Source organism: Phenylobacterium sp. FG114 (assembly GCF_057809855.1).
Genome location: NZ_JBMDKU010000015.1, coordinates 109,267 through 150,456, shown reverse-complemented (window position 1 = coordinate 150,456; position 41,190 = coordinate 109,267). Strand labels below are relative to the sequence as shown.

Genomic DNA, 41,190 nt, shown 5'->3' with positions numbered 1-41,190 from the left:
CAACGCCGGCGTAGCCGCGCTTGGCCAGCCGCGCGGAGTCGGCGGCGCGGCGGATCGCGGCCTCCGAGATCTCGGAGGCGTGGGCGTAGCCGGCGGTCTCGCCCGCCACCACGCGCAGGCCGAAGCCCTCGGTGGCGTCGTAGGCGGCCGACTTCAGCCGGCCGTCGTCGAACAGGAAGGACTCGCTCTCGGAGCGCTCGACGAACAGCTCGCCGTCGTCGGCGCCGGCCAAGGCGTCGCCGAGGATCTCCTGGGCGCGGGCCGGATCGACGCCGGCGGAATCGAGGATCGAGGGAGCGGGGACGGGAGCGTTCATGCGCTGAACATAGGCGCCCCGCCCACGCGAGGCCAGCGCGACGGCCGGCCGCGGCGACCTAGTTCCGCAGCCAGCCTGCGGCGCGGACCGCAGCGACCGAGGTCCGGGCGACCGGAGCGGTGGCGCCATTGGTCAGGCGCAGGCGCACGTTGCGGCCTTCGGTGACGGCCGCGGCCACCGCCTTCTCGGCCACCCACCAGGACCTATGAACCTGCAGCCCCGGCGCGCCATCGAGGGCGGCGATCGCCTGGGCCAGGGTCGCGAGCACCAGGCTGGAGCCGGTCGCCGTGTGCACCCGGACGTAGTGGTCCTCCATCGACAGGCACAGGACGTCGGAGGGGCGCACGCCCAGCAGCACGCCAGACGAGGCGGCCTTGCCTGCGGCTTTCGCGCGGCGGGCGCGGCGGCGCTGGTTGAACACATAGAAGAGAGCGACCTGGGGCGCGGCGGTCAGCAGCCCCTCGGCATACCAGACCAACGGCGAGAGGCCGGGCGCGCGGGTCAGCACCGGCCAGATGGAGCTGGCCACCCAGAAGCTGAACATCGCGAACGGCCCGGTGACGGCCAACACCACGACGGCCAGGGCCAGCCAGCCACGCCAGCGCGGCCATGGGCGGGCGAGGATCAGGCGGACGGCGGCGCCATAGACCAGGGCGCCGCACCAGGCCATGCCGACCCAATAGGGGATGCGCTGCCACACCGGGCCGTTGAAGAAGCTGCCGAACGGACCGAGCACCGCGAGGAAGAGGCCGATGGCCGTCACGACCGACAGGTCGACGGCCCAGCCCCTTAGCGACTCACGCATCTCCGCCCGCATCGCCACCCTCTATAGCGGCGGTTCGCCCAGCCACGAACCCGTTCGCCCGTTCGCGAATAGCCGGTGGCGGGACGGCTTGGGGCGGGGCGATCAGGCGGCGTTTCTTCCGCAACGCCAAGGTTTCCTATGATCCGCCTCTACCCCCTCCGCATCGCCGTGGCCGCCCTCGCGGCGTCCCTCTTCGCCGCCGCCGCTCACGCGGCCGTGGGCTTCCAGCACTTCACAATTCCCGACCCGCAGGGACCGCCGCTCGAGGTCGGCGTCTGGTATCCCACCGACGCCGGGGCCGGCCCGACGTCGGTCGAGTTGTTCCGCGAGCCGTTGGCCAACGACGGTCCGGTGAAGGGCCGGCGCCTGAAACTGGTGGTGATCAGCCACGGCAACGGCGGCTCGTACGCCGGCCACATCGACACCGCGGTCGCGCTCGCCGAGGCGGGCTTTGTCGCGGCGTCGGTGACCCACACGGCCGACAACTGGCGCGACCAGAGCGGCGCGGCCCGTATCTGGGAGCGGCCGCGTCACCTGAAACTCCTCACCGACTACATGCTGGGGACGTGGCGCGACCACGGCCGGCTGAATCCCGACGAGGTGGGGGCTTTCGGCTTCTCCGCGGGCGGCTTCACGGTTCTGGCGGCGGCCGGTGCCGAGCCCGACCTGAGCAAGGTCGCGGAGCATTGCGGGGCCCATCCCGACTTCTTCGACTGCAAGCTGGTCAAGCGCCTGTCGCCGGCCCTGCTGGACCAGGTTCCCGAAGGGATCGTCTGGACACACGATGCTCGCATCAAGGCGGTGGTGTCGGCCGCGCCGGCGCTGGGCTACGCCTTCGGCAAGGCGGGCCTCGCCAACGTCCGGCAGCCCCTGCAGCTCTGGCGCGCCGAGAACGACCAGATCCTGCCGCAACCGTTCTACGTCGAGGCGGTCCGCGCGAACCTGCCCAAGCCGCCCGAGACCCACGTGGCCGCGGGGGCCGGCCACTACGACTTCCTGGCGCCATGTTCGCCGCCGTTGGCCAAGGTGAATGCGACAATCTGCGCCAGCGGGCCGGGCTTCGACCGCGTCGCCTTCCACGCGGCGTTCAACCGTGACGTCATCGCCTTCTTCGTCAGGACCCTCGGCCGGCCTTGAGCGGGTCATGGGCCCAGTTCATCAGGCTCCAGCGCCAGCGGGTGTCGGTGACGTCGCCCCACGGCCGCTGGGCCAGGTGGCGGCGGCAGTAGCCGATGACCTTCTTCATGTGGCGGTAGTCGGCGTCGGTGAGGTCGGCCGCCGCCGTGTCGCGGATCTGCAGGATCTTCTTGGCCGACTGGCGGCCTACCGATTCGGTCTCGCCCTTGCGGACCATGCCCACCTTGCGGCTTTGCGGCGTCTCCAGCCAGGCGCGCAGTTCGGCCTGCGACATGTTGGCCAGCCGGCCGAACTCGGCGCGGATCTGCGCCTCCTCTTCAGGGCTCAGGTACATCAAAAGCGCCTTCGGATAACGGGGTGTCGCGCACGGGTGCGCTGTAAGGGCTCCCAACGCCTTGGCAAGCCCCGGGGATGCGCGTATGGACCCCCGCGAAGGGGCCGGCAGGCGCTGCGAGAGCTGCGTCCGTGCGTCCCGTTCCGAAGTCGTCGGAAGCGCCCACCGTCTTGCAGGCGCGGCCGGCCAGAGAGACCGAGGGGACATGAAGTCGAGCTTTCACGGATTGCGGACGCGGGCGGCGGGGGCCCTCGCGGGCGCGGCGGCGGCGTTCTGGGGCGCCACGGCGATGGCCGCCGACAAGTTCGGCCAGCCGACCGACGGGGCGATCGACCTGCAGCCGGGCGTGACGCCTCTGCGCGAAGACGCCATCTGGTTCCACAATGTGATCCTGCTGCCGATCATCACGGTCATCACGCTGTTCGTGCTGGGCCTGCTGATCTGGGTGGCGGTTCGCTACAACAAGCGGGCCAACCCGGTTCCGGCCAAGTTCAGCCACAACACGGCGATCGAGGTCGCCTGGACCCTGATCCCGGTGCTGATCCTGGTCTTCATCGCGATCTTCTCGTTCCGGCTGCTGTTCGCCTACAACGACATGCCGAAGCCCGACCTGACCATCAAGGCGACGGGCTACCAGTGGTACTGGGGCTATGAATATCCCGACCAGAAGATCGGCGAGTTCGTCTCCAACGTCCTGCCGGAAGACGAGGCCAAGACGAAGGGCGAGCCCTATCGCCTCGCGGTCACCGAGCCGCTCTACGTGCCCGTCAACAAGGTGGTGCGGGTCCAGGTGACCGGCGCCGACGTGATCCACGCCTTCGCGGTCCCGTCGTTCGGCATCATCACCGATGCGATCCCGGGCCGCCTGAACGAGACCTGGTTCAAGGCCGACCGCATCGGCACCTACTACGGCAACTGCCGCGAGCTCTGCGGCGTGGACCACGCGTTCATGCCGATCGAAGTTCGCGTGGTGAGCCAGGCCGACTTCGACGCCTGGGTCGCCAGCAAGGGCGGCTCCAAGGCCGGCGCCGCGCCGGCTCCGGTCGCCGCCGACGCCGCTGCGGCGGCTCAGCCCGCCGCTGCGACGGCGCAGGTGAACCCTGCCGCCCCGCCCCCCGCGACGCCCGAGCCCAAGGCTCCCGCCGCCGCCACCACGCCCGCGCCCCAGGCGCCGGCTGCGAAATAAGCTCAGGATCCGCGTAAGATGGCTCAAGCCGCCGCTCACGATCACACCCACGGGGACGACCACGGGGACCACAAGCCCGGGTTCTTCATCCGCTGGTTCTTCTCCACGAACCACAAGGACATCGGCACGCTCTACATCATCTTCGCCATCATGGCGGGGATCGTGGGCGGCGCCCTGTCGGGCCTCATCCGACTCGAGCTCGCCGAGCCGGGCATCCAGCTCTTCAAGCAAGGCTCCTGGCTCGCCCAGACCGGCCTCGTGGAGGCGTCGAAGCACGGCTACAACGCCGTGGTCACCGCCCACGCCCTGGTCATGATCTTCTTCATGGTCATGCCGGCCATGATCGGCGGGTTCGGCAACTGGTTCGTTCCGCTGATGATCGGCGCGCCGGACATGGCCTTCCCGCGGATGAACAACATCTCCTTCTGGCTGCTGGTGGCGGCCTGGGTGATGCTGATCACCTCGATGTTCGTCGACGGGGGCCCCGGCAAGGGCTTCGGCGGCGGCTGGACGGCCTACCCGCCGTTGTCGACCTCGGGCCACACGGGTCCGGCCATGGACTGCGCGATCCTCGCGCTCCACCTGGCCGGCGCCAGCTCGATCCTGGGCTCGATCAACTTCATCACCACGATCTTCAACATGCGCGCGCCGGGCATGACCCTGCACCGGATGCCGCTGTTCGTCTGGTCGGTGCTGGTGACCGTGTTCCTGCTGCTGCTCTCGCTGCCCGTGCTGGCCGGCGCGATCACCATGCTGCTGACGGACCGCAACTTCCACACCCACTTCTTCGACGCGGCCGGCGGCGGCGACCCCGTGATGTACCAGCACCTGTTCTGGTTCTTCGGGCACCCGGAAGTGTACATCCTGATCCTGCCCGGCTTCGGCATGATCTCGCACATCGTGGCGACGTTCTCGAAGAAGCCGGTCTTCGGCTACCTCGCGATGGCCTACGCCATGGTCGCCATCGGCTTCATCGGCTTCGTCGTGTGGGCGCACCACATGTACACGGTCGGCATGGGCATCGAGCTGCGCGCCTACTTCGTGGCCGCCACGATGGTCATTGCGGTGCCGACGGGCGTGAAGGTGTTCAGCTGGATCGCCACGATGTGGGGCGGCTCCATCGACTTCAAGACGCCCATGCTGTGGGCGATCGGCTTCATCTTCCTGTTCACGGTGGGCGGCGTCACGGGCGTCGTGCTGGCCAACGCCGGCATCGACTACAGCCTGCACGACACCTACTACGTCGTGGCGCACTTCCACTACGTGCTGTCGCTCGGCGCCGTGTTCGCGATCTTCGCGGGCTTCTACTACTGGTTCGAGAAGATGTGGGGCGTGAAGTACAACGAATTCCTCGGCGCCCTGCACTTCTGGATCACCTTCGTCGGCGTGAACCTGATCTTCTTCCCACAGCACTTCCTGGGCCTCCAGGGCATGCCGCGCCGCTACGTCGACTATCCGGAAGGCTTCTCCTTCTGGAACAAGATCTCGACGGACGGCTACCTGATCACCGTGGCCGGCGTGGGCGTGTTTCTGATCGTCCTGGTCGAGGCCGCCGTGCGCCGCCGCAAGGCCGAGGCGAACCCCTGGGGCGAAGGCGCCACGACGCTGGAGTGGACCCTGAGCTCGCCGCCGCCGTTCCACCAGTTCAACGAACTGCCGGTGGTGAAGCCCGACGCCCACTAAGGCCTCGAGCTGTCGAACCGATCGAAGCCGGTCGTCCCCTGGGGCGGCCGGCTTCTTCCGTTCGAGGGGCTGCAATCGCCCGGGACGTGCTTTTCGTCACATCCGTGACGACGGCCTTCGCCCCGCCGCCGATCTGCGCTAGACAGCGCCACCCCACATGCAGGTGTAAGCTTCGATGGCCATGGCTACGGCCCAATCCAATCCGCGCGCGATCGCCCGCTGGCAGGACTTCCTCCAGCTGCTGAAGCCGCGCGTGATGTCGCTGGTGATCTTCACCGCGCTCACCGGCCTCGTCTGCGCGCCTGACCGGATCAACCCGATCCTGGCCGCCGTGGCCGTGCTGTGCATCGCCGTGGGCGCGGGCGCGTCCGCCGCGCTCAACATGTGGTACGACGCCGACATCGACGCGAAGATGCGCCGCACCCGCGGCCGGCCGGTCCCGGCGGGTCGGGTGCAGGGCGCTGACGCTCTGACCCTGGGCGTCGTGCTGTCGCTGTTCTCGGTGATGCTGATGGGCATGGCGCTGAACTGGCTGGCCGCCGGCCTGTTGGCCTTCACCATCGTCTTCTACGCCGTGGTCTACACGATGTGGCTCAAGCGCTGGACGGCGCAGAACATTGTCATCGGCGGATTGGCCGGCGCGCTGCCGCCGGTGATCGGCTGGGCCGCGGCCACCGGCGGCGCGCCGCTGAACGCGTGGCTTCTCTGCGCCATCATCTTCATGTGGACGCCCCCGCACTTCTGGGCGCTGTCGCTGTACACCTCGGAGGACTACGCCAAGGCGGGCGTGCCGATGATGCCGGTGGTCAAGGGCGCGGCGTCCACCCGCCGGCAGATCCTGGCCTACAGCCTGCTGCTGATCCCGATCTGCGTGGCGCCGGCCTTCACCGGGCTGGGCGGCGCGGGCTACCTGGCGGTGTCCGGCCTGGGCGGGCTGGTGTTCCTTCTGTTGGCCTGGAGGCTCTACCGCAGCCATGCGGGGGAGGCGGCCGACCCGCGCAACGACGACGGACTTTACGACGTGCGGGCGGGGGCGCGGGACGCCCGCAACCTGTTCGCCTTCTCGATCCTGTACCTGGCGCTCCTGTTCGCCACCCTGCTGGCCGAACACCTGATGGGCGCGCCGCCGCTGGAGCTGTTCCGATGAGCGATCCGAACCGCGAGGACGACGCGGCCGCCAAGGCCCGCAAGGCCCGCAACATCGCGATCGCCCTGGGCCTCGTCGCGTTCGTGGTCCTGGTCTATGTGGTCACCCTCGTGAGGATGGGCGCCAGTGTCGCAAACCGGCCTTTCTGAAGCTGAGCGCAAGCGGAACGCGAAGGTCGCGATCATCTGCGCCTTCACGTTCTTCGCCATGACCGGGGCGGCCTTCGCCGCTGTGCCGATCTACAGGATGTTCTGCCAGGTCACCGGCTTCGACGGCGCCACCCGCCGTGCGACGGCCGAGTCGGACCAGGTGCTGGGCAAGACGCTCACCATCCGCTTCGACGCCAACGTCCGCGGCCTGCCCTGGACGTTCAAGGCCGAGCAGACCTCGCAGGAGGCGAAGATCGGCGAGACCAAGATCGCCTTCTTCAAGGTGACCAACAATTCCGACAAGCCGGTCACGGGGCGGGCGCTGTTCAACGTGGTGCCCGAGCAGGCGGGGCCTTACTTCCAGAAGCTCCAGTGCTTCTGCTTCTCGGACCAGACCATCGCGGCCGGCGCCACCGTCGACATGCCGGTGCTCTACTACGTCGATCCGAAGTACGCCGACGACATCAACACCAAGGGTAAGCCCGAGGTGACGCTGAGCTACACCTTCTTCCCGACCACGTCGAAGGAGGCCCAGGCGGCGCCGGTGAAGGACCATGGGACGGCCACGTCCGGCGACTGAGCCGGCTGCGGCAAAGGCGGCCCGGGCCAAAGCGTCTTTCCCCCTTGGCGGATGGCGCAGCGCAGGGCTATAGCGTCCGCGACTGTCCGCGCGCGCGACTCTGTACGTCCGTGCGCGAGGGGAACTGCAAGGGGTTGAGACTGCAATGGCCGCTGGCGTGAAGCACGACTACCATCTCGTCAATCCGAGCCCGTGGCCGCTGGTCGGCTCGATCGCGGCGACGGTGATGGCGCTGGGCGGCGTGGCGTGGATGAAGGGCCTGTTCGGCCTGCCGCAACACACCTCCTGGCTGTTCTTCGCCGGCCTGGCGGGCGTGCTCTTCACGATGGTGGGCTGGTGGTCCGACGTCGTGAAGGAAGCCAACCAGGGCGATCACACCCCGGTGGTCTCCATCGGCCTGCGCTACGGCATGGTGCTGTTCATCGCTTCGGAAGTGATGTTCTTCGTCGCCTGGTTCTGGATCTTCTTCGAGATGGCCCTGTTCCACGGCAACCGCACCCACGCTCCGATCGAGGAAGTGGCCACCGCCTGGGCCAACTGGCCGCCGAAGGGCGTCGAGACCGTTCCCGCCTTCCAGCTGCCGCTGGTCAACACCCTGACCCTGCTGCTCTCGGGCACCACGGTGACCTGGGCTCACCATGCGCTGCAGGTCGGCGACCGCAGGAGCGCCAAGATCGGCCTGCTCCTGACCATCATGCTGGGCATGATGTTCACGGCCATCCAGGCCTACGAGTATCACCACATCCTCGAGCACAAGTACTTCTTCGGCGGCGAAGGCCAGGAGAACTCGGGCCTCTACGGATCGTCGTTCTTCATGGCGACCGGCTTCCACGGCTTCCACGTCCTGGTCGGCACGATCTTCCTGATCGTCTGCCTGGCCCGCCTGATGGGCAAGGGCTTCACCCCCAAGCAGCACTTCGGCTTCGAGGCGGCCGCCTGGTACTGGCACTTCGTCGACGTGGTGTGGCTGTTCCTGTTCGCCTTCATCTACGTGATCTTCGGGGCCTCCGGGGGCCACTAGGCAAGCGCGTGAGCAAGCCCAATCCACTGCTGTCAGGGGTCGCAGGCCGCTGCCCCAACTGTGGAGAGGGCTTCCTCTTCGAAGGCTTCCTGAAGGTGGCGCCGTCCTGCGAGGCGTGCGGCGCCGATTTCTCAAAAGCTGACTCGGGCGATGGCCCGGCGGTGTTCGTGATCCTGATCGCGGGCTTCGCCGTGGCCTTCGCGGCCGTCTTCACCGAGTTCACGGTCCACCCGCCGATCTGGGTCCACCTGATCCTCTGGCTGCCGGCGACGCTGATCCTGTCGCTGGGCCTGATGCGGCCCTTGAAGGGCGCCATGCTGGCCGCCCAGTTCATGAATCGCGCCTCCGAAGCCCGCCGTGACGACTGAGCGCCGGGCGGGGTTTCCCGTCGGCCTGACGGTCGCCGTCGGCATCGCCCTTGGCATCCTGCTGGCGCTGGGGACCTGGCAGGTCCAGCGGTTAAAGTGGAAGGAGCACCTGCTCGCACGGATCGCCGCGCTGCAGGCCGCGCCCGCCCAACCGCTGGGGGCGGTGCTGGATCGCGTGGTCCAGGGCGGCGACGCCGACTTCACGCGGGTGAAGGTCGCATGCCCCCGCATCGAAACTGCGCCGTTCCTGGAGCTCTATTCGGTTCGAGAGGGCGAGGCGGGGTCTCGCCTGATCTCGGCGTGCCGACTTGAGGCGGGTGGCCGGTACGGCAGCGTCCTCGTCGACCGGGGGTTCATCGCCGACACGATATCGGCGAGGCCGCCGGTGCTAGAGGCGCCGGACCCGCCGGCCGCACTGGAGGTAGTGGGCGTGTTGCGGGTTCCCGAGCCCGGCAACAGCTTCTCGCCGCCAAACACGCCGGCCCGCTGGTACACGCGCGACATTCCCGCCATGGCCGCCGCGCTCAAGGCGCCGCGCCCGGCGCCGCTGACCCTGATGGCCGAAACCTCGACCAACCCCGAGTGGAAGGCCCTGGTCCCCGCGCCGATCCCGGCCGACATCCCGAACCGCCACCTGGAATACGCGCTGACCTGGTACGGCCTTGCCGCTGCCCTGGTCGGCGTCTATGCCGCCATGCTCTTCAGACGCCGGAAGAATTAGATGCGTTACGTCTCGACCCGCGGGCAGGCCGCCGCGGTCGGCTTCACCGATGCGGTCCTGGGCGGCCTCGCCCCGGACGGCGGGCTGTATGTCCCCGAGGCGTGGCCCACGTTCACGCGCGACGAGATCGCCGGCTTCGCCGGCATGCCCTACGCCCAGGTGGCGGCGAAGGTGCTGGGCAAGTTCGCCGGCGACGAGATCAGCGCCGCCGAGATGCTCGCCATGTGCGAGGAGGCCTACGGGACCTTCAGCCACAGGGCCGTCGTGCCCATGGTGCAGATCGGGCCGCAGACCTTCATCGCCGAGCTGTTCCACGGCCCCAGCCTCGCCTTCAAGGACGTGGCGATGCAGATCCTGGCGCGGCTGTACGACCACATCCTGGGCAAGCAGGGCCGCAAGCAGACCATCCTCTGCGCGACCTCGGGCGATACCGGCGGTGCGGCCGTCGAGGCCTTCCGCGGCGCGAAGAATGTCGGCGTGGTTGTGATGTTCCCCGAGGGCCGGATCAGCGAGGTCCAGCGCCGGTTCATGACCACGGCCGAGGAAACCAACATCGCCTGCGTGGCGGTGAAGGGCACGTTCGACGACTGCCAGGCCATCCTGAAGGATGCGTTCCAGGACCAGGCGCTGCGCCAGGCGGTGGACCTGGCCGCGGTCAACTCGATCAACTTCGCCCGGATCGCGGCGCAGGCGGTCTACTACTTCACCACCGCCGCGGCCCTGGGGGCGCCGGACCGCGAGGTGAACTTCGTGGTGCCGTCCGGAAACTTCGGCGACGCCTTCGCCGGTTACGTGGCCATGCGCATGGGCCTGCCCATCAAGCGGATCGTGGTGGCGACCAATTCCAACGACATCCTGGCGCGCGCCTTGTCGACGGGCCGCTATTCGCGCGGAACGGTGCAGGCCACACTGTCGCCGGCGATGGACATCCAGTCGGCCTCGAACTTCGAGCGGCTCTATTTCGAGGGCGTGCAGCGCGAGGCCACCGACACGGCGCGAGCCTTCGAGGCGTTCGGCAAGACCGGCGCGATCGACATCCCGCCGGTGGCGCTGTCGGCCATGCAGGGGGTCTTCACCGGCGTCGGCATCGGCGAGGAGGAGACGCTGCGCACCATCGTCTCCACCCTGAACGAGACCGGCGAACTGATCGACCCGCACACGGCCGTCGCGGTCTCGGCTCTGCGTCACGTGGCGCTCGATGGGCCGGTCGTGGTGCTGTCGACGGCGCACGCCGCCAAGTTCCCCGAGGACGTCGCCAAGGCGTCGGGCGTCGAGCCGATGCTGCCGCGCGGCGTGGCCAGCCTGGCCGGCCGCAAGGAGCGCTTCGACCGGCTGCCGGGCGAGGCCGACACCATCAAGGCGTATGTGCGCGCCTTCGCCGAGCGATGATTTGACGCCCAAGGTCCACACGCTCTCGAATGGAGTCCGGGTCGTCTGCGACCCGTTGCCAGGCTGGCAGACGGTGGCGCTTTCGGTCGTGGCGGGACGCGGTGCGCGGTTCGAGGACGCCGCGCGCTCGGGCTGGTCCCACCTGCTCGAGCACATGGTGTTCAAGGGTGCGGGCGGACGCTCGGCCAAGGACATCGTCGAGGCGATCGAGGCCGAAGGCGGGCACATCAACGCCGCCACCGGCTATGAGCGCACCAGCTTCCAGATCCGCGCGTTGAAGCACGGCCTGGACCTGGGATCCTCGGTCATTTCGGATCTGCTGCTGCGGCCGGCCATGGATGCCGGCGACCTTGCCCGCGAAAAGCAGGTGGTGGGACAGGAGATCGCTGAGGCCGCCGACACCCCCGACGACCTGGTTTTCGAACTGGCGCAGGCCGCGGCCTACGAGGGCCAACCGCTCGGGCGGTCGATTCTGGGCACCGTGAAGTCGATCAAGTCGGCCGACCCTCAAACGCTCGGGGATTGGCGCGCGGCGCTCTATGCGCCGGGCAGCCTGGTTGTGAGCGCCGCGGGCGCGGTGGACGAGGACGAACTGCTGAAGCTGGCCGAACGCGACTTCGGCGGCGCGAACGGCCCGGGCCTGCAGGCGGCGGAGCCGGCGGCGTTCGTAGGGGGAACCCGCACGGTGGCCAAGCGACTGGAGCAGGCGAACCTGGTGTTCCTGCTGCCTGCGGTGGGCGTGAAGGATCCGGACTATTTCGCGCTCCGGCTTTTGGCCGAGATGCTGGGCGGCGGCATGGCCTCGCGGCTGTTCCAGGAAGCGCGTGAAGTGCGCGGGCTGGCCTACGCCATCGACGCCTATTCCGAGACCTATGCCGACACCGGGATCCTTGGCGTCTTCGCCGGCTGTGACGCCAAGGACGCCGGCGAGTTGGCCGAGGTGACGGCGGCGCAGATCCGGTTGCTGGCCGAGCCCGTCGGGGCGACCGAACTGGCGCGGGCTAAGGCTCAGCTCAAGGGCTCGATGTTCATGGGCCGGGAATCGGCGCTGGCGCGCGCCGAGCAGGCGGCGGGCCAGGTTCTGTTGTTCGGCGAGACCCTGGACCCGACATCCGTGGCCGGCGAGGTCGATGCGGTGACGGCCGCGCAGATCGCAGGCCTGGTGAGCAAGGCCCTCGCGCCCGGCAAGTCGGCGACGGCGATCCTTGGGCCGAAGGCGTCGCTGAGCGCGGCCGAGCGGTTCCAGGCTGCGCTCTTCGGCTAGGCGGCCTATCCGAGGCCCAGCGCGGCTTCGATACCCTGGAACAGCTGCTCCACGTGGATCGGCTTCGGGATGAGGCCGTCCATGCCCGCGGCGGCGTATTGGGGCGCCTGCGCGGCGAGGGCACTGGCCGTGAGCGCCAGGATGGGGGTGCGTCGGCGCCCGGCGGCGCATTCGGCGGTCCGGATCGCTCGGGTGGCTTCCGCACCATCAAGCACCGGCATCTGGACGTCCATCAGGATCAGGTCCCATTCGGCCATGCGCCAGGCTTCCACGCAGGCCGCGCCGTCGTCGACGATGAAAGGCTCGATGCCCGCCTGCTCCAGCAGGGCGCGCAGGACCACCTGATTCACGGGGTTGTCCTCGGCCGCCAGGATGCGCAGCGGGCGTTCGGCGGCGGGCGCAGGCGCAGGCGCAGGCGCAGGCGCGGTCGCGACGGGCGTGGGCCCGCGCTCGGCTACCGGCGCGCCCACCAGATCGTTCAGGATCACCAGCAGCGTCTCGGCCGATTGGCGCAGGATCTCCAGGCGCTCGCGCTGAGCGTCGCTGAGCGAGTCCGCCGCCATGGCCTGGGCCATCCCCAAGACCCCGTTCAGCGGCGTTCGGATCTCGTGGCTCAGGGTGGCGAGGAACAGGCGGCGCGCGCGGTCTTCCGCTTCGGCGTCGCCGGCGGTCTGGGTTGCTTTGCTGCGATGGGCCTGCGCCATCGGTTCGGCTCGTCCGAGTGGAAGGGACCCCCAGCCTTGATTCCGGCGTTTAAGACTTGGTCACCATCGGCCAAGCTTCTCCGCGGCAAATCCGCGCCCGATGCATCCGGACTGCGAACGGCGATTCCGCCAGGCCTCTTGACCGCGCGGCGAATTGCGCGAGGCTGAACCATGGCCCTGCTGGACTGGATCGCGCCCGAAAGCGGCCTTCGTGTCGAAGGCCAAGGCGTCTGGCTGCGTCCGCCGCGGGCCTCGGATTTCGGCGAATGGCGGGAACTGCGCGCCCAGAGCCGCACCTTCCTGCAGCCCTGGGAGCCCACTTGGCCCGCCGACGACCTCAGCCGGGCGGCTTTCCGGCGGCGACTGCTGGCCTACGCCCGCGACCGCGAGATCGGACTGGCCTATCCGTTCTTCGTGTTCCGCTCCTCGGACGACGCCCTGACGGGCGGGATCACCCTGTCGAACGTCAGGCGCGGCGTCGCGCAGATGGGCTCGGTCGGCTACTGGTGCGGGCGGCCCTACACGCGCCAGGGGCTGACCCTGGCCGCGGTCCGCGCGGTCTCGGAGTTCGCGTTCCGCACCCTGGGCCTCCACCGCCTGGAGGCCGCCTGTATCCCCGACAACCAGCCGTCCCGGACCCTGCTGAAAAAGGCGGGCTTCCAGGAAGAGGGATTTGCACAGGCTTATCTTAAAATTAACGGCGGTTGGCGAGACCATGTCCTGTTCGGCCTGGTGACCCCGTATCGGGATCGCGAGGGGCCGGACGAGGGGGTGTCGGTCTAGGCCGGAGCCCTGAAACACGGGCTCGAATTCAGGACGGAATGGCCAACGATCGTTGGATGTGGGACGCGACGGCCACGCTCGAGGCCCTCGGCGCGGCGGAAGTCGCGCTGTGGGTCTGGGAGCCGGAGAAGGACCGTCTGCGCCTGACCGGGGCCACCCGCGCCCTCGGTCTGGGCCCGCTCGCGCCTGACTGTTCGTCCGCCGCCCTTCGCGCCTTGGCCCTGCCGCAGGACCGCGCCATCGCCGAGGACATCCTGCGCGTCCAGGAGCCGGGCGGCGAGGTGGCCGTACGGCTGCGTATGCGCGGCGGCAGTCCCTGCATCTGGCGCGGCGTCTGGCTGGAAGAAGGCGTTCGCGCCGCGGGCGTCGTGGCCGCCGAGGTCCGCTTCGCCGCCTCGGGCGTGGACCAACTCACCGGCCTGGCCGATCGCAAGAGCTTCATCACCCTGGCGCGCGAGCGCCTGCAGACGCCCGGCACGCACGAGCTGATCGTCGCCGACCTGGACCGCCTGCGCCGGCTGAACGAGGCCCTGGGCCACGAACGCGCCGATTTGGTCCTGGCCGCCCTGGGTTCGCGCCTGGCCGCGGCCTTCCCGCCCGGCGCCTTGCTGGCGCGGATCGGCGAGGACGAGTTCGCGGCGATGGCCCCCGTCAGCGCCTCGCCGGGCGCCGAGACCCTGCGCCGCGCGCTGGAGCAGCCCCTCCGGGTGGCGGGCTTCGACATCCACCCCACTCTGTCGATCGGCGCCGTGGAAGCGCCGGGCGGCGAGGAGGCTCCCGAGGCCGCCGAGCTGCTGCGCCGCGCCGAGCTGGCGGTCGAGGCGGCGAAGAGTAACGGCCGGGGCGGCGCGGCCGCCTATGGTCGCAGCCTGGAAACCGACGGCCTGTCGCGCCTCGCACTGGAAGGCGATCTCAAGGGCGCCTTGCGTCGGGGCGAGCTGACCCCGTTCTACCAGCCCATCGTGCGCCTCTCGACCGGGGCTCTCTCCGGGTTCGAGGCGCTGGTCCGCTGGCGCCACCCGCGCCGGGGCCTCTTGATGCCCGAGCAGTTCCTGCCGCTCTGCGACGAGATGGGCCTGATGCCCGAACTGGGCGCCATGATGATGCGCGAGGCCTCCCGCCAGCTCGGCGCCTGGCGCAAGCGCCACCGGGCCGCCGGCGAACTGACCGTCGCCGTGAACCTGTCCACCGGCGAGTTGGAACGACCCGACCTAGTCTCGGACGTCGAGCAGATCCGCCACGACGCGGACCTGCCGCCCGGCGCGCTGAAGCTCGAGGTGACCGAGAGCGACGTCATGCGCGACCCGGACAAGGCCGCGATCATCCTGCGCAACCTGCGGGCCGCCGGCGCGGCGCTGGCGCTGGACGATTTCGGGACCGGCTTCTCGTCGCTGAGCTACCTGACGCGCCTGCCGTTCGACACGCTGAAGATCGACCGCTACTTCGTGCGCACCATGGCCACCAACGAAGGGTCAGCGAAGATCGTCTCGTCGGTCGTCAAGCTGGGCCAGGACCTGGACATGGAAGTGGTGGCCGAGGGCGTCGAGAACGCCGGCATGGCCCGCCACCTGCTGTCGCTGGGCTGCGACTATGGCCAGGGCTTCGGCTATGCGCCCGCGCTGTCGGCTCAGGAGGCCGAGGTCTACCTGAACGAAAGCTACGTGGACGGCGCCGCGCCCGTGAAGGCGCGCGGCTAGGCCAGCCAAGGCGTCCGGCCAGGAGACGGCCAGACGACGGCGGGCTTGAGCCCCGGCGCAAGCGGCCTAGAGTTCACGCCGTGGGAGCGTCACGCGGGTCTTGCGGCCGCCTGACGCCGGACGGGGCGAGACCATGTCGACCAGGGCCAGTGGCGAGCCGTACGCGTTCGCGCCGGAGGAGCGGCCGCTCTTCCCGGGCTCGCCCTATTCGCCGATCCACACCCCGCAGCGGCGCGTTCTGTACGGCTTCGCGGCCGTGCTCACGGGCATCGGCTCCACCTTCGGCAATTCACTGGTGACGGTGAACGTACCGAACCTCGCCGGCGAGCTCGGCGCCTATGTGGTCGAATTGAGCTGGCTGCCGGCGATCTATGTGGCCTTCAACGCGACCGCGAACCTCAGCCTGGTGAAGGCGCGGGCGCAGTTCGGCATCCCGCAGGTCACCATCGTCCTGCTTGTCGCCTATGCCTTGGCGGCGCTGCTGCAGCTGGCCTGGCCGACGTTCGCGGCCGCCGTGGTGATCCGGGCCGTCAGTGGCATGGCGGCCGCGGCGTTGATCACCATGACCGTCTACTTTCTGCTGCAGGCGTTCCCGATCAGGCTGCGGCCCATGGCCCTGCTCGGCGGCATCAGTCTCACGCAACTGGGGCCAGTGTTCGCCCGGATGGCCCCGGTCGAGATGCTGGCCGCCGACCACTGGCGCGGCCTGCACCTGATGGAGTTCGGCGTCGCGCTGGCGACGCTCGCGGTGGTCGCCGCCCTGCCGCTGCCGCCCAGCGACCGCAGCCGCCAGTTCGAGCGCCTGGATCTCGTCACGCTCGGACTGACCATCCCGGCCATGCTGCTGCTCTGCGGGGTGCTCGCTTTGGGGCGGCTGCTGTGGTGGACCGACACGCCGTGGCTCGGATGGGCGCTGGCCGCGGCCGTGCCGCTGTTCGCCGCGGCCATCCTGGTGGAGCACAATCGCGCGCGGCCGCTGCTGCAGACCCGCTGGGTGGGCACGCTGGACATCATGCGCTTCGTGGCCGTGTCGCTGCTGGTGCGGCTGGCGCTGGCGGAGCAAACCTATGGCTCGGTGGGCCTTCTCACGGCCGGCGGCCTCAACAACGATCAGCTGCGGGTCCTGTTCGCGCTGGTCGGCGCGGCCATGGTGCTGGGCGTGGCGGTCGCGGCGCTGACACTCTCCGAGCAGCGGCTGCCCTATCTGGTGCTCTCGGCGGCCTTGGTCATCGCGCTCGCCGCTTGGCTCGACAGCCACGCCACGAACCTGACCCGTCCGGAACAGCTCTACCTCAGCCAGGCGCTGATCGGCTTCGGCACCACCCTCTTCATCGGACCCGCCCTGATCTATGGCTTCCTGCGGATGCTGAGCCGCGGCGGCGATCACTTCGTCACCTTCATCGTGCTGTTCAGCACCACCCAGAACCTCGGCGGCCTCGCCGGCTCGGCGCTGCTGGGCAGCTACCAAACCGCGGCCGCGCGGGCGCATGCGGCGGCCCTGTCCGAGAAGCTGGCCGGCTTTGATCCGCAGGTGGCGGCCAGGATCCAGGCCGGCGCTTCGACGCTGGGCGGGGCGGTGGTCGATCCTCTCGCCCGAGGCGCGCAGGGCGCGGGCCTGTTGGCGCAGTCGATGCTGCGGGAAGCCAACGTCCTGGCCTTCAACGACACCTTCCGGTTCGTGGCGATCCTCGCGCTGCTGACCGCCGCCTACCTCGCCTACATCATCGTCTTCAACACGATCCGCCGACGGCGGGCCGCGCAAGCGGAGAGCCCTGCATGAGCCAGACCGAAACCGCAGCCGCCGGCGCCGCGCCGCCCAGGGCCCCATGGCGGCCCGCGCCGCAGCGTCCGCTGGTGACCGGCCTCGCCATCGCCGGCGCGCTCGTCGCGGTGCTGGTGATCCTGGCCAGCTGGGGTCTGCCGCCCTTCCGAGGGACGGTGCAGACGACGGACAACGCCTACGTCCGCGGCCGCACGACGGTGATCGCGCCACAGGTCAGCGGCTACGTCACCTCGGTGCAGGTCAAGGACTACCAGCAGGTGCGCGGCGGCCAGATCCTCGCGCTGGTGGACGACCGCGGCTACGTGGCGAAGCGGGAGCAGGCGCGCGCGGCGCTGGCCGCCGCCGAAGCCGCGCTGGCCAACAGCCGGCAGGCCCGCGCCTCGCGCTCGGCCGGACTGCAAGGCCAGACCGCGGCGTTGGCCAGCGCGCAAGCGCAGCTCGCCCGCGCCCGGGCCGACATGGCGCGCGTGGACGAGCTGGTGCGCGACGGCTCGGTGTCGGTGCGCGAGCAGGACCAGACGCGGGCGGCGCTGCGCCAGGCCGAAGCCCAGGTGCGACAGGCGCAGGCGGCCAGCGAGATCGCCCGCCAGGACATCCGCACGGTGGACGTCGGGCGCGACGGCCTGGAAGCCAACGTCGCCTCCGCGCGCGCGGCGCTGGCGATCGCCGAGGTCGACCTGGAGCACACCGTCATCCGCGCGCCGGAGGCCGGGCAGGTGGGCGAGGTGGGCGTGCGGTTGGGCCAGTACGTCACCAACGGCGTCCAGCTCATGGCCGTGATCCCGGCGGAGCGGTGGGTGATCGCCAACTTCAAGGAAGCCCAGACGGTGCGTATGGCGCCCGGCCAGAAGGCGACGTTGCGGGTCGACGCCCTGGGCGGGGCGACGCTGACCGGCCGCGTGGAGCAGATCTCGCCGGGCGCGGGGTCGGAGTTCGCGGTCCTGAAGCCGGACAACGCCACGGGCAACTTCGTGAAGGTGCCGCAGCGGATCGGGGTGCGGATCGCCATCGACCCCAACCAGACCTGGGCGCTGCGGCTGCGGCCCGGCATGTCGGTCGAGGCGCGGGTCGATACGCGGGGCGGTAAGTGAAGCGCCTGATCGTCCTGGCCGCGGCGAGCGCGCTGGCGGCCTGCGCCGGGCCCCGTGCCGGCCCGCCGGCGGCCGCAACGGTGAGCCCGCCGGGCGCGTGGCGCGAGGCCCCGACCGCCGAGGCGACGGTGGACGCGCGCTGGTGGACCGCGTTCGGCGACCCGGCGCTGGCCGCGGTTGTCGAGCATGCGCTGGCCAACAACACCGACATCGCCATCGCCGCCGGGCGGGTCGCCGAGGCGCGGGCTCAGTTCCGCCTCGCCGAGGCGCAGAGGCTTCCCAACCTGAGCGCCGCGGGCGGCGGCGGCCGCCAGCGGGACGTGAGCCCCTTCGGGACGCCGCGTGAGCAATGGGCCGGGCAGGCACAGCTCCAGGTGTCTTACGACGCCGACCTGTTCGGGCGGCTCGCCAACGCCAGCGCGGCGGCGCGCGAGGGGCTGCTGGCCACCGAAGCGGCGCGTGACAACGTCCGCCTGGCCGTCGCCGCCTCGGCGGCGGGGGGCTACATCACGCTGCGAGGCCTGGACGCCCGCCTGCTGGTGCTGCGCGAGACCCTGGCCGCAAGGGGCGAGGCGCTGAAGCTGATCCGTCGCCGCGCCGACGCCGGCTACGGCACGTTGCTGGACCTGCGGCAGGCCGAGGCCGACTACCATGCCACGGAGCAGCAAATCCCGGTCGCGGAACTGGCGATCCGCCGGCAGGAGGATGGACTGAGCCTGCTGTTGGGCGAGAACCCGCGCGCCATCGAGCGCGGTGTGGCGCTGGCGGCGCTCTCCAACCCGACCGTGCCGTCCGGGCTGCCGTCGGCGCTGCTCCGCCGGCGGCCCGACATCGCCCAGGCCGAGAGGTCGGTCGCGGCGGCCGATCGCTCGCTGGACGCGGCGCGGGCGGCGTTCATGCCCAACATCCAGCTCACGGCGTCCGGCGGCTACGTGGCCTCCAGCCTGCTGAGCGACGAGATCGGCATCTTCTCGGTAGGCGGTAGCGTGCTGGCGCCGATCCTCGACGCCGGCCGGCTGCGGGCCCAGCAGGAGGCCGCCGTGGCCCGTCGCGACCAGGCGGCCTTCGCCTATCGCAAGACCGCGCTGAATGCATTCCGCGAGGTGGAGGACGCGCTGGCCGCCGTCGACCTCACCGCCGAGCAGGAGACCGGCGTGGCGGCCCAGCGGGCGGCGCTGGCAGAGGCCTACCGCCTGGCGACCAACCGCTACAAGGCGGGCTACTCGCCCTACCTCGACCAGCTCGAGGCGCAGCGCGGCCTGCTGGCGGCGGATCTGCTGCTGGTGCAGGTGCGGGCCGACCGGTTGAACGCCGCCGTGGCGCTCTACCAGGCGCTGGGCGGCGGCTGGACCGCGCCTATGCCTGACCCGCCTCCGCGCTGAGGAACTGCGGGTCGATGCCCAGTTTGCCCAGGGCGCGGGTCCACTTGGTCTCGTAGTCGTCGTCGAAGACCAGAGCCTCGTCGGCTTCGACGGTCAGCCAGACGTTCTCGCGGATCTCGCGCTCCAGCTGACCCTTGCCCCAGCCCGCGTAACCCAGCGCCAGGATGGCGCGGCGTGGTGCGGGGTCCTGCCGCCCCATGGCCTCCAGCACCTCGCGGGTGGTGGTGAGCGCCAGGCCGCCCTCGACGCCCAGGCTGTGCTCGGCGTGGTAGTCGTCGGTGTGGACGACGAAGCCGCGCTCCATCTCCACCGGCCCGCCCAGCAGGACCATACCTTCGTCGAGGTCGTCGGTGGTCTTGATCTCCAGGCGCTCCAAGAGGTCGGGCACCGTCAGGCCCTCGACGGGCCGGTTCACCGCGACGCCCATGGCGTGGTCGCGGTCATGCGCGCAGACGAGGATCAGCGACCGCTCGAAGCGGGGATCGCCGATGCCCGGCATGGCGATCAGCATCTGGCCCGAAAGGAAGCCGCTTTCCATGGCCCCAAGATTCGGTTGGATCGTGGCGACATCAAGGGGTCGCGGCGCAGGTCGTCAGAAATCCCCGTTACCGACGTCGCGCTTCTCGTTTATCAGGCGGACCTACCCCAGACGAGGAGACCCCCGATGACGATCAAAGTGGGCGACAAGCTGCCGAACGTGACCCTGACGCAGGCGACCGCCGAAGGGCCGAAGCCGATCCAGAGCGAGGACTTCTTCAAGGGCAAGACCGTGGCCCTGTTCGCGGTGCCGGGCGCCTTCACGCCCACCTGTTCGGCCAAGCACCTGCCGGGCTTCAAGCAACATGCGCCCGACCTGAAGGCCAAGGGCGTCGACGAGATCGCCTGCCTGTCGGTGAACGACGCCTTCGTGATGCGCGCCTGGGCCGAGGATCAGGCGGTGGGCGACGACATCGTGATGCTGGGCGACGGCAACGGCGCCTTCACCGAGGCCGTCGGCCTGGAAATGGACGGCTCGAAGTTCGGCCTGGGCAAGCGCTCGCAGCGCTACTCGATGATCGTCAAGGACGGGGTGGTGAGCGAGCTCAACGTCGAGCAGGGCGGCGAGTTCAAGGTCTCGTCGGCCGACTACATGCTGGCCCAGCTCTAGGGGCGATGCGATTGAGGCGGCGCCTTGCGACCCTTGAGGCGCGGCGCCGTCCTCTGTCCTCTCCCCGAACCCCGCGAAGGGCGCGCCGACCCTACGCCTTGATCGCGGCCTTCACCGCCTCAGGTCGGATCGGCAGGTCGCGGACGCGCGCGCCCACAGCCCGGAAGATGGCGTTGCCAATGGCGGGCCCCACCACCGTGGTCGCCGGCTCGCCCAGGCCCACGGGCGCCTCGCCGCTGGCGATGAACTCCACCTCCACATCGGGTACGTCGCCCATCCGCAGCGGCGAATAGGTGTCGAGGTTGGTGTCCTTCACCTCGCCGTTCTCGAAGGCGGATCCCTCGAACAGCGCCAGGCTCATGCCCCACAGCGCCGCGCCTTCCATCTGCGCCAGGGCGCCGTCCGGATGGACGATGATGCCGGCGTCGGCGACCAGGGTCAGCTTCTCCACCTTGACTGCCCCGCTGGCGGGGTCGACCGCCACGCGGGCCGCGCAGGCGACCCAGGTCGGCATGTCGCGCTCCTGGCCGAAGCTGGTCGCCAGCCCCAGTCCGGTGTTCTTCGGCAGGGGCGTACCCCAGCCCGCCTTGTCGGCGGCCCGCTTCAACACCGCCGCCTGGCGTTTCGCCCCGCCCACGGCGTTGGGCGCGGACCCCGCGTTCCGGCCCGTGGCGTCCAGCATCCGCAGGCGGAAGGCCAGCGGGTCGACGCCGGCGGCCAGCGCCGCCTCGTCCAGGAAGCTCTCCAGCGCCCAGTTGGTCCATCCCGGCCCGACCGAGCGCAGCCACCCCGGTCGGAAGGCGCGGTTGGCCAGGTCGTTCTCGATGGCCCGCACCCGCTGGGCGCCTACGTTGTACCAGTGGTCGGCGCCGGCGATGGCGAACGGGTCGTAGGCCTGGCCGTTCTTGCCCTTGGGCATGAAGAACGGGGCCATGGCCTTGGTGGGCCAGCCGGCGCAGGCGGCGTGGTCCATAGCCGTCACCCGGCCCGCCTCCCCGAACGCCATCCGCAGCGTCTGCACCGAAGGCGAGCGGGGGCTGTCGAACCGCGTGTCGTCGGCCCGGGTGCAGACCATCTTCACCGGCTTGCCGCCGATCGCCTTGGAGGCCAGCGCCGCCGGCACCGCATAGTCGCCGTTCAGCCGCCGACCGAAGCCGCCGCCCAGCATGTAGGTGCGCAGGACGATGGTCTCTTCCTTGCGGTCGAGCGCCTTGGCGAGCCAAGGCAGCACCAGCGATTGCCACTGGTTGCCGGTGTGGATCTCGAACATCCCGTCCTTCTCGAAGGCCAGGGCGTTGACGGGCTCCATCTGGAAATGGAGGGCGGTGGCGGTGGTGTAGGTGCGTTCCAGCGTGGACTTGGCGCCGGCGAACGCGGCTTCGACGCCGGGGTCCTCGACCACCTGCGCGCTCGTGGTCTTGTCCGCGATCAGGGCCTTGGCGCGGGCCTGCAGGTCGGCCTCGGACACCTTGGCGGTGTCCCCCGGCGTCCAGGTGACCTTCAGCGCCTCGGCCGCCCGATCGGCGGCGATGAAACTGTCGGCATAGACCATGACCCAGCCGGGCGCCGTGCCCGACGGGTCGTCCAGGGCGATGGCGCGAATGTAGCCCGGGACCTTCTTCGCCTCGGTCTCGTCGATGGCCTTGACCACCGAGCCGTAGCGGGTGGGCGGCAGCCTGGGCCGGGCGTAGACCATCCCGGGGACCTTGGCGTCGAGGCCGTACCTGGCCTGGCCGTTGGTCTTGGCGGGGATGTCCCAGGCTTGGCCCGGCTTCCCGACGATCCTGTGGTCGGCGGCCTTCTTGACCGGCAGCTTCGCCAACTCCTCGGCGGTGAACTTGCGGCTGAGGTCGCCCTTGGCGACGATCTCGCCGTACGAGACCGAGCGCTTGCCGGCCACCACCGCGCCGCCGCGGGCCACGCAGTCGGCAGGCGTCGCGCCCAGCAGCTTGGCGCCGGCCTCGATCAGTGCGATGCGGCCCGCCGCGCCGGCCTGACTGTAGAGCGGATAGCTCTGCCAGACGGACCAGGAGCCGCCGGTGACCATCAGCCCCCACTTCGGGTCGCTGTCGACATGGTCGATGCGCACCTTCGACCAGTCGGCCTCGAGTTCGTCGGCTACGATGCGGGCGATGGCGGTGCCCACGTGCTGGCCCATCTCGGCCCGGATCACATGGACGGTGATCACGCCGTCACGGTCGATGGAATACCAGATCGTCGGCTCATAGGCGCCGGCCGCCTGGACCGGGGCCGCGAGGGTGAATGCGGCGCCGGCGGCCGTGACGCTGACCAGGAAGCTGCGGCGCGAGAGGTCGATGGCGTTCATGCCTTCACTCCCTTGGCGGCGGCGGCCTTGATGGCGCGCTTGATGCGGATGTAGGCCATGCAGCGGCAGAGGTTACCGGTCATGGTCGCGTCGATCTCGGCGTCGGTCGGATGCGGCGTCGCCTTCAGGAGGGCGGCGGCCTGCATGATCTGGCCCGACTGGCAGTAGCCGCACTGCGGCGCCTGGGCCTCGATCCAGGCCGTCTGCAGCGGATGCTGTCCCTTGGGATCCAGGCCCTCGATGGTGGTGACCGCGCGACCCGCCACCGCGCCGACCGGCGTGACGCACGAACGCACCGCGTCGCCGTCCACATGCACCGTACACGCCCCACAGGCGCCGATGCCGCAACCGAACTTCGTGCCGGTCAGGCCGATCTCGTCGCGGATCGCCCAGAGCAACGGCGCGTCGTCCGGCGCCTGGACCGAGACCTGTCGGCCGTTGAGTCGAAAGGTCGTCATCGTACCGCCCCTCATGCCGCCGTTAGCCGGGCTACCGGACGCCAACTCCGCGCGGGCGGCAAGCCCATTGTGCGCAGGACGCAGGCCCTAGGGCGCCGCCTCACGGCCCCGGCGGGCGGCGCTGATCGAGAGCAGTGTGACGCCCAGCAGCGCCGAGGCCAGCGAGCCCAGCACCACGCCGGCGCGCACCTGGGCCTCGTCAAACGCATCGGCCGCGGGGAAGGCCAGCGCGCCGATGAACAGGCTCATGGTGAAGCCGACGCCACAGAGCGCCGAGACGCCGTACAGTTCCAGCCACTTGGCGCCGGTCGGCCTGCGCGCCCACTTCAGGCCGATGGCCAGCGCGGCGGCTCCGAAGACGCCGACCTGCTTGCCGAAGAACAGACCCGCCGCCACGCCAAGGCTCACCGTGCCGAAGATCGCGCCGCCCGCCTCACCGGCAAGTGGGAAGCCGGCCGCCATGAAGGCGAAGGCCGGCAGGATGAAGAACGCCACATAGGGGTGCAGGGCCTGCATGGTCTCCTGCAGCACGCCCTGGCCGCCCGGCCGCTTCGGACCCAACGGCATGCACAACGCGGCCGCCACACCGGCCAGCGAGGTGTTGACCCCCGACTTCAGGGTGAAGCCCCACAGCAGCAGGCCGCCCACCGCCCAGAAGGAGTAGGGCGCAGCTCGCCAGCGGCCCATGGCCGCCAGCACCGCCAACGTCACGGCCGCGCCGGCCAGCATCGGGAACTGAAGTTCGGCGGTGAACAACACCGCGATCAGGACCACGGCGACCAGGTCGTCGGCGATGGCCAGGGTGAGCAGGAAGGTCCGCAGCGTCGGCGGCAGGCGCGGGCCGGCGACCGCCAGCGCCGCGAGCGCAAAGGCGATGTCGGTGGCGGTAGGGATCGGCCAGCCTTGCAGATGCCCGCCGCGCAGGCCGTTGACGGCGACATAGAGCAGGGCGGGCACGACGACGCCGCCCACGGCCGCCAGGACGGGCAGGGCCAGGCGGCGCGGGTTGGAGAGCTCGCCCCGGAGGATCTCGTGCTTGATCTCCAGGCCGACGACGAAGAAGAAGATCGGCATCAGCGCCGTCTTCACCCACTTCGCCACGCTCATCTGCTCGGCGAACGGACCGAACTGGATGGCGATGGGGTGGTCGGTGATGGCCGCGTAGGCGCCGGCCCACGGCGAGTTCGCCCAGACGATGGCGAGCAATGCGGCGGCCCCCAGCAGCAGCCCGGAGCCGGTCTCGGTCTTCAGGAATTCCAGCGTCGAACGCGTGGCCATGGGGCCTGGGTAACAACCGCGACGCGGCCGCTCTAGCGAAATCGGGCCGCGCCTCTAAGGTGCGGCGGAAACAGACCGGATGTTCGAGGAAACGCCATGAGACTGTCCAAGCCCCGCGTCGCGCCGCTGCAGGATTCCGAGCTGACGCCAGAACAGTCCGAAGCGCTGGAGCCGGTGCGCAATGGGACCATGGGCGTGCTGAACATCTTCCGCACCCTGGCGCACGCGCCCAAGGCCCTGAAGCGGTTCAACGATTGGGGCGGCTATGTGCTGTCGCGGCGCAACGACCTGCCGGCGCGCGAGCGGGAGATCGTGATCCTGCGCGTGGGCTACCTCTGCAAGTCGGGCTACGAGTTCACCCAGCACACGCGGATCGGCCTGAACTCGGGGCTGACGGAGGCCGAGATCGAGGCGATCAAGCGCGGCGCCGACGCCGGCTGGAGCGCGGCGGACGCGGCCCTGATCCGCGCGACCGACGAACTGCACAAGGACTACTTCGTCAGCGACGCGACCTGGGCCGAGCTGGGCAAGCATTTCACCCAGAAGCAGTGCATGGACGTGGTCTTCACCACCGGCCAGTACACCCAGGTCTCGATGATCCTGAACACCTTCGGCGTACAGCTGGACAAGGGCCAGACCCTCGATCCCGAACTGAAGGGCTACTGAGGTGGCGGGCAGGCTGGAGGGCAAGGCGGCCGTCGTCGTCGGCGCGGGCCAGACGCCTGGCGACACGGTGGGCAACGGGCGAGCCATGGCGATCCTGTTCGCCCGCGAAGGGGCGCGGGTGCTGTGCGTCGACCGGGTCGGCGAGCGGGCGGAGGAGACGGCGGCGCTGATCCGCGAGGCGGGCGACGAGGCCTTCGCCCTGCAGGCCGACGTCACCCGCGCGGCCGACGCGGCGGCCATCGTGACCGAGGCGATGGCGCGCCTCGGCCGGATCGACATCCTGGCCAACAACGTCGGCATCGGCGGCGGCGACGGACCGGTGCACAAGATCGACGAGGCGGCGTTCGACCGCATCCTGTCGGTGAACCTCAAGGGAATGTGGCTGGTCACCAAGGCCGTCCTGGGTGTTATGCGCGAACAGGGCTCGGGGGCCATCGTCAACGTCTCGTCGCTCGCGGCGAGGGCGGGAGGGATCCAGGTCGCCTACGAGGTTTCCAAGGCGGCAGTGAACCGCCTGACCACCTCCACGGCCCAAAGCCAGGCCCGCTACGGCATCCGCTGCAACGCCATCCAGCCAGGGCTCATGGACACGCCCATGGCCGTGGCCGGCATCGCTGGCGCGAGCGGCCGCAGCCAGGCCGAGGTGCGCGCCGAGCGCGACGCCCGCGTCCCCCTGGGCGGCAAGATGGGCACGGCGTGGGACACCGCATATGCGGCCCTGTTCCTGGCCTCCGACGAGGCGAAGTTCATCACCGGCGCGGTGCTCCCTGTGGACGGCGGGATGGGCGTGCGGATCGGCTAGACGGGAACAGGTCGGCGAGAACCCGCGTTAGTCGCCCCTGTCGAGGGACCTGACCCGGAGAGCTCGCTGATGAACAGCATCATCTACCTCGTCGGCCTGGTGGTCGTCGTCCTGGCCGTGCTGGGCTTCCTCGGAATCCGCTAGCCGGACCGGGCGTCGGCGGTTAGCTGATCGCGATGCCCGTCTCGCCGACCTACCGCCCCGATCCGCAGTTCCCGGCCCTGGGCCGCGAGTTCGGCGATCCGGTGGAGGCGGCCGACTTTCCCGCCACGATCCTGCGCTACCGCAACGACCGCGCCGCCGCGACCGTCGGCTTGGACACGCTGAGCGACGAAGAGTGGCTAAGCCACTTCGGCCGCTTCCGGCCGCTGCCCGGCAACATCGATCCGCCCGTGGCCCAGCGCTACCACGGCCACCAGTTCCGCGTTTACAATCCCGAGCTCGGCGACGGTCGCGGCTTCCTCTTCGCCCAACTCCGCGAGGCGGGGACCGATCGGCTCCTCGACCTCGGTACGAAGGGCTCAGGCCAGACGCCCTGGTCGCGGCAGGGCGATGGTCGGCTGACGCTGAAGGGTGGCGTGCGAGAGGTTCTGGCCACCGCGATGCTGGAGGCGCTGGGCGTCCCCACATCGCGTTCCTTCTCGCTCGTCGAGACCGGGGAGGCGCTGGAGCGTGGCGACGAGCCCAGCCCCACGCGCTCGGCGGTCCTGGTGCGCCTGTCGCACAGCCACGTCCGGTTCGGCACGTTCCAGCGGCACGCCTACTTCGAGGCGAAGGATCGCGTCGGCCAGCTCGTCGACCACGTCGTCGGCCTCTACTATCCCGAGCTGGAAGGTGCGAATGACCAACCGGCGGCGCTCCTCCAAGCGGTCGCCGGTAAGGCGGCCCGCCTGACCGCGCGCTGGATGGCGGCGGGTTTCGTCCACGGCGTGCTCAACACCGACAACATGAACATCACCGGCGAGAGCTTCGACTACGGGCCCTACCGTTTCCTGCCGAAGTCGGACCCGAACTTCGTGGCGGCCTATTTCGACCACGCGGGGCTCTACAGCTTCGGCCGCCAGCCCGAAGCGGTGTTCTGGAACCTGCAGCAGCTCGCGGGCTGCCTGAGCCTGGTGACCGAGAGCGATCCGCTGGTCGACGCGCTGAACGGGTTCGGACCGGCCTATCGCCGCGAGCTGATGGCGGCGATGCTGGCCCGCCTGGGCGTGCGGCCGCGCTCCGACGAGGAGGACGCCCAGCTCGTGCAGGCGGCGTTCGGAGCCATGGCCGAGGGTGGCGACGCCCTGCGATGGGAGCCGTTCTTCTTCGACTGGTTCGGTGGACGCGAGGACCGGGCGCTGGCTGGACCTCGGACAGCACTCTATGCAGGCGAGGATTTCGCCGACTTCCGGCGGCGGCTCGCAGGCTATGAGGCCGAGCGGCCGGAGCGCCTCTCGCAGCCCTATTTCGCGCAGGCCGAGCCCGAGGAACTGCTGATCGACCAGATCGAGGCGATCTGGGCCGACATCGACCAGCGCGACGACTGGACGGCCTTCCACGCCAAGCTCGAACGCATCGAGACGGCGCGAGCGGCCTGGGGGCTCAGCTAGCCGACTTCCGAGACGCCCATTGCGCCAGGACGATGCCGCCCAGTGCCACCGCGGCGCCCAGGCCCTGCAGCGGGCCGATGGCCTCCGCGAAGAGCACGTAGCCCAGGATCGCGGCCACCACCGGTTGGACCAGCACGACGACCGAGGCCGTGGGCGTCGGCAGCCGGCCCATGGCCCAGGCGATGGAGCCCTGCCCGGCCACGTGCATCAGGCCCAGTCCGACGCAGGCGGCCCAGCCGGCAGTCGTCGCCGGGACCAGTCGCTCGCCAAGCATGACGGCCGCGGCCAGCAGCAGCGGCGCGCCGGTGACGCTGGCCCAGAACATCAGGCGGCTGGCGGTCTCAGCCTTGCGGCCCTCGGCCATGGTCAGGAAGTAGAGCGCGTACCAGACCGCCGTGATCAGCGAGAGGGTGTCGCCCAGCGGCTGGTTGCGCGGCGTCCCGCCCGTCTTCTCGATCGCCATCATCGAGGCGCCCGCGACCGCGGCGGCGACGGCGGCCAGGAACAGCGCACGCGGCCGCTGGCGCAGGAAGATCCAGGCGAAGGCGGTGACCACCACCGGCGTCAGGTTGGTGAGCACCGTGGCGTTGGCCACCGAGGTGTACTGGATGCCGTAATGCCAGAACCCGAGGTCGAGGGCGAAGAACAAGCCGGCAAGCAAGGCCCACTTCGACGGGGCGCCGCCGAAGCCGCCGGTCCGCGCGGCCATCACCGCCAGCAGCGGCGCGGCGAAGACCAGGCGCCAGACCCCAGTCGCGGTCGGACCAGCGTCACTCAGGCGCACCAGGATCGCGGCCAGCCCGATGATGCAGGCGCCCAGCACCAGCACGGCCAGGGCCACTCCGCGGGAGGGCCCGGCGGTCGGGGCGGCGGCGTCAGTCAAAGCCGAGTTCCCCGCGAAGCTCGCCCGAGCTCATGCCGCCTTCCCGCAAGGCTTGCAGGGTTTCCGAGCGGTCGCGTTTAGCGAAGCGCTTGCCGTCGGGGCCGAGCAGCAGGTCGTGGTGGCGGTAGGCCGGCGTCGGCAGGCCAAGCAGCGCCTGCAGCAGGCGCTGGACATGCGTCGCCTCGAAGAGGTCGCAGCCGCGGATCACGTGGGTGATCCCCTGCAGCGCGTCGTCCACCGTGACGGCGAGGTGGTAGGCGACACCCACGTCCTTCCGCGCCAGGATCACGTCGCCGCCGAGCTCGGGCTTGGCCGTCATCTCGACCTCGCCCTCCACGAAGGACAGTCCGCCGAAGCCGCCCAGCTTGCGGGCCGCGGCGTCCAGCGACAGCCGCCAGGCAAAAGGCTCGCCGGCGGCCAGGCGGCGCATCTCCTCGCCACGGGGCAGGGGCCCGCCGCGGAACACCTCCATCTGTCCATGCGGCGCCGACGCCATGGCCTCGGCCACCTCCTTGCGGGTGCGGAAGCAGCGGTAGAGCATCCCGTCGGCCTCGAGGCGCGAGAGGGCGGCCTGATAGTCTTCGAGGTGTTCGGACTGGCGGCGCACAGGCTGCTCCCACTCGAGGCCGAGCCAAGCGAGATCCTGGTAGATCGCCGCCTCGAACTCCGGGCGGCAGCGCGTGGCGTCGATGTCCTCGATGCGCAGGATGAACCGGCCGCCTGCGGCGCGCGCCGCCTCGAAGGCGGTCAACGCCGAGAAGGCATGGCCCTTGTGCAGATATCCCGTGGGGGAGGGTGCGAAGCGGGTGACGAACACCCGCGAGCCTTTAGCAGCCCGTGTGCCGCGGCGCGAACAGGCCCATGTGGCTGAGCACGGCGTCGAGGAAGGGGCGTTCGCCGCCTAGGGCCTCCTTGAGGGGCTCGAACTGTTTGAAGCCGGCCATCTCGGCCAGGCCGTGCGCGCCGCACCAGGCGGCGATGGTGGCGAGCTCCAGGTGCGTCCCCTCGGCCGGATCGGCGCCTTGCTCGACCATGGTGTCGCGCACCATGCAGTAGGCGCTGTCCTTGTTGTCTTGCACGTCCACGGGCAGACCCTCCTTCTCCCGCACCATGTCGTACATGACGCGGTAAAGGGCCGGGTTTTCGCGGGCGAAGCAGACGTAGGTGATGCCGAGCGCGGTCAGTTGGTGCGGGCCGGTGTCGCGCGCCTTGGCCTCGGCCATCTGGGCGTTCAGCGTGTCCCAGCCTTCCTGGGCCACCGCCTCCATCAGCTCGGACTTGTCCTTGAAGTGATGATAGGGCGCGGCGGGGCTGACCCCGGCCTCGCGCGCCACCGCCCGAAGGGAGAGCGCGCTGGGGCCCTCGGCCTCGAGCAACCTGCGGGCGGCGTCCACGAGCGCGCGGCGCAAGTCGCCGTGGTGGTATGGACGGGGCTCGGCGGCGCTCTTCGGCTGGCTCATGGACCTTACCATAATTTCATATCTAAGCGCTGTACAGATATCTTGACGACGATCAGATGGAGTCCTATCTGAGCGTTGTTCAAATAGAAAAGCGCCCCACTCCCCTGGGGTTCCAACTGAAAGGTGTGTGTCATGTCTCTCGCGAAGTTTGAACGGTTCTTCGACCGTGTCACCCCGGTGTTCCTGCTCTTCCTCGGCCTCACTGCGGCCGTGGCGACGGTGAGCCTGGGAGCCTAGACCTCCCCGTCTAGACGTCGAAACTGACGGAGGGGCCCCCTAGCGGGCCCCTTTTGCGTGGCCGGCCCGCATCCAGACGCCGTGCACAAACGCATAACGGTCCGGTGAAAACGCTGATCTGTGCAGTGTTCAGATCTTTGCTATCTACCGATTGTCCGAACGGACAGCCCCGCTCCCCCGGGGTTCGAACTTAAACTCAAGGTGTGTGTCATGACCCTCTCGCGCTTCGAACGCGTCTTCGACCGGATCGCCCCGGTGTTCCTGCTGGCCCTCGGCCTCTTCGCCGCCCTCTCGACGGCGGGCCTCGGCGCCTAAATGAGCCGCGCCGTCTGAAGCCTCGCCCTCTCGAAGACAGGGCGAGGCGATCAGCGCCCGACAGGCCTTTCCCGTCGTAGAGTTGTCTCCGAATCGGGCCTATATTTTTCCTTAGTCACGTCGATTCCAGTTGCTGAGGTGCTGTCTTCAGTTCCACGTCGACCGTCATAAGCGCCTTCAGGCGCACACGGAGAACCGGCTCCGGGAGGCCCTGCAATGCAGGTGCTTAAGGCCCCACCTTCCGGATGGCCCTGTCTCGTGCTCAACGCAGACTTCCGGCCGCTCTCCTACTATCCCCTGTCGCTCTGGCCGTGGCAGGAAGTGATCAAGGCGGTCTTCCTCGACCGCGTGGACGTCGTCTCCACCTACGACCAGGAAGTCCACTCCCCCTCGTTCGCGATGAAGCTGCCCAGCGTGGTGTCGCTGAAGAGCTATGTGGCCCAGGACCGGCCCCCTGCCTTCACCCGCTTCAACCTGTTCCTGCGCGACAGCTTCACCTGTCAGTACTGCACCACCACGGACGAGCTGACGTTCGACCATGTGATTCCCCGCTCTCGGGGTGGGCGCACGACGTGGGAGAATATCGTCACCGCCTGCGCGCGCTGCAATCTCACCAAGGGCGGCCGCACTCCGCACGAGGCGCACATGCATCCACGCATGAAGCCCCGCCGCCCGAGCGCCCATGAGCTGCAGGATCGCGGGCGCAAATTCCCGCCGCACCACCTGCACGAAAGCTGGCTCGACTACCTCTACTGGGACATCGAGCTGGAGGCTTGAGCCGCCTAGGACGGCCGAACCTGGTCGCGGAACGTCTGCTCTTCGCGTTCGTAGCTATCCGGACGATCGTACTCCGCCCGCGTCGCCGCCTCACTGACGGGATCATTGGCCCGGTTGCGGCGCTTGTACTGGGTGATGCCCCAGACCAGGGCGGCCAGGAGGGCGAGGGCGCCCAGGCCGAAAAAGACTTCAGGTGTGAACATGGCGATCTCCTCGCGGAGTCAATCGCCGGGGCGCCGGCCGGTTCCGGGCTTAGCCGATGATGCGCCGGGTCGCCGCCTCGAGCACGGCCCGGGCGCGCTCGACCGACAGCCCCTGGTCGCGCCGCAGCCGGGCCCAGGCCTCGAAGGAGAGCAGCAGGTCCAGCGCCTCGAGCTTGAGAGGGTCGCGCGCGGCTTCGGGCGGCAGCTCGCGCTCGAGGATGGCGCGGAGCTGGACGACGAGGCGCGCATAGTCCGAGCCCAGGAACTTGGAGCGGTGACGGAACGCTTCGGCGGCGCGCCGGAAAGGGGCGATGGTCTCGAAGCAGCGCGCGCGGCGGTCGATCAGTTCGACGACCCGCTCGGGCCCGGCCTTTGAAGTCAGCGGTTGGTCCACGATCGCGCGGATCTCGCCTTCGATGACCAGGGACATCTCGCGATAGAGGCTGTCCATGTCCTGGAAGTGCCGGAACACGGTCCGCAGACCGACGTCGGCCCGCGCGGCCACCCGTTCGGCGCTGGGGGCGATCTCATCGTCGCGGACCATCTCGATCATCGCCGCGACGATCCGGGCGCGGTTGTCCATGCCGCGGCGGCGGCGTCCGTCCGCGATCTCGGGCTGGGGCTTGAGTTGGACCACCGTCATGCCTCCATCTCGCCCAGGTCGCGGGCGGCTGTCGAGGGGCGACGCCGACGTTGACGGGGATAGGTAATGACACGCATAGTGTCACTATCATTCAGGGAGGTGGGGAATGGAAGTGTTGCGCACGCCGGACGCGCGGTTCGAGGGGCTGGCCGACTGGCCCTATGCGCCGCGATACGCCGAGGTCCGCGACGCCGATGGCACGCCCTTGCGCATCCACTACGTCGACGAGGGGCCGCGCGACGGGGCCGTGGTGCTGCTGATGCACGGCGAGCCCTCCTGGGCCTATCTCTACCGACACATCATCAAGGGGCTGGTCGCCAGGGGACGGCGGGTGATCGCGCCCGACCTCGTGGGCTTCGGTCGCTCGGACAAGCCGTCGAAGCGAACCGACTACACCTACCAGCGCCATGTGGACTGGATGAGCCAGTGGCTCACCGGCCTGGGCCTTAGCGACATCACGCTCTTCTGCCAGGACTGGGGCGGGCTGATCGGGCTGCGCTTGGTGGCGGCCTATCCGGGCCTGTTCGCCGGCGTGGTGGTCGGGAACACCGGTCTGCCGGTGGGCGGCGGCATGACCGACGGCTTCAAGGCGTGGCTCGAGTTCAGCCAGAATGTCCCCATGATGCCGATCGGCGTCCTGCTGAACGGCGGCAGTGCAAGGACACTCTCGGAGGCCGAGGTCGCCGCCTACGACGCGCCGTTCCCGGACGAGACCTACAAGGAGGGCGCCCGCCAGTTCCCGACCCTGGTGCCGGTGACCGCGGAGCACGCGTCGGTGGCCGAGAACCTGGCGGCCTGGCAGGTGCTGGAGCGGTTCGAGAAGCCGTTCGTCACCGCCTTCAGCGACGGCGACGCCATCACGCGAGGCGGCGAGGCGCCCTTCCAGACCCGCGTGCCGGGCGCCAAGGGCCAGCCGCACGTCACCCTGAGCGGGGGCCACTTCCTGCAGGAGGACAGCCCCGACGAGATCGTGGACGTGATCGACGGCGTCATCGCAAGGAGCGGCCGATGAAGGTGGAAAACGCGGTCTTCCCCGGGCCGGAGCAGGTCATGGAATTCTTCGGGGCGCCCGAAGACGGGCCGTTCGTGATGGTCAACCTGCTGCGGTTCAAGGCGAACGCCGAATATGAGGACGGGTCGGACGGTCACCTCACGGGTTCCGAGGCCTATGCCCGTTACGGCGAGGAGGTGCGCAAGCTCGTGGAGGGCTTGGGCGGCAAGATCCGCTACTCAGGCCGCGTCACGGGCCTGCTGTTGGGTGATGTGGAAGAGCTCTGGGACGCCGTGGCCCTGGCCGAGTATCCCTCGCTGGAAGCCTTCCGAAACATGGCCATGTCGCCGGCCATGCACGCCATCGAGCATCACCGGAAGGCGGGGTTGGCCGGCCAGCTCAACATCCGGACGAAGCCGGGCGAGGGGTTCTAGCCCGCGCGGATTTCAGCTTGGCCATGGCGTCCGCGCTCCGCATTCTCGCGTAGAAGAGCGGGCGGCCGCTTTCGGCTGCCGATTCCGACACCCAAGAGAGTGAGATCCCCAGATGCGCTTCCTGCATCTCGCCGTCGCCCTGACGCTCCTCGCCGCTCCGGCGGCCCAGGCGCAGGACACGCCACAGAAGATGCTCGACCTCGCCCGGCAACTGCGTACGCAAGCGGCGCAGATGAAGGACAGCCTGCCGCCCGAGGACGTGGCCGACCTGATCAGCCAGGCGGAGCAGATCGAAAAGGACGTCCGGGACGGCGGATTCTCCGTCCCGGTGGCGCAGGAGCGTATCAGCGTGGCCAAGCGGATCAGCGATGAGCACGGCGGCCGCTTGGACTGGCTGGCGCGCGAGACGGCCTGCGTGGGCTACATGTGGGAGAACCACAGGAGCTTCGTGTCGAACTACGGCGACGCCGAGCGGGACCGGCTGTGTCGCGAGGCCTATGCGCACTACGCGAAGTACTTCCTGACCGCTCGCGACGGCGGCGCGGCGTCGGTCTACGAGCCGGAGCTCGAGGCCTACGACCGCGCGGCTCAGGCGGCGGTCGCTTACTACGCCGGCAAGTCGCGCTAGGCTTGCTTGGGGCGGAGCGACAGCACCAGAAAACCCAGCGCCAGCGCGACGGTGACCGGGCTCGCGTAGTGTTCGGGCGGATGGTGCGCGCCCGGGAGCAGGACCCAGGCCTGCAGGCTCATCAGCGCGCGCTCGACGATGACCAGCGCCAGGAACAGCGGCACCAGGGGACGATAGCGCAGCGCCACCGCCAGGAGGCCGAGGCCGAAGGCGATCTGCGTGGCGCCCTCCCAGGCAAAGAGGCTGCGCGCCAGCGCCGCCTGATCGCCGACGTCGAGCCGCGCGATGCTGACCATGCCGCCGTCGGGCGCGAAGCTGTGGATCAGCCCCGGCCCGAGCGTGAGAACGGCCGCCAGGCCCAGGAACCACGCCGCGGCCGGACTGCCCCGGTAGCGGTCGTTGGTCGAGGGCGGGAGGAACGCCACCTCAGTTGTCCCAGAGGATGTATTCGTCGCCCTGCTTCTGCGGCTGGCCGCTCGGGTGGTCGACGAAGACGGGACCTTGCAGCAGCGAGGGCCAGATCGGCTTCACGCTCTGCGCATCCTGCTCCCGGATCATGGCCAGCAAGCGCTGGACCTGTGCGGGTTCCTTGGCCGAGAGGTCGTGTTGCTCGGTCGGGTCGGCAGCCAGGTTGAACAGCCACACCTTCTTCTGCGCCTCGCTGGACTGCAGCTTCCAGTCGCCGTCGCGAACCACCTTGTACTGCCCGGAACGCCAGAACATGAGCTGGTGCGGCCGGCCCGGATCCTTACCCTGGACGAACGGCAGCAGGTCGACGCCGTCGATCTTGCGATCCGTCGGGACGGTTGCGCCCGCCGCGCGCGCCGCCGTGGCGAAGATGTCCACGTGGCCCACGGGATAGGGATAGGTCGACTTCGCCGGGATCGCCGCGGGCCAGCGCATGAAGAAGGGTGCGTGGATGCCGCCCTCGAAGAAGGTCGACTTGAACCCGCGGTAGGGGCGGTTGACGTCGGGCAGGCCGATGTAGCCGGCGCCGCCGTTGTCGCTAGTGAAGATCACCAGGGTGTTCTGGTCGAGGCCCTCGTCCTTGAGGGTCTGCAGGATGCGCCCGACGTTGGCGTCCAGGTTCCTGGCCATGGCCCCGTAGACGCGCAGGCGGTGGTCCTTGATCTGCGGCAGAGCGTCGTAGTCCGACTTCTTCGCCTGCAGGGGCGTGTGGATCGCGTTGGGAGCGAAGTAGATGAAGAACGGCCGATTGCGGTTGGCCTTGATCGCCTTCACCGCCTCGTCGGCCAGATAGTCGGTCATATAGCCCTTGGGCGCGAACATGGGCGAGCCATTGTACTGCACCGCGTAGGGCAGATTGGGCCACAGGAAGCGGTCAATGGGGTCCCAGGGCTGCTTGGCGTTGACGACGCCGGGGTCCTTCTCGGGCAGGAACATCGAGGCGCCCGAAATGAAGCCCAGGCTCTCGTCGAAGCCCTGGTCCTCGGGGCGCGAGCCCGCCTTGCCGCCCAGGTGCCACTTGCCGAGGTGAACGGTGTGGTAGCCGCGGGCCTTCAGCACCTCGGCGATGGTGATCTCGCCGGCCGGCATGCTCAGCATGTTGACCGCAGCGGGCGAAGCCTCGGTGCTGCCGGCCGGCATCTGCGCCAGGCGGTCCTTAAAGAACTTCGGCTTCACGATCGCGCCCGGTTCGGCCGCCGTGCCGACCATCCGCTCGAACGCGACGGGCGCGGGCGTGAACTCGAACCCGAACCGCGTGGGATACCGGCCGGTCATGAGCGCGGCGCGCGACGGCGCGCAGGTGGCGTTGCCGGCATAGCCCGCGGCGAAGGCCACGCCGTCGCGGCCGATGGAGTCGATGTTGGGCGTGGGCACGGCGCCGTTGGCGACGCCGCCGCCGTTGAAGGTGATGTCGTTGTAGCCGAGGTCGTCGGCCAGGATGAAGACGACGTTCGGCGGGCGATCCCCCGCCGCCGGCGCCGGCGGGCCCTCCGCCCAGGCCACCGGGCGGTTGGGTTCGACGTGCGGCAGTCGCGAGTGGGCGATCATCGCGAAGATCGTCGCGCGATTAAGATAGGCCACGCCCAGCAGGACGACCACGATGGCGGCGATCACCGCCAGCCACTTCCACAGCTTCATGCCTTCCTCCCGACCACTATTGGCGGGCAGTATATAGTGACATGTATCGTGCCGATAGATGGCTGGAGAACCTAGGCCGTTCCGACGCGTTCAGTGAGGCGCGCCCAAGCGCCACGCGGCAGCATGACGAACCTCCTCTTCAGAAAATTGCTACGGCGCGACGCCAGCCTGACCTCGGATGACGAGGCTGCTCTCGCACGGGCAGTCTCGGAGGAGATCGACGTCGCGGCGGATGTGGAGCTGGTGCGCGAGGACGAGATCACCCACCGCTCGATCCTGCTGATCAGCGGGTGGGCGTGCCGCTATGCCTCTCTGCCCGACGGCCGCAGGCAGATCCTGGCGCTCCACGTGGCCGGCGACTTCGTGGACCTCCAGAGCTTTCCGATGCAGCGGATGGACCACACGGTGGCCACGCTCAGCCGCGCGCGCCTGGCCATATATCCGCATGAGAAACTGCGGAAGCTCAGCGAGACGAGGCCGCACCTCACGCGGATGCTCTGGCTGATGACGCTGATCGACGCGGCGATCCTGCGCCAATGGCTGTTGGGCGCCGGCCAACGCACGGCTCTGGAGCGTGCCGCGCACCTGCTTTGCGAGCTCTACGCGCGTCTGGAGGTGGTGGGCGGGATTGGCGATCGCGGATTCCACCTGCCGTTGACCCAGGCCGAGCTCGGCGAGACGCTGGGCATCTCGCAAGTCCACGCCAATCGCGTCGTGGGCCAGCTTCGCAGTCGCCGACTGGTCACCTGGCGCGATGAGAAGGTGCAGATCCTGGACTGGCCTGGCCTGCGGGATCTCGCCAGCTTCGACCCGACTTACCTGGCCCTGGAAAGTATGGACCGCTGAGGATGTCGCGAAGCGGCAATTGCGGCGGACCTTAACCCAGTTAATTCCCGCCACGGCCCGGCGCATGATCTGCAACTCCGAATGTCGGGGCGACTTATTGCAAATCTGGAGGCGCACGCGCCGCTGGCGACCGAAGAGCGCGCGGCGGTCGAAGCGTTACTCGGGCCCGCCAAGACCGTCCCGGCGGACGCCGATCTGGTCGTGGACGGCGAGGCCGCCACGGACTGTCACGTTCTGCTCGAGGGCCAGGCCTTCCGGTACAAGACCCTCCCCGACGGGCGGCGGCAGATCGTGTTCTTCCACGCCCCGGGCGACGTGCTGGACCTGCAGCTCGCCTTCCTGGGCGTCGACTACAGCGTCGCCAGCCTGACCATGTGCCGCGTGGCGCCGGTCCCCCGACTGCGCCTGGCCGAGCTGATCGCCGCGCGTCCTCGGATCGGCCTCGCCTTCTGGCGCATGATCCTGCAGGAAGCCGCGATCCAGCGGGAATGGATGGTCGGCATGGGGCGACGGACCGCCTATGCCCGCGTGGCCCATCTGCTCTGCGAGGTCTTCCTTCGCCTCAAGCGCATGGACCTCGTGCAGAACGACCGCTGCCGCTTTCCGATTACCCAGACCCACCTTGCTGACGCCGTCGGGCTGTCGGGCGTGCACACCAACCGCGTGCTGCAGCAACTGCGGGCCAGTGGGCTGATCGAACTGCGCTCGCGCGAGCTGATCGTCCGCGACTGGAACGGGCTGACGGCCGCGGGCGAATTCGACCCCGCCTATCTGCATGTGCGCGTCGACGCGGCCGCCGTGATGCGCAGCTCACCCATGGCGAGCCGCAGCCTGGGGGATTGAGCGTCAGGCGAGCGGCAGGGTGACCCGAGCCCTCAGGCCGCGTCCTGGCGAGACCAGCTCCACATTCCCCCCGTGCGCTCGGGCGGTCGAACGCGCGATCGGCAGGCCCAGGCCGATGCCGCCGGCGTCGAGGTTGCGCGAGGCGTCGGCGCGGTAGAACGGCTGGAAGACGCGTTCCCGGTCGTCGGGTCCAAGTCCTTCGCCGGCGTCGTCGATCTCGACGATGGCCTGGCCGTCATCCCGCCGGATGCGGATGCGGGCCTGGCCGCCGTACTTCAGTGCATTGTCCACCAGGTTCACGAACAGGCGCTGCAGCGCGACCGCGTCGCCCTCGACCATGAGCGGCGCGGCATCGATGATCTCCACGTCGCCGCCGACCATGGCCGCATCGTCGGCGACGCATTCCACCAGCGACAGCAGGTCCAGCTTCTCCCTTCGCCGCGGCGTGCTCTCGTTGCGGATGAAGGTCAGCACGCCCTGGATCATCTGCTCCATCTGGGCGACGTCGGACAGCACGGTGTCCTTGAGCGGCGACGGCGCGCCCTCGAGCTTGAAGCGGATGCGGGCGAGCGGCGTGCGCAAGTCGTGGCTGATGGCGCCGACCATGGCGGTCCGGTCGTCGATATAGCGCTTGAGCCGGCCCTGCATGTCGTTGAACGCCTCGGCCGCGGCGCCGATTTCGGCCGGGCCTGAGAGGGCCATCTGCGGCGCGTGCGGGTCGCGGCCCAGGCGCTCGGCCGCCTCGGAGAAGCGCTTGAGGGGCGCGGTGATCCGCCGAGCGAACAGGAAGCCCGCCGGCGCCACGACGGCGAAGCCGGCCAGCAGCAGCAGGAAGGCGCGCTTCTGCCAGTCGGTCGGGAAGGGTTCTGGGCTGGAGCGGACGACCACCCAGCGACCGTCGGGGCGGCGCATGGCGGCAGTGAAGTCGCCCAACACCATCTCCCGGGCGCCGCGGACCCGAAGCTCAAACGGCGGGCCCGGCGGGCCGGCCATGCTCGGCGGCGGTCCCTGGGGCGGCGGGGGTTCTGGCGGCCCGGCCGGGGGCCCGGCGCGCTCGCGGTGTTCGAACACGACGCGGCGACCTGGGCCCCCCTGGTGGAACATCCGCTCCAGGAGAGACGGCGGTCGCGGGATGAAACGGATGTCCTCCCGCGGCCGGCCCACGGCGGTCGCGAGGGCGTCGATATGGCCCACGAAGCGGCGGCGGACGACATCGCCGTCGCGGGGTGGAGGAGCCGGAGGCGGTGGTCGCTCTTCGATCGTCCGCAGCATCGGCCGGCCGAACCGCGCGGTCAGCGGGCCGCCCTGTAGGGCGCCGGCGATCTCGGTCAGGCGATAGAGCGGCGGCTGCGGCGGCGGCAGCAGCACCAGGGCGGCGGCCGTCAGCAGGTGGGTCGCGAAGAGGCAGGCGACGATCAGGCCGACGAGCTGGAGGCCGATCGAGGCGCGCGGACGCGCCGGAAATCTCATGGCCGGGTGACCGCCACGTCGAACATGTAGCCGGCGCCCCGCACCGTCTTGATGATTTCGGTATCGCTGCAGGCGTGCAGCTTGCGGCGCAGGCGGCTGATCTGAACGTCGACCGCGCGGTCGAAGACGTCGGCGTCGTTGCCCCGGGCGATATCCAGCAGCTGGTCGCGCGACAGGATGCGCTGCGGATGGTCCAGGAAGGCGGACAGCAGCGAGAACTCGCCCGAGGTGAGCAGGATGGTGGCGCCGTTGGGGGCCCGAAGCTGACGGCGCAGCGCATCGACCACGAAGCCCTGGAACTGATAGGCCTTGCCCTTGCGGGGCGCGCCGCCGCGCACCTCTTCCAGCCGCCGGAAGACGGCGCGGACGCGGGCCAGCAGCTCCCGCGGGCTGCACGGCTTGGGCAGGTAGTCGTCGGCGCCGAGCTCGAGGCCCAGCACACGGTCGATCTCCTCGCCCATGGCGCTGACCATGATGATCGCGGGTCCGCCGTCGGCCGAAAGCCGGCGGCAGATCGACAGGCCGTCCTCGCCCGGCAGCATCAGGTCCAGGACCACCAGGTCGATGGGCGCCTGGGCCAGCATGCGGTCCATGGCGTGGGCGTCGGCGGCGGCGTGCACGTGGAAGCCGTGCTCGGCCAGATAGGCGACGACCTGCTCGCGCAGCTGGGTGTCATCCTCGACGACCAGGATATGGCGCGCCGGCAGCACCGAAGGTTGGGCCATCATGGCGGGTCCTCTCGCCGCGAACTGTGGCGCCGTCATAGCGACTTCGCCACAATTCGGAGCGGTGGCGGATCAGCGCGGCGGTTCATGGCCGGGCGGGCCATCGTCGTCCGGCCCACCGTGACGCATGATCATCATCCGCGGGCCGCCGCCAGGGCCGCCGTGCATCATCATCCGGTGGCCGCCCATCGGGCCCGGGCCATGCATCCGTTGCAGCGCGTCGAACACCTTCTGCTGCTCGGGCGACAGCGCGGCGTAGAACTTCGCCAGGGCGTCCCGCATCCGGGCGCGCTGGGCGCTCATCTCGCCATCCCGCTTGGCCATTTCCTCGAGGCGCTGAGGCGTAGTCAGAGCGCGGCCTTCGCCCGGCCCCTTGGATTCGCGCATCTGCGGCTTGTGCGCGTCGACGAAGGCGGCCAGGGCGGCCTCCTGGTCAGGGCGGATGCGCAGGATGGTGCGCAGGTCGTCCAGATGCTGCTTCTGCATCGCTTCATGGCGGGCCTTCATCTCCGCCATGGGTCGGTCGTGGGCGCCTTGCGGCGGGCCGGCCGGCTGGGCGTGAGCGGCCGCCGCCAGCGCGAAGGCCGGCGCCAGAGCCAGGATCAGGCGGCGTGTCATGGGGCATTCTCCTCTTCCCTGAGGTCGAGGACTTTCGCACACGTGGTCCACAATCGGATGGCGGTCAGCACAACCGGTCTGAAATGTTTGGGTAATGGCCGGCCAACCGGCCAGCCGGTCAGCGGAAGACGTGGATGCCGCCCGCGCCGCCGCCGGGCGCCTCGGCCAGGCCCCGGATCTCCAGCTGGGCGCGCCGGGCGCC

General features: G+C 69.8%; 45 protein-coding genes (1 of these 45 only partly in view). 26 read left to right on the top strand and 19 right to left on the bottom strand.

All coding sequences use genetic code 11. From position 1 onward, the window contains the following. Both ACODSY_RS22210 and ACODSY_RS22205 read right to left on the bottom strand, forming a co-directional pair. A partial coding sequence (locus ACODSY_RS22210) for a PmbA/TldA family metallopeptidase (protein WP_488954071.1) occupies nucleotides 1–316 on the bottom strand: 316 nt, incomplete at its 3' end. A 58-nt stretch (nucleotides 317–374) separates the two neighbouring features. After that, nucleotides 375–1,133, bottom strand: coding sequence for a LytTR family DNA-binding domain-containing protein (locus ACODSY_RS22205; RefSeq protein WP_488954070.1), 759 nt, complete (start codon nucleotides 1,131–1,133; stop codon nucleotides 375–377). 126 nt (nucleotides 1,134–1,259) lie between these two features. Between ACODSY_RS22205 and ACODSY_RS22200 the strand changes: the two genes are divergently transcribed. Then, nucleotides 1,260–2,258, top strand: a complete 999-nt coding sequence (locus ACODSY_RS22200; protein WP_488954069.1) for an alpha/beta hydrolase family protein — start codon at nucleotides 1,260–1,262, stop codon at nucleotides 2,256–2,258. On the opposite strand, the gene ACODSY_RS22195 is transcribed toward ACODSY_RS22200, so the two are convergent. Then, complete coding sequence (locus tag ACODSY_RS22195) at nucleotides 2,236–2,592, bottom strand: DUF3140 domain-containing protein (protein WP_488954068.1); 357 nt, start codon at nucleotides 2,590–2,592, stop codon at nucleotides 2,236–2,238. The two genes, ACODSY_RS22200 and ACODSY_RS22195, sit on opposite strands and share 23 nt — an antisense overlap. Nucleotides 2,593–2,797: 205 nt before the next feature. Between ACODSY_RS22195 and coxB the strand changes: the two genes are divergently transcribed. The 10 genes from coxB to ACODSY_RS22145 all read left to right on the top strand — a co-directional run bounded on the left by coxB (nucleotide 2,798) and on the right by ACODSY_RS22145 (nucleotide 12,100). Further along, nucleotides 2,798–3,778, top strand: a complete 981-nt coding sequence (coxB, locus tag ACODSY_RS22190) for a cytochrome c oxidase subunit II (protein WP_488954067.1) — start codon at nucleotides 2,798–2,800, stop codon at nucleotides 3,776–3,778. Nucleotides 3,779–3,796: 18 nt separating this feature from the next. Continuing rightward, on the top strand, nucleotides 3,797–5,461 hold the full coding sequence (ctaD, locus tag ACODSY_RS22185; protein WP_488954066.1) for a cytochrome c oxidase subunit I: 1,665 nt from the start codon (nucleotides 3,797–3,799) through the stop codon (nucleotides 5,459–5,461). Between the two features lie 175 nt (nucleotides 5,462–5,636). After that, nucleotides 5,637–6,608, top strand: a complete 972-nt coding sequence (cyoE, locus tag ACODSY_RS22180) for a heme o synthase (protein WP_488954065.1) — start codon at nucleotides 5,637–5,639, stop codon at nucleotides 6,606–6,608. Further along, the gene (locus tag ACODSY_RS22175) at nucleotides 6,605–6,757 is read left to right on the top strand and encodes a hypothetical protein (protein ID WP_488954064.1); all 153 of its coding nucleotides are present in this window, start codon (nucleotides 6,605–6,607) and stop codon (nucleotides 6,755–6,757) included. Before cyoE ends, ACODSY_RS22175 begins: the two co-directional genes overlap by 4 nt. After that, a complete protein-coding gene (locus tag ACODSY_RS22170) occupies nucleotides 6,735–7,337 on the top strand; it encodes a cytochrome c oxidase assembly protein (RefSeq protein ID WP_488954063.1) in 603 nt (200 codons plus the stop codon). The genes ACODSY_RS22175 and ACODSY_RS22170 overlap by 23 nt, the downstream gene beginning before the upstream one ends. A 145-nt stretch (nucleotides 7,338–7,482) precedes the next feature. Beyond that, on the top strand, nucleotides 7,483–8,358 hold the full coding sequence (locus ACODSY_RS22165) for a cytochrome c oxidase subunit 3 (RefSeq protein ID WP_488954062.1): 876 nt from the start codon (nucleotides 7,483–7,485) through the stop codon (nucleotides 8,356–8,358). 8 nt (nucleotides 8,359–8,366) lie between these two features. Further along, the gene (locus tag ACODSY_RS22160) at nucleotides 8,367–8,726 is read left to right on the top strand and encodes a DUF983 domain-containing protein (protein WP_488954061.1); all 360 of its coding nucleotides are present in this window, start codon (nucleotides 8,367–8,369) and stop codon (nucleotides 8,724–8,726) included. Next, nucleotides 8,716–9,447, top strand: a complete 732-nt coding sequence (locus ACODSY_RS22155) for an SURF1 family protein (RefSeq protein ID WP_488954060.1) — start codon at nucleotides 8,716–8,718, stop codon at nucleotides 9,445–9,447. The genes ACODSY_RS22160 and ACODSY_RS22155 overlap by 11 nt, the downstream gene beginning before the upstream one ends. Beyond that, entirely contained in the window at nucleotides 9,448–10,836 is a 1,389-nt protein-coding gene (gene thrC, locus ACODSY_RS22150; protein ID WP_488954059.1) for a threonine synthase, read from the top strand. It begins immediately after the preceding gene. A 1-nt stretch (nucleotide 10,837) separates the two neighbouring features. Next, nucleotides 10,838–12,100 carry a M16 family metallopeptidase gene (locus ACODSY_RS22145; protein WP_488954058.1) on the top strand — a complete coding sequence of 421 codons (1,263 nt, stop codon included), beginning with the start codon at nucleotides 10,838–10,840 and terminating at the stop codon, nucleotides 12,098–12,100. Between the two features lie 5 nt (nucleotides 12,101–12,105). Here ACODSY_RS22145 and ACODSY_RS22140 read toward each other — a convergent pair whose 3' ends face one another. Beyond that, on the bottom strand, nucleotides 12,106–12,804 hold the full coding sequence (locus ACODSY_RS22140; protein ID WP_488954057.1) for a response regulator: 699 nt from the start codon (nucleotides 12,802–12,804) through the stop codon (nucleotides 12,106–12,108). Between the two features lie 171 nt (nucleotides 12,805–12,975). Here ACODSY_RS22140 and ACODSY_RS22135 point away from each other — a divergent pair, with 171 nt between their 5' ends. The 5 genes from ACODSY_RS22135 (at nucleotide 12,976) to ACODSY_RS22115 (ending at nucleotide 19,540) form a co-directional block, all read left to right on the top strand. Continuing rightward, nucleotides 12,976–13,587: a GNAT family N-acetyltransferase gene (locus tag ACODSY_RS22135; RefSeq protein ID WP_488954056.1), complete on the top strand. Its 612-nt coding sequence runs from the start codon at nucleotides 12,976–12,978 to the stop codon at nucleotides 13,585–13,587. Between the two features lie 38 nt (nucleotides 13,588–13,625). After that, nucleotides 13,626–15,284 carry a putative bifunctional diguanylate cyclase/phosphodiesterase gene (locus ACODSY_RS22130; RefSeq protein ID WP_488954055.1) on the top strand — a complete coding sequence of 553 codons (1,659 nt, stop codon included), beginning with the start codon at nucleotides 13,626–13,628 and terminating at the stop codon, nucleotides 15,282–15,284. 133 nt (nucleotides 15,285–15,417) lie between these two features. Continuing rightward, on the top strand, nucleotides 15,418–17,064 hold the full coding sequence (locus ACODSY_RS22125; protein ID WP_488954054.1) for an MFS transporter: 1,647 nt from the start codon (nucleotides 15,418–15,420) through the stop codon (nucleotides 17,062–17,064). Continuing rightward, nucleotides 17,061–18,158: an HlyD family secretion protein gene (locus ACODSY_RS22120; protein WP_488954053.1), complete on the top strand. Its 1,098-nt coding sequence runs from the start codon at nucleotides 17,061–17,063 to the stop codon at nucleotides 18,156–18,158. Before ACODSY_RS22125 ends, ACODSY_RS22120 begins: the two co-directional genes overlap by 4 nt. Next, nucleotides 18,155–19,540 carry an efflux transporter outer membrane subunit gene (locus ACODSY_RS22115; protein ID WP_488954052.1) on the top strand — a complete coding sequence of 462 codons (1,386 nt, stop codon included), beginning with the start codon at nucleotides 18,155–18,157 and terminating at the stop codon, nucleotides 19,538–19,540. Before ACODSY_RS22120 ends, ACODSY_RS22115 begins: the two co-directional genes overlap by 4 nt. Here ACODSY_RS22115 and ACODSY_RS22110 read toward each other — a convergent pair. Then, nucleotides 19,515–20,078, bottom strand: coding sequence for a YqgE/AlgH family protein (locus tag ACODSY_RS22110; protein ID WP_488954051.1), 564 nt, complete (start codon nucleotides 20,076–20,078; stop codon nucleotides 19,515–19,517). The two genes, ACODSY_RS22115 and ACODSY_RS22110, sit on opposite strands and share 26 nt — an antisense overlap. Before the next feature lie 126 nt (nucleotides 20,079–20,204). Between ACODSY_RS22110 and ACODSY_RS22105 the strand changes: the two genes are divergently transcribed. After that, the gene (locus ACODSY_RS22105) at nucleotides 20,205–20,687 is read left to right on the top strand and encodes a peroxiredoxin (protein ID WP_488954050.1); all 483 of its coding nucleotides are present in this window, start codon (nucleotides 20,205–20,207) and stop codon (nucleotides 20,685–20,687) included. A gap of 91 nt (nucleotides 20,688–20,778) precedes the next feature. Here ACODSY_RS22105 and ACODSY_RS22100 read toward each other — a convergent pair whose 3' ends face one another. The 3 genes from ACODSY_RS22100 to nhaA all read right to left on the bottom strand — a co-directional run bounded on the left by ACODSY_RS22100 (nucleotide 20,779) and on the right by nhaA (nucleotide 24,749). Beyond that, nucleotides 20,779–23,013 (bottom strand): xanthine dehydrogenase family protein molybdopterin-binding subunit, encoded by a 2,235-nt coding sequence (locus ACODSY_RS22100; protein WP_488954049.1) that lies wholly within the window; start codon nucleotides 23,011–23,013, stop codon nucleotides 20,779–20,781. Next, nucleotides 23,010–23,471 (bottom strand): (2Fe-2S)-binding protein, encoded by a 462-nt coding sequence (locus tag ACODSY_RS22095; protein WP_488954048.1) that lies wholly within the window; start codon nucleotides 23,469–23,471, stop codon nucleotides 23,010–23,012. The genes ACODSY_RS22100 and ACODSY_RS22095 overlap by 4 nt, the downstream gene beginning before the upstream one ends. An 87-nt stretch (nucleotides 23,472–23,558) precedes the next feature. Beyond that, nucleotides 23,559–24,749 carry a Na+/H+ antiporter NhaA gene (gene nhaA, locus ACODSY_RS22090; RefSeq protein ID WP_488954047.1) on the bottom strand — a complete coding sequence of 397 codons (1,191 nt, stop codon included), beginning with the start codon at nucleotides 24,747–24,749 and terminating at the stop codon, nucleotides 23,559–23,561. A 96-nt stretch (nucleotides 24,750–24,845) separates the two neighbouring features. Between nhaA and ACODSY_RS22085 the strand changes: the two genes are divergently transcribed. The 3 genes from ACODSY_RS22085 (at nucleotide 24,846) to ACODSY_RS22075 (ending at nucleotide 27,809) form a co-directional block, all read left to right on the top strand. Next, complete coding sequence (locus ACODSY_RS22085) at nucleotides 24,846–25,415, top strand: carboxymuconolactone decarboxylase family protein (RefSeq protein WP_488954046.1); 570 nt, start codon at nucleotides 24,846–24,848, stop codon at nucleotides 25,413–25,415. Nucleotide 25,416: 1 nt separating this feature from the next. After that, entirely contained in the window at nucleotides 25,417–26,217 is an 801-nt protein-coding gene (locus tag ACODSY_RS22080; protein WP_488954045.1) for an SDR family NAD(P)-dependent oxidoreductase, read from the top strand. Nucleotides 26,218–26,393: 176 nt separating this feature from the next. Then, entirely contained in the window at nucleotides 26,394–27,809 is a 1,416-nt protein-coding gene (locus ACODSY_RS22075; RefSeq protein WP_488954044.1) for a protein adenylyltransferase SelO, read from the top strand. Here the strand turns inward: ACODSY_RS22075 and ACODSY_RS22070 are convergent. Genes ACODSY_RS22070 through ACODSY_RS22060 form a run of 3 tightly spaced genes read right to left on the bottom strand, consistent with a single transcriptional unit; the run spans nucleotide 27,802 to nucleotide 30,152 of the window. Continuing rightward, nucleotides 27,802–28,692, bottom strand: a complete 891-nt coding sequence (locus ACODSY_RS22070) for a DMT family transporter (protein ID WP_488954043.1) — start codon at nucleotides 28,690–28,692, stop codon at nucleotides 27,802–27,804. The genes ACODSY_RS22075 and ACODSY_RS22070 overlap by 8 nt on opposite strands. After that, nucleotides 28,685–29,509, bottom strand: coding sequence for a tRNA glutamyl-Q(34) synthetase GluQRS (gene gluQRS, locus ACODSY_RS22065; RefSeq protein ID WP_488954042.1), 825 nt, complete (start codon nucleotides 29,507–29,509; stop codon nucleotides 28,685–28,687). The genes ACODSY_RS22070 and gluQRS overlap by 8 nt, the downstream gene beginning before the upstream one ends. A 10-nt stretch (nucleotides 29,510–29,519) precedes the next feature. Continuing rightward, a complete protein-coding gene (locus ACODSY_RS22060) occupies nucleotides 29,520–30,152 on the bottom strand; it encodes a TetR/AcrR family transcriptional regulator (RefSeq protein ID WP_488954041.1) in 633 nt (210 codons plus the stop codon). A gap of 768 nt (nucleotides 30,153–30,920) precedes the next feature. Here ACODSY_RS22060 and ACODSY_RS22055 point away from each other — a divergent pair. Beyond that, entirely contained in the window at nucleotides 30,921–31,481 is a 561-nt protein-coding gene (locus ACODSY_RS22055; RefSeq protein WP_488954040.1) for an HNH endonuclease, read from the top strand. A gap of 5 nt (nucleotides 31,482–31,486) precedes the next feature. Here the strand turns inward: ACODSY_RS22055 and ACODSY_RS22050 are convergent, their stop codons facing one another. Together ACODSY_RS22050 and ACODSY_RS22045 are read right to left on the bottom strand one after the other, a co-directional pair. Beyond that, nucleotides 31,487–31,684, bottom strand: coding sequence for a hypothetical protein (locus ACODSY_RS22050; RefSeq protein ID WP_488954039.1), 198 nt, complete (start codon nucleotides 31,682–31,684; stop codon nucleotides 31,487–31,489). Between the two features lie 49 nt (nucleotides 31,685–31,733). Next, complete coding sequence (locus ACODSY_RS22045) at nucleotides 31,734–32,327, bottom strand: TetR/AcrR family transcriptional regulator (RefSeq protein ID WP_488954038.1); 594 nt, start codon at nucleotides 32,325–32,327, stop codon at nucleotides 31,734–31,736. A 106-nt stretch (nucleotides 32,328–32,433) separates the two neighbouring features. Between ACODSY_RS22045 and ACODSY_RS22040 the strand changes: the two genes are divergently transcribed. The 3 genes from ACODSY_RS22040 (at nucleotide 32,434) to ACODSY_RS22030 (ending at nucleotide 34,380) form a co-directional block, all read left to right on the top strand. Continuing rightward, the gene (locus ACODSY_RS22040; RefSeq protein WP_488954037.1) at nucleotides 32,434–33,339 is read left to right on the top strand and encodes a haloalkane dehalogenase; all 906 of its coding nucleotides are present in this window, start codon (nucleotides 32,434–32,436) and stop codon (nucleotides 33,337–33,339) included. Further along, entirely contained in the window at nucleotides 33,336–33,752 is a 417-nt protein-coding gene (locus ACODSY_RS22035) for a DUF1330 domain-containing protein (RefSeq protein WP_488954036.1), read from the top strand. The genes ACODSY_RS22040 and ACODSY_RS22035 overlap by 4 nt, the downstream gene beginning before the upstream one ends. 112 nt (nucleotides 33,753–33,864) lie before the next feature. Then, on the top strand, nucleotides 33,865–34,380 hold the full coding sequence (locus ACODSY_RS22030; RefSeq protein ID WP_488954035.1) for a hypothetical protein: 516 nt from the start codon (nucleotides 33,865–33,867) through the stop codon (nucleotides 34,378–34,380). Here the strand turns inward: ACODSY_RS22030 and ACODSY_RS22025 are convergent. Both ACODSY_RS22025 and ACODSY_RS22020 read right to left on the bottom strand, forming a co-directional pair. Beyond that, the gene (locus ACODSY_RS22025; RefSeq protein WP_488954034.1) at nucleotides 34,377–34,805 is read right to left on the bottom strand and encodes a hypothetical protein; all 429 of its coding nucleotides are present in this window, start codon (nucleotides 34,803–34,805) and stop codon (nucleotides 34,377–34,379) included. The genes ACODSY_RS22030 and ACODSY_RS22025 overlap by 4 nt on opposite strands. Before the next feature lies 1 nt (nucleotide 34,806). After that, on the bottom strand, nucleotides 34,807–36,486 hold the full coding sequence (locus tag ACODSY_RS22020; protein ID WP_488954033.1) for a sulfatase-like hydrolase/transferase: 1,680 nt from the start codon (nucleotides 36,484–36,486) through the stop codon (nucleotides 34,807–34,809). A gap of 123 nt (nucleotides 36,487–36,609) precedes the next feature. On the opposite strand from ACODSY_RS22020, the gene ACODSY_RS22015 reads away from it, so the two are divergent. Then, nucleotides 36,610–37,332, top strand: coding sequence for a Crp/Fnr family transcriptional regulator (locus ACODSY_RS22015; RefSeq protein WP_488954032.1), 723 nt, complete (start codon nucleotides 36,610–36,612; stop codon nucleotides 37,330–37,332). 81 nt (nucleotides 37,333–37,413) lie between these two features. Then, nucleotides 37,414–38,175 (top strand): Crp/Fnr family transcriptional regulator, encoded by a 762-nt coding sequence (locus ACODSY_RS22010; RefSeq protein WP_488954031.1) that lies wholly within the window; start codon nucleotides 37,414–37,416, stop codon nucleotides 38,173–38,175. A gap of 3 nt (nucleotides 38,176–38,178) precedes the next feature. Here the strand turns inward: ACODSY_RS22010 and ACODSY_RS22005 are convergent, their stop codons facing one another. From ACODSY_RS22005 to ACODSY_RS21990, 4 genes are all read right to left on the bottom strand, one after another. Continuing rightward, the gene (locus ACODSY_RS22005) at nucleotides 38,179–39,645 is read right to left on the bottom strand and encodes a sensor histidine kinase (RefSeq protein WP_488954030.1); all 1,467 of its coding nucleotides are present in this window, start codon (nucleotides 39,643–39,645) and stop codon (nucleotides 38,179–38,181) included. After that, nucleotides 39,642–40,373 (bottom strand): response regulator, encoded by a 732-nt coding sequence (locus tag ACODSY_RS22000; protein WP_488954029.1) that lies wholly within the window; start codon nucleotides 40,371–40,373, stop codon nucleotides 39,642–39,644. The genes ACODSY_RS22005 and ACODSY_RS22000 overlap by 4 nt, the downstream gene beginning before the upstream one ends. A 69-nt stretch (nucleotides 40,374–40,442) precedes the next feature. Continuing rightward, complete coding sequence (locus ACODSY_RS21995; RefSeq protein WP_488954028.1) at nucleotides 40,443–40,988, bottom strand: Spy/CpxP family protein refolding chaperone; 546 nt, start codon at nucleotides 40,986–40,988, stop codon at nucleotides 40,443–40,445. Nucleotides 40,989–41,106: 118 nt separating this feature from the next. Further along, nucleotides 41,107–41,190 carry the 3' end of a hypothetical protein gene (locus ACODSY_RS21990; RefSeq protein ID WP_488954027.1) on the bottom strand. Its footprint extends 201 nt past the window's final position, so the window shows 84 of its 285 coding nt (coding positions 202–285); its start codon lies beyond the right edge, outside the window; it ends in the stop codon at nucleotides 41,107–41,109.

Coding starts and splice junctions, on each gene's coding strand:
- ACODSY_RS22205 (WP_488954070.1), bottom strand. CDS start 1,133: ATGCGGGCGGAGATGCGTGAGTCGCTAAGGGGCTGGGCCGTCGACCTG.
- ACODSY_RS22200 (WP_488954069.1), top strand. CDS start 1,260: ATGATCCGCCTCTACCCCCTCCGCATCGCCGTGGCCGCCCTCGCGGCG.
- ACODSY_RS22195 (WP_488954068.1), bottom strand. CDS start 2,592: ATGTACCTGAGCCCTGAAGAGGAGGCGCAGATCCGCGCCGAGTTCGGC.
- coxB (WP_488954067.1), top strand. CDS start 2,798: ATGAAGTCGAGCTTTCACGGATTGCGGACGCGGGCGGCGGGGGCCCTC.
- ctaD (WP_488954066.1), top strand. CDS start 3,797: ATGGCTCAAGCCGCCGCTCACGATCACACCCACGGGGACGACCACGGG.
- cyoE (WP_488954065.1), top strand. CDS start 5,637: ATGGCCATGGCTACGGCCCAATCCAATCCGCGCGCGATCGCCCGCTGG.
- ACODSY_RS22175 (WP_488954064.1), top strand. CDS start 6,605: ATGAGCGATCCGAACCGCGAGGACGACGCGGCCGCCAAGGCCCGCAAG.
- ACODSY_RS22165 (WP_488954062.1), top strand. CDS start 7,483: ATGGCCGCTGGCGTGAAGCACGACTACCATCTCGTCAATCCGAGCCCG.
- thrC (WP_488954059.1), top strand. CDS start 9,448: ATGCGTTACGTCTCGACCCGCGGGCAGGCCGCCGCGGTCGGCTTCACC.
- ACODSY_RS22140 (WP_488954057.1), bottom strand. CDS start 12,804: ATGGCGCAGGCCCATCGCAGCAAAGCAACCCAGACCGCCGGCGACGCC.
- ACODSY_RS22135 (WP_488954056.1), top strand. CDS start 12,976: ATGGCCCTGCTGGACTGGATCGCGCCCGAAAGCGGCCTTCGTGTCGAA.
- ACODSY_RS22130 (WP_488954055.1), top strand. CDS start 13,626: ATGGCCAACGATCGTTGGATGTGGGACGCGACGGCCACGCTCGAGGCC.
- ACODSY_RS22125 (WP_488954054.1), top strand. CDS start 15,418: ATGTCGACCAGGGCCAGTGGCGAGCCGTACGCGTTCGCGCCGGAGGAG.
- ACODSY_RS22120 (WP_488954053.1), top strand. CDS start 17,061: ATGAGCCAGACCGAAACCGCAGCCGCCGGCGCCGCGCCGCCCAGGGCC.
- ACODSY_RS22110 (WP_488954051.1), bottom strand. CDS start 20,078: ATGGAAAGCGGCTTCCTTTCGGGCCAGATGCTGATCGCCATGCCGGGC.
- ACODSY_RS22105 (WP_488954050.1), top strand. CDS start 20,205: ATGACGATCAAAGTGGGCGACAAGCTGCCGAACGTGACCCTGACGCAG.
- ACODSY_RS22100 (WP_488954049.1), bottom strand. CDS start 23,013: ATGAACGCCATCGACCTCTCGCGCCGCAGCTTCCTGGTCAGCGTCACG.
- ACODSY_RS22095 (WP_488954048.1), bottom strand. CDS start 23,471: ATGACGACCTTTCGACTCAACGGCCGACAGGTCTCGGTCCAGGCGCCG.
- nhaA (WP_488954047.1), bottom strand. CDS start 24,749: ATGGCCACGCGTTCGACGCTGGAATTCCTGAAGACCGAGACCGGCTCC.
- ACODSY_RS22085 (WP_488954046.1), top strand. CDS start 24,846: ATGAGACTGTCCAAGCCCCGCGTCGCGCCGCTGCAGGATTCCGAGCTG.
- ACODSY_RS22075 (WP_488954044.1), top strand. CDS start 26,394: ATGCCCGTCTCGCCGACCTACCGCCCCGATCCGCAGTTCCCGGCCCTG.
- ACODSY_RS22060 (WP_488954041.1), bottom strand. CDS start 30,152: ATGAGCCAGCCGAAGAGCGCCGCCGAGCCCCGTCCATACCACCACGGC.
- ACODSY_RS22055 (WP_488954040.1), top strand. CDS start 30,921: ATGCAGGTGCTTAAGGCCCCACCTTCCGGATGGCCCTGTCTCGTGCTC.
- ACODSY_RS22050 (WP_488954039.1), bottom strand. CDS start 31,684: ATGTTCACACCTGAAGTCTTTTTCGGCCTGGGCGCCCTCGCCCTCCTG.
- ACODSY_RS22045 (WP_488954038.1), bottom strand. CDS start 32,327: ATGACGGTGGTCCAACTCAAGCCCCAGCCCGAGATCGCGGACGGACGC.
- ACODSY_RS22040 (WP_488954037.1), top strand. CDS start 32,434: ATGGAAGTGTTGCGCACGCCGGACGCGCGGTTCGAGGGGCTGGCCGAC.
- ACODSY_RS22035 (WP_488954036.1), top strand. CDS start 33,336: ATGAAGGTGGAAAACGCGGTCTTCCCCGGGCCGGAGCAGGTCATGGAA.
- ACODSY_RS22030 (WP_488954035.1), top strand. CDS start 33,865: ATGCGCTTCCTGCATCTCGCCGTCGCCCTGACGCTCCTCGCCGCTCCG.
- ACODSY_RS22020 (WP_488954033.1), bottom strand. CDS start 36,486: ATGAAGCTGTGGAAGTGGCTGGCGGTGATCGCCGCCATCGTGGTCGTC.
- ACODSY_RS22015 (WP_488954032.1), top strand. CDS start 36,610: ATGACGAACCTCCTCTTCAGAAAATTGCTACGGCGCGACGCCAGCCTG.
- ACODSY_RS22010 (WP_488954031.1), top strand. CDS start 37,414: ATGTCGGGGCGACTTATTGCAAATCTGGAGGCGCACGCGCCGCTGGCG.
- ACODSY_RS22005 (WP_488954030.1), bottom strand. CDS start 39,645: ATGAGATTTCCGGCGCGTCCGCGCGCCTCGATCGGCCTCCAGCTCGTC.
- ACODSY_RS22000 (WP_488954029.1), bottom strand. CDS start 40,373: ATGATGGCCCAACCTTCGGTGCTGCCGGCGCGCCATATCCTGGTCGTC.
- ACODSY_RS21995 (WP_488954028.1), bottom strand. CDS start 40,988: ATGACACGCCGCCTGATCCTGGCTCTGGCGCCGGCCTTCGCGCTGGCG.